The organism is Sorangium sp. So ce381, from assembly GCF_051473845.1.
GTDB classification, from domain to species: Bacteria; Myxococcota_A; Polyangia; order Polyangiales; family Polyangiaceae; genus Sorangium; species Sorangium atrum.
Map to the genome: position 1 here is coordinate 11,588,259 of NZ_CP150336.1, position 57,671 is coordinate 11,645,929.

The 57,671-nt window shown below is 72.1% G+C and carries 28 protein-coding genes and 1 pseudogene (2 of these 29 cut by a window edge); 10 read left to right on the plus strand and 19 right to left on the minus strand.

The window, feature by feature from the left end:
• The 3 genes from WMF29_RS43505 to WMF29_RS43515 form a co-directional block, all read left to right on the plus strand.
• A protein-coding gene (locus WMF29_RS43505; RefSeq protein ID WP_437325931.1) for a GH25 family lysozyme crosses the window boundary here: on the plus strand, positions 1-1,734 show its 3' portion. Its footprint begins 771 nt before the window's first position; the window shows 1,734 of its 2,505 coding nt (coding positions 772-2,505); its start codon lies beyond the left edge, outside the window; it ends in the stop codon at positions 1,732-1,734.
• Between the two features lie 122 nt (positions 1,735-1,856).
• Positions 1,857-2,756 carry a M20/M25/M40 family metallo-hydrolase gene (locus tag WMF29_RS43510; RefSeq protein WP_437325932.1) on the plus strand — a complete coding sequence of 300 codons (900 nt, stop codon included), beginning with the start codon at positions 1,857-1,859 and terminating at the stop codon, positions 2,754-2,756.
• A 157-nt stretch (positions 2,757-2,913) separates the two neighbouring features.
• Entirely contained in the window at positions 2,914-3,834 is a 921-nt protein-coding gene (locus WMF29_RS43515; protein WP_437325933.1) for an SMP-30/gluconolactonase/LRE family protein, read from the plus strand.
• Here the strand turns inward: WMF29_RS43515 and WMF29_RS43520 are convergent, their stop codons facing one another.
• The 7 genes from WMF29_RS43520 to WMF29_RS43550 form a co-directional block, all read right to left on the minus strand.
• On the minus strand, positions 3,835-4,803 hold the full coding sequence (locus WMF29_RS43520; protein ID WP_437325934.1) for an ABC transporter permease: 969 nt from the start codon (positions 4,801-4,803) through the stop codon (positions 3,835-3,837). It lies immediately after the preceding gene.
• 5 nt (positions 4,804-4,808) lie between these two features.
• Positions 4,809-5,864 (minus strand): ABC transporter permease, encoded by a 1,056-nt coding sequence (locus tag WMF29_RS43525; RefSeq protein WP_437325935.1) that lies wholly within the window; start codon positions 5,862-5,864, stop codon positions 4,809-4,811.
• Entirely contained in the window at positions 5,861-7,429 is a 1,569-nt protein-coding gene (locus WMF29_RS43530) for a sugar ABC transporter ATP-binding protein (RefSeq protein WP_437325936.1), read from the minus strand. The genes WMF29_RS43525 and WMF29_RS43530 overlap by 4 nt, the downstream gene beginning before the upstream one ends.
• A 68-nt stretch (positions 7,430-7,497) precedes the next feature.
• The gene (locus WMF29_RS43535) at positions 7,498-8,694 is read right to left on the minus strand and encodes a sugar ABC transporter substrate-binding protein (protein WP_437331230.1); all 1,197 of its coding nucleotides are present in this window, start codon (positions 8,692-8,694) and stop codon (positions 7,498-7,500) included.
• A 478-nt stretch (positions 8,695-9,172) separates the two neighbouring features.
• The gene (locus tag WMF29_RS43540; RefSeq protein WP_437325937.1) at positions 9,173-11,122 is read right to left on the minus strand and encodes a YjhG/YagF family D-xylonate dehydratase; all 1,950 of its coding nucleotides are present in this window, start codon (positions 11,120-11,122) and stop codon (positions 9,173-9,175) included.
• On the minus strand, positions 11,119-12,624 hold the full coding sequence (locus WMF29_RS43545) for an aldehyde dehydrogenase (NADP(+)) (protein ID WP_437325938.1): 1,506 nt from the start codon (positions 12,622-12,624) through the stop codon (positions 11,119-11,121). Before WMF29_RS43545 ends, WMF29_RS43540 begins: the two co-directional genes overlap by 4 nt.
• An 11-nt stretch (positions 12,625-12,635) precedes the next feature.
• A complete protein-coding gene (locus tag WMF29_RS43550; RefSeq protein ID WP_437325939.1) occupies positions 12,636-13,502 on the minus strand; it encodes a fumarylacetoacetate hydrolase family protein in 867 nt (288 codons plus the stop codon).
• A gap of 540 nt (positions 13,503-14,042) precedes the next feature.
• Here WMF29_RS43550 and rpmG point away from each other — a divergent pair.
• Complete coding sequence (gene rpmG / locus WMF29_RS43555; RefSeq protein ID WP_437325940.1) at positions 14,043-14,213, plus strand: 50S ribosomal protein L33; 171 nt, start codon at positions 14,043-14,045, stop codon at positions 14,211-14,213.
• A gap of 94 nt (positions 14,214-14,307) precedes the next feature.
• Here rpmG and zigA read toward each other — a convergent pair whose 3' ends face one another.
• Together zigA and WMF29_RS43565 are read right to left on the minus strand one after the other, a co-directional pair.
• The gene (gene zigA / locus WMF29_RS43560; RefSeq protein WP_437325941.1) at positions 14,308-15,558 is read right to left on the minus strand and encodes a zinc metallochaperone GTPase ZigA; all 1,251 of its coding nucleotides are present in this window, start codon (positions 15,556-15,558) and stop codon (positions 14,308-14,310) included.
• Between the two features lie 312 nt (positions 15,559-15,870).
• Positions 15,871-16,503 (minus strand): TetR/AcrR family transcriptional regulator, encoded by a 633-nt coding sequence (locus WMF29_RS43565; RefSeq protein WP_272101886.1) that lies wholly within the window; start codon positions 16,501-16,503, stop codon positions 15,871-15,873.
• Positions 16,504-16,835: 332 nt separating this feature from the next.
• Between WMF29_RS43565 and WMF29_RS43570 the strand changes: the two genes are divergently transcribed.
• Positions 16,836-17,924 carry an efflux RND transporter periplasmic adaptor subunit gene (locus WMF29_RS43570; protein ID WP_437325942.1) on the plus strand — a complete coding sequence of 363 codons (1,089 nt, stop codon included), beginning with the start codon at positions 16,836-16,838 and terminating at the stop codon, positions 17,922-17,924.
• A 7-nt stretch (positions 17,925-17,931) separates the two neighbouring features.
• On the plus strand, positions 17,932-21,117 hold the full coding sequence (locus WMF29_RS43575; RefSeq protein WP_437325943.1) for an efflux RND transporter permease subunit: 3,186 nt from the start codon (positions 17,932-17,934) through the stop codon (positions 21,115-21,117).
• Between the two features lie 69 nt (positions 21,118-21,186).
• On the opposite strand, the gene WMF29_RS43580 is transcribed toward WMF29_RS43575, so the two are convergent.
• A complete protein-coding gene (locus WMF29_RS43580) occupies positions 21,187-22,350 on the minus strand; it encodes a hypothetical protein (RefSeq protein WP_437325944.1) in 1,164 nt (387 codons plus the stop codon).
• Between the two features lie 112 nt (positions 22,351-22,462).
• Between WMF29_RS43580 and WMF29_RS43585 the strand changes: the two genes are divergently transcribed.
• The 3 genes from WMF29_RS43585 (at position 22,463) to WMF29_RS43595 (ending at position 24,854) form a co-directional block, all read left to right on the plus strand.
• Positions 22,463-23,128 carry an RNA polymerase sigma factor gene (locus WMF29_RS43585; protein WP_437325945.1) on the plus strand — a complete coding sequence of 222 codons (666 nt, stop codon included), beginning with the start codon at positions 22,463-22,465 and terminating at the stop codon, positions 23,126-23,128.
• Positions 23,129-23,212: 84 nt separating this feature from the next.
• Positions 23,213-23,695 carry a nucleoside 2-deoxyribosyltransferase domain-containing protein gene (locus WMF29_RS43590; protein ID WP_437325946.1) on the plus strand — a complete coding sequence of 161 codons (483 nt, stop codon included), beginning with the start codon at positions 23,213-23,215 and terminating at the stop codon, positions 23,693-23,695.
• 262 nt (positions 23,696-23,957) lie between these two features.
• Complete coding sequence (locus tag WMF29_RS43595; RefSeq protein WP_437325947.1) at positions 23,958-24,854, plus strand: hypothetical protein; 897 nt, start codon at positions 23,958-23,960, stop codon at positions 24,852-24,854.
• Between the two features lie 42 nt (positions 24,855-24,896).
• On the opposite strand, the pseudogene WMF29_RS43600 reads toward WMF29_RS43595, so the two are convergent.
• Positions 24,897-25,047 (minus strand): annotated as a pseudogene (locus WMF29_RS43600) (diaminobutyrate--2-oxoglutarate transaminase); the annotation flags it as partial.
• Positions 25,048-25,533: 486 nt separating this feature from the next.
• Here WMF29_RS43600 and asnB point away from each other — a divergent pair.
• Positions 25,534-27,207, plus strand: a complete 1,674-nt coding sequence (gene asnB, locus WMF29_RS43605; protein ID WP_437325948.1) for an asparagine synthase B — start codon at positions 25,534-25,536, stop codon at positions 27,205-27,207.
• Between the two features lie 215 nt (positions 27,208-27,422).
• Here the strand turns inward: asnB and WMF29_RS43610 are convergent, their stop codons facing one another.
• The 8 genes from WMF29_RS43610 to WMF29_RS43645 all read right to left on the minus strand — a co-directional run.
• Positions 27,423-28,871: a diaminobutyrate--2-oxoglutarate transaminase gene (locus WMF29_RS43610; protein ID WP_437331231.1), complete on the minus strand. Its 1,449-nt coding sequence runs from the start codon at positions 28,869-28,871 to the stop codon at positions 27,423-27,425.
• Between the two features lie 97 nt (positions 28,872-28,968).
• A complete protein-coding gene (locus WMF29_RS43615) occupies positions 28,969-30,021 on the minus strand; it encodes a TauD/TfdA family dioxygenase (protein WP_437325949.1) in 1,053 nt (350 codons plus the stop codon).
• Positions 30,018-33,971, minus strand: a complete 3,954-nt coding sequence (locus WMF29_RS43620) for an amino acid adenylation domain-containing protein (protein ID WP_437325950.1) — start codon at positions 33,969-33,971, stop codon at positions 30,018-30,020. Before WMF29_RS43620 ends, WMF29_RS43615 begins: the two co-directional genes overlap by 4 nt.
• A gap of 50 nt (positions 33,972-34,021) precedes the next feature.
• Positions 34,022-42,097 carry an amino acid adenylation domain-containing protein gene (locus tag WMF29_RS43625; RefSeq protein ID WP_437325951.1) on the minus strand — a complete coding sequence of 2,692 codons (8,076 nt, stop codon included), beginning with the start codon at positions 42,095-42,097 and terminating at the stop codon, positions 34,022-34,024.
• Between the two features lie 4 nt (positions 42,098-42,101).
• Positions 42,102-56,165, minus strand: coding sequence for a non-ribosomal peptide synthase/polyketide synthase (locus WMF29_RS43630; RefSeq protein ID WP_437325952.1), 14,064 nt, complete (start codon positions 56,163-56,165; stop codon positions 42,102-42,104).
• 9 nt (positions 56,166-56,174) lie between these two features.
• A complete protein-coding gene (locus tag WMF29_RS43635; RefSeq protein WP_437331232.1) occupies positions 56,175-57,149 on the minus strand; it encodes a TauD/TfdA family dioxygenase in 975 nt (324 codons plus the stop codon).
• A gap of 65 nt (positions 57,150-57,214) precedes the next feature.
• Positions 57,215-57,436, minus strand: a complete 222-nt coding sequence (locus WMF29_RS43640) for an MbtH family protein (RefSeq protein WP_437325953.1) — start codon at positions 57,434-57,436, stop codon at positions 57,215-57,217.
• A gap of 32 nt (positions 57,437-57,468) precedes the next feature.
• Positions 57,469-57,671 carry the final stretch of a penicillin acylase family protein gene (locus WMF29_RS43645; protein ID WP_437325954.1) on the minus strand. 2,191 nt of this gene lie beyond the right edge of the window, so only the last 203 of its 2,394 coding nucleotides appear in the window; the start codon falls outside the window, past its right edge; it ends in the stop codon at positions 57,469-57,471.

The following is a 57,671-nucleotide window of genomic DNA, read 5'->3' on the forward strand; positions in this document are numbered from 1 at the left end:
CAGGCGGACGACAGATACATCTTCGGCCACGAGGTGCGGCTGACCGATCCCAATCCCTCTGCATTCGATTGCTCCGAGCTCATCGAGTGGGGCTGCGCCCAGCTCGCCGTCGAGCCCACGATGCCCGACGGCTCCTGGATGCAGGCGCGCCACGTGAAGGCGGCGCGGCTGCTCATGCCGGTGGACACGGCGATCGCGACCCGCGGCGCCCTCCTGTTCCGCTTCTCGGCGGACCCGTTCGCGGGCGGGCGCCCCGAGCACGCCCACGTGGCCATGAGCCTGGGCGACGGGCGCACCATCGAGGCGCGCGACACCGCGCATGGCGTCGGGGTGTTCCCGGCCCTGGACCGCGGCTGGACGCACGCGGGCCGGATACCGGGCCTCGACTACGGCGCCGCGCCGCCCGGCGGCGGGCTCGCGCGCGGCGCAAAGGGGCCCGAGGTGAAGGCCTGGCAACAGCACCTGTTGCTGTGGCGCGCCGGGATCCTGCCGCGGTTCGGCGCGGACGGCGACTTCGGCGAGGAGACCGAGGCGGCCACGCGGATCTTCCAGCAGGAGATGGGGTTGCCCGTGACCGGCGCGGTCGGGCCCGAGACGCGCGACGCCATGCAGCGCGCGCTGCCGCGCCCGCCCTGCGCCCTCGAGCTGCCGCGCGCGCTGGGCCGAGCGCTCCTGGGCGTCGTCGGCCGGGGGGTGGCCGCGAGAGGCGCGGTGCGCGCGGCGGGGCCGCAGGCAGAGCTCCAGGGAGCGGCGGGCGGGCCCACGGCGGTGGCGACTCCGGGCTACGACGCGGCCGGCACCCGCAGCTACACGTTCGCGCAGAGCGGCTTCCGGTTCACGGTGACGGCCACCCCCGAGCCGGTCGCGGCGGCCCGGGCGAACGACGCCGGGGGCGCCGTGGCGTTCTTCGCGTCGAGCCAGGCGCAGCCCGCGTCCGCGCAGCTGGCATCCGTGTTCGACGGGACGGGCCTCGACTGGCTGCCGCCGCGCGATCCGGGCGCGCTGACCGGCACGACGTTCTACGAGCAGGTCCGGGGCCTGTCGCTCGCGGCGCGGGAGGAGCTCTTTCTGCAGGAGGTGCTGCGGGGGAACGTGCCCGGCTTCCTGCGCCGCTTCCATCGCGTCACGGTGGAGGCGCCCGCCGGAAAGCGGGGCGTCGCGTACGTGTGCGCCGACTACCTGGCGATCGGCTCGGACACCGATTTCCTGCGCATGCCGCTCACCGGCGTCACCGCCCAGCGCGTCGCGGATGCGTGCGGCTGCGTGCTGCCGACGAAGAAGCTCGTGAAGGACATCTATGCCGCCTCGCGGAAGCAGACGGCCATCCCGTTCGATCCCCAGGACGGCACCCGGGTGGAGCGCTTTCGTGACCACCAGCTGGCCATCGAGCAGCACCGGGTCGGCGAGCTCGGCGAGCTGCTCGCGGGACACAAGAAGGACGTCGTGGTGACGAACCGGTTGCACCACTACGCGCGCCGGCTCGCGATCTACGGCTTCTACAAGGCGGACGGCAAGCCGTGGCAGCCGCTGGACACGTCGCTCCGGCGGCGGCTGCCGCACGAGGACACCTACGTCGACTACAGCCACGGGGTGCGGCTGATCGGCGGCCTGATGGCCCTCGGGTCGGAGCAGCGCTGCGTGGCCGACGTCCTGCTCGACCCGGCGCTGTGCGGTCTCGTGAGCGACGAGGGGATCATCAGCGTTCCGAGGTACGAAGTGCACCCGCTCGGGTGACCCGTGCGGTCGTGTTGCCGCGGCCGAACCTCGGAGAGGGGTGAGGGGAGGGGGAGGGGCGAGGGGCGAGGGGCGGAGTGAAACTCAGCTACACTCATCCGGTAGCAGGAGGAGTCCCCGCGATGGAGCTGAGACGCACGAAGGCCATGGGCGGTCACGGCAGCCTGATCGACGCGCTCGCGTCGGTCAGCGAAGCGGAGCTGCTCGACGCGGTCGTCGCGCTCTCGAGGCCGCGGCACATGTTCCGCCAGCGCGCGGAGAACCGCCGCGCTGCGCAGCACGTCGCGGCTGCGCTCGAGGAACGGGGCTACGCGGTAGAGATCGAGGGCGAGCTCGGGAACGTGGTCGCGACGCCTCGGGATCCGGTCGATCGCCCGATGATCCTCGTCGGGGCGCACTACGACAGCGTGCCCGACACGCCCGGCGCCGACGACAACGCGAGCGGGATCGCCGCGATGCTCGCCTGCGCGAGGGCGCTCTCGCGCTTCGAGCCGGCCCCGCCGGTGGGCTTCGTGGCCTGGAACGGCGAGGAGGACGGGCTGCTCGGCAGCGTCGAGTTCGTGGCGCGCCATCGAGCGCAGGGCGGGGGGCCGATCGCCGCCGTGCACGTGCTCGAGATGGTCGGCTTCGCGAGCCACGAGCCGGGATCCCAGCGGATGCCGGTCCCGGTCCCCGGCGCGCCGGACGTCGGCGACTTCATCGGGCTGCTCACGAACCAGCGCTCGAACCACCTCGTGGAGCTCGCCGCGAAGCAGGCAGAGGCGATGGTGCCCGAGCTGCCGGTCGTGGGCCTCAAGGTCTACCTCGGCCTCGAAGAATGGCTCCCCGTGCTCCACCGGAGCGATCACTCGCCGTTCTGGAAGGCGAAGATCCCCGCCATGCTCTGGACCGACACGGCGGAGTTCCGCAACCCGAACTACCACCGCCCGACGGACACCCCCGAGACGCTCGACTACGGCTTCATGCGCCGCGTGACGCAGCTCGTCCTCGCGACGGTGATGCGGCAGGTCCGTACCGGCTGATCCCCCGATCCCCCGGCTGTACGACCATGTTGTCCTCGACGCGAGGAGATACGCGCCGAGCGCGGGCGCCACGCTGCGCCGGGTGGCGACGAGCGGACACCTCGCGTCCGCTTCGACGTACCATCCGCCGGTCGATGGATTGTAAAAGGAGATCCCGATGGTCATCGAGCTGACCCCGAGCTTCGAGGTGGTCGACGCGCGCTTCCGCAAGCTCGCGCTCCCGCACGTGCACGTCGACAAGCTGTACACGGGCTGCCGCTGGGCGGAGGGGCCGGCGTGGTTCCCAGCAGGGCGCTACCTCGTCTGGTCGGACATCCCGAACGACCGGATGATGCGCTGGGACGAGACCGACGGCTCGGTCTCGGTGTTCCGGCAGCCCGCGATGAACACCAACGGCCACACGGTCGATCTGCAGGGCCGCCTCGTGTCGTGCGAGCACCGCGGCCGCTGCGTCTCGCGCACCGAGCACGACGGCTCGCGCACGGTGCTCGCGTCGCACTTCGAGGGCAAGCGGCTGAACTCGCCGAACGACGTGATCGTGAAGTCCGACGGCAGCGTCTGGTTCAGCGACCCGAGCTACGGCATCGACGGCGACTACGAAGGCGACGCGTCGCCCAACGAGCAGGGCGCGCAGCGCGTCTATCGCCTCGACCCGGGCTCCGGCGCGCTCACGGTCGTCGCGGACGACTTCGTGCAGCCCAACGGCCTCGCCTTCTCGCCGGACGAGTCGCTGCTGTACATCGCCGACACAGGCGCGACGCACGTGAAGGGCGGCCCGCACCACGTGCGCAAGTTCCGCGTCGACGCGAAGGGCACGCTGACCGGCGGCGAGGTGTTCGCGACCTGCCCGGTCGGCCTGTACGACGGCTTCCGCGTCGACGTGCACGGCAACCTGTGGCTGTCGGCCGGCGACGGCGTGCACTGCCACGCGAGCGACGGCGCGCTCCTCGGAAAGGTGCTGATCCCCGAGACGGTGTCCAACGTCTGCTTCGGCGGCGCCAAGCGCAACCGCCTGTTCATCTGCGGCACGACCTCGCTGTATTCGGTCTACCTGAACACCCGCGGCGCCGGGCGCTAGTCATCGTCCCTCTTGATGTTGCCGGCCGTAGACGAGCAGCATGGCGATGATCACGGCGCCGTAGATGATCTGGCGGCCGGCCTCGGGCATCTGCAGCACGCTGAGCATGCTCTGGAGCAGCACGATCAGGATGGTGCCGAGGACGGTACCGAGGTACGTCCCGCGCCCGCCCATGATGTTGGTTCCGCCGATCACCACCGCGGCGATGGCCGGCATGAGGTAGTCGTTGCCCATGGCCTGATAGGCCTTGTGCGAAAAACCCGCCAGCAGCATGCCGGTCATGGCGGAGCACACGCCGCACATCACGAAGGCGCCGATCAGCACGAAGTGCGTTCTGACGCCCGAGAGGTAGACGGCCTGCTCCTGGTTGCCCACGGCATAGATGTAGCGACCGAGCGCTGTCTTCTTCAGCACGAAGGTGCCGACGCCGCCGACAAGGATCCAGACGAACAGCGAGTTCGGGATGGAGAGCGTCCTGCCCACGGCCAGGACCTCCATCCACGCCGGCGCCTCGCTGCGCGGAGCGAAGCCGCCGGTGTAGAGCACCATCAGCCCCTGAAGCACGGTGTTCGTGCCCAGCGTGAAGATCATCGAGGGCACGCGCAGGTAGGCGACGCCGAGCCCGTTCACCAGGCCCGCGGCGGCGCCGACGGCCAGGCCGCAGGGCAACGCGGCCCAGCCGCCGAGCCCCGCGGCCAGCATCGCGCTCGAGGTGAGCACCCACGGCAGCGAGAGATCGATGTGACCGAGCAGGATCACGATCATCATCCCCGTGGCGGCCACGCCCAGGAAGGCCGCGATCTGCAGCTGTTGCAGGATGTAGTACGGGCTCAGGAAGCTCAGCGTGCCCTGGGTGATCAGCGTGCCGATCGAGCCGCCCGCGAGGACGACGCCGATCGACAGCAGCGTGTACCAGGTCGGCTTGTCGATCTCGCCGAGTCGGCTCTTGAGGGAGAGAGGCTGTTGCATCGAGCTCACCTGAAGACCTGCAGCCGGTTCTTCACGCGGATGACCCAGAGCGCGCCGAGGCAGACGGCCGCGAGCAGGATGAGGCCCTCGAACAGCGGCTGGTAGAGCGGATTGGCGAGGAGGCCCAGCGCGGAGCCCTCGTCGAAGACGCGGAAGTTGAAGGCGACGGAGCGCAGCACGAGCGCGCCGAAGAGCGATCCGATGGCGCCGCCGATCCCTCCGTAGAGCGAGGTGCCCCCGATCACGACGCTGGCGATGGAGTTCAGCGTGTAGGAGCCGGCCTGTGGGATGTCGGCGTTGCCCGACGTCGTCTGCAGCGCGAGGTAGAGGCCGCCGACGCTGGCGAAGAACCCAGACAGCGTGTACGCGGCCAGCTTGACGCGCTTGATGCGGACGCCCGACATGTACGCCGCCTCCTGCGACGCGCCGACGGCGTAAGCGCCGAGGCCGTAGCGGGTGCGGCGGTAATAGGTCCAGAGCAGCGCGAGCAGCGCCATCCAGATCGCGGGCGATGGGATCGTGCCGACGAAGCCCAGCGCGCCGTCGAGGGGGGCGGCGCCCGCGGCCTGCAGCAGCTCGTTGAGATCGAAGGTGGCCGCGAACGCCAGATCGCCGTCGACCTGGCCGCCGGGCGTCGGCCTCAGGAACAGCGCGACGCCGAGGAAGATCGTGCCCGAGGCCAGCGTGGCGATGATCGGTTGCAGGCGGCCGTAGACGACCAGGCAGCCGTTGAGGAGGCCCGCCGCCATGCCCACGGCCAGACACAGCAGGATGCCCAGGAACATCGTGAGCGCGCTGCCGGCAAGGACGTGCGAGGCCACGCAGTTGACGAGCGTGATCACCGCGCCCACGGACAGATCCAGGCCGCCGGTCAGCACGGGGATCGTCTGGGCCATGGCCGCCGCTACCAGAACGAACGATTCGTTGGCGTTCTGCCCCACCAGCGACGCGCTGAAGCCCTTGGGATGGGACAACGAGTAGAGCCCGTAGAACAAGATGCACAGACCGACGGCCACGAGGAGGCCCTGGTTCTGGCGCAGGCGGAGCTTCCAGTCCTTCATCGTGCCTCCGATGGCGCGGGTTCGTCGTCGCGCCTCGCGCGCTCAGGCCCGCCGCGCAGACCGAGGGCCAGGTCCAGGATGTTCTTTTCGGTGATGTCGGGTCCCACGAGCTCGCCCTGAACGCGGTTCCGGTAGAGGACCAGCACGCGGTCACAGCAGCCGATCAGCTCGTCGTAGTCCGTTGTGTAGAAGAGGATGGACGTGCCGGCGTCCGCCAGCTCGCGGAGCAGCTGGTAGATCTCCTGCTTCGTGCCGACGTCGATGCCGCGGGTGGGATCGTTGAGCATCAGCAGCCGCGGCTCCGTCATCAGCCACTTGGCCAGCACGACCTTCTGCTGATTGCCCCCGGACAGCGACGACACGGGGTGGTCGAGCGAGCCGATCTTGATCTGGATGCGGCGCACCATCTCGTCGACGCGCGCGGCCTCGCGCCGGCGGTCGAGCACCAGGCCGCTCGTGAACTTGTCGAGCGACGCCAGCGACAGGTTCGCGGCGATGGCCATCGGCAGCATCAGGCCTTCGGTCTTCCTGTCTTCGGGCACGAGGGCGATGCCGTGCGCGCGGTCCTTGGCCTGGCGCGGGCTCGTCAGCTTGACCGGCTTGCCGTCGATCTTGATCTCGCCGCGAACATCCTTGAGCACGCCGAACAAGCTGAGCAACAGCTCGCGCTGGCCCTGGCCGTCGAGCCCTCCGATGCCGAGGATCTCGCCCTTGCCGAGCTTGAACGACACGTCCTCGAGCTGCCGCTCCCAGCTCAGGCCGCTCACCTCGAGCAGCGTCGCAGGGAAGCTGCGGGCCGCCGGCTTCGGCGGGAAGACGTGGCCCATGTCACGGCCGATCATGAGCTCCACGATCTGGTCGTCGCTGCGCCGGCCCTTGGCGAAGGTCTCGATGTGCCGGCCGTTGCGGAAGACGGACATCACGTCCGCGAGCTCCTTGATCTCGTGCATGCGGTGCGAGATGTAGAGCATGCCGACGCCCTGAGCCTTGAGCTCGGCCAGGAGGTCGTAGACCTTCTTGACGTCGCTGTTGGTCAGGGCGGAGGTGGCCTCGTCCAGGATCAGCAGCCGGGGATTCTTGCCGAGCGCCTTCGCGATCTCGACCATCTGGCGGCGCGAGAGCGGCAGGTCGCTCACCCAGGCGTTCGGGTTCACGCCCTCGCAGCCGACGCGCGCCAGGAGCTCCTCGGCCCTGCGGACCTGCGCCTTGCGATCGAAGAGCCCCAGGCGGCTCGTCGGCATGGAGATGCCGATGTTCTCGGCCACGGTCAGCGTCGGCATCAGGGACAGCTCCTGAAAGACGCAGACGATGCCGGCGGCGTTCGCCTCGATCGGGTGGTCGAACCGGACCGGCTTGCCGTGGAGCAACAGCTCTCCGGCGCTCGGCTTGACCACGCCGCCGATGATCTTGATCAGGGTGCTCTTGCCCGCGCCGTTCTCGCCGAGGATCGCGTGCACCTTCCCCGCCTCGCAGGCGAAGTCGACGCCGCTCAGGGCGGTGACTCCGCCATAGTGCTTGGAGACGGCCCGGAGCTCGAGAAGCGGAGGGCTCACCGGTTCGGTCATGATGCTGGGGGGGCCCGCGGGGCGCTACTTCATGTCTACTTGACGTTTACTTGACGTCTACTTGACGTCTACTTCACGTCGGATTCCGACTCGTTCATGATCTTCACGCCCGAGATGTTGACCCCGCAGGGCGGGAACTCGTTGGGCGTGAAGAAGTTGTCGGAGAGCTGGGAGAAGAAGCTCTCGCCGTCCTTCAGCGTGGTGTGATCGGCGGCGGGGATCGGCACGGAGATCATCTGCGGCATCACCTTGCCCTGCAGGCCCTCGAGCGCCGCCTTCATCGCGATGGCCGCGAGCCCCGGCGACTGGCCGAGCGACAGGCCCTTCATGCCCTGTTCGTGGTGCTTCGCGATCAGCTTGCGCACGCCGTTCTCGGCCTCCGTGGCGACCGGGATCGGCTTGTGTCCCGCGTCGAGCAGCGCGCGGACGGCGCCCGTCGAGCCGCCCTGCGCGAAGAGCGCGTCGAACTGGCGGTGCACGGCCAGCGCGTCGGCCACCGCCTTCTGGGCCTTGCCGTCGTCCCAGCTGCCCACCACCTCCACGATGGTGTAGCTCTTCCCCGGCGCTTCCATGACCTGGCGGAAGCCGACGTGGCGGTCGCGATCGACGGAGTTGCCCTGCAGGCCGCGGACCTCGAGCACCTTGCCCTTGCCGCCGAGCTGCTTGTCGAGGAACTCGCCCCACTGGCGCCCCATCGCCAGCTGGTCCTCGTTGACCTGCATCACCTTGTCCGTGTCGAGCACGTTGTCGAACGGAACCAGGATGACGTCCTTCTTGTCGGCGAGCCGGATCACGCGATCGAAGCCGTCGGGGCTGACGGCGAGCGTGACGATGCCGTCGAAGCCCTGGTTGATGAAGTCCTCGATCGCGCCGAGCTGGGCCGCGACGTCGGTGCCGGTCGACACCACCTTGAACTCCTTGATCAGCGGCGCGATGGCCGGGTCCTTGGCGAAGGCCTTGGCCGTCTTGACCATCTGGATGCGCCAGGCGTTACCGACGTAGCCGTTGACGAGCGCGAGGCGGAACGGCGGCTTTCGCGCCGTCCACTGCAGATACTTGGTGTCCTGCTTCCACGGCGCGAAGCACTCCGGGTTATAGCCGGGCCCTGGAACGATCTTGGGCCCGTGCCCGCTCGGCGCCTGCTCGGCCGCGGCGCTGGCGGAGCCTCCTGAGGCCACGGCGCTGGCGGAGCCTCCCGCGGCCGGAGCGCTGTCGGGCTTGTCTTTGCAGGCAGAGAGACCCCAGAGCCCGAGCGCACAGCTCAACACCGCCATTGCGCGCCGCGCCGATCCACGTGACTTCAACTGGCCAATCGACATCGTGCCGCTACCTTTCGAGCAAAGAGACGTGGTCGGATGGAGATCTCTACGGCCCATCACACGTCGTCACGTTCTCGCCCTCACCAACCACGAGGGCAATGTCTGTGTGCCGCCGCATGCTCACGGCAAAAGCACTGGGGTACAAACGATCCGCGTTTGGCGAGCGACGGTGTCGCGCGTCATTCCCGGGGCACCACGCGGAGTTCGCGAGTGCCCTCACAATTCAATGACGCGATCGGCGACGCTCGTGGGGCCTACCACGAGAGATCTTCTGGTTTCGGGGCTTAGGAAATCCAAACGCGATCCGGAAGTCAAGCTTCTCGTTGTGATCGTTCACATCGTACAGCCACGCTGCACGCGTTGGCTGAATGATGAAACTCACGGGATCCGTCTCTTCCTGGAAAAATGGCGCTATATCAAAAGCTTATGTGCCAGAGGAGCTCCGCTCGGCGGCGATGGCGCGACCGAGGAGCCCGATGATGCGCTCCGTATCATAGACGCAACCACCCCAGCTGCCGCCGCTGGCATCCTGAAGCGCAGCCCACAACCGCGTATCCGGGTTCACTCGGCCGTCCGGTTGAAGGGCTGGATTGGGCGCACGGGCGGCAAGGCTGCCGGCATCCACGCCCACGACGTCCACCGTCCCCTCCAGCGTGCGCGTGTCGATCCGCAGCCGGATGCGCTCGCCGTCGCGCACGCGGCCGATGGGTCCACCCGCCCACGCCTCCGGGCTGACGTGGCCGATGCACGCCCCGGTGGAGACGCCGGAGAAACGACCGTCCGTGACCAGGGCGATACGGTGCCCATCCTTCACGTGCTTGAGGGCAGAGGTGATCTGGTACGTCTCCGGCATCCCGATACCGGGGCCGATGCCGATCAGCACCATGACGTCACCCGGTTGCACTGCGCCCGTCTTGATCGCCTCGATCGCCGCGTCCTCGCTGCCGAACACGCGCGCAGGCCCTTCGTGCAGATAAACGCCGTCTGGTCCGATCACCTGGGGGGCAATCGCGGTGCTCTTCACGAGCGCTCCCTCGGGCGCGAGGTTGCCGCGCAGGAAGGTCACCGTGCTGGTGAGGCCGCGCTCGCGTGCCTTCCCGGCGGACATGATCACGTCGTCCGGATCGATGCCGTCCAGCTGCCGCAGCTTGTCGCGCAGGCGCCGGCGCCGCTCGCTGTGCTCCCACCACTCGAGGTTCTCGCCGAGGGGAAGGCCGCTGACGGTGCGCGCGCCGAGCCGCAGCAGGCCGAGCTCGCGCAGATGGAGCATGACCTCCGGGACGCCTCCCGCGAGGAAGACCTGGACCGTGGCGTGGTGTTTCGGCCCGTTGGGCAACACGTCCACGAGGCGCGGAACGAGGGCGTTGATGCGCGCCCAGTCGTCCACCGTGGGGCGCCGGAGCCCGGCCGCATGGGCGATCGCCGGCACATGGAGCACCAGGTTGGTCGACCCGCCGACTGCGGCATGCAGCACCATGGCGTTGTGGACCGAGTCGTCGGTGACGATGTCCCGCGTGGTCACCCCACGTAGCTCGAGGGCCATGAGCGCGTGCGCGGAGCGGCGGGCCAGGTCGCGCCAGATCTCGGCGCCCGACGGGCTGAGCGCGCCGTGCGGGAGGGCGAGGCCGAGCGCCTCCGCCACCACCTGGCTCGTCGCGGCCGTGCCCATGAACTGGCAGCCGCCGCCGGGGGAACCGCACGCGCGGCAGCCCATCTCGGCGGCATAGTCGAGGCTCACCTCCCCGCGCGCATAACGGGCCGCGAGGGTCTGGACCTTGGCTGTGTCCTCGGCCTCCTCCGCGAGGAGCGTGACGCCTCCCGGCACGAGCACCGTGGGGAGGTCGGGGGTGCCGGCGAGCGCCATCAACATGGCCGGCAGGCCCTTGTCGCAGGTGGCGACGCCGAGCACGCCGCGGCGGGTGGGCAGCGAGCGTATCAGCCGTCGAAAGACGATGGCGGCGTCGTTGCGGTAAGCGAGGCTGTCGAGCATGCCGACGGTGCCATTGGTCCGCCCGTCGCACGGATCGCTGACATAGCCGGCGAACGGGATGGCCCCGCCGGCCGTGAACGTGCGGGCTGCCTCTTCCATGAGCAGCCCCACCTCCCAGTGCCCGGTGTGGTACCCGAGCGCGATCGGCGTGCCGTCGGGCGCGCGGATCCCCCCCTGCGTGCTGAGCACGAGGAACTGCTTCCCTCGCAGGCGCGCAGGATCCCACCCCATCCCGGCGTTCTGAGTCCAGCCGAACAGCTCGCCGCTGGACATGGCGCGCAGCTGCTCGGCCCCGAGCGGGAGGCGCCCCGACGGTCCGGGCGCGGTGGTGCGCAGGGTGTAGATCGCCTCGCTGCCGGACTCGAACACCGGGTCGTGGCTCATGCGCGGGGTGCGATGGGGTCGCGGGTGGCTCGGCCGTCGACGAGGCGTGAGATCCCGAGCGGGTTCTCGTCGCGCAGCTCCAGCGGGAGCAGCGCTGGCGGACACGACTGGTAGCAAACGGGGCGCGCGAAGCGGAGGATGGCCGCGGTCCCAACCGACGTGAAGCGCACGTCGCTGCTCGCTGGATACGGCCCGCCGTGGTGCATGGCGGGCGACACCTCCACGCCCGTCGGGTAGCCGTTGAAGAGGAGGCGGCCCGCGACGCGGCCGAGGACATCGACGAGGTCCTGGGCGGCGGCGAGATCGTCGGCGGTCCCGTGCAGCGTGGCGGTGAGCTGGCCGTCGAGCGCGCCGAGGAGCCGAACCAACTCTCCGCGGTCCGACGCGGTGACGAGCAGCGTGTACGGTCCGAAGATCTCGTGCGCGAGGTGCGGCTCCCGCGCGAAGTCGGCGGCGGAGACGCGAGCGACGCGCGCGCCGGCGTCGGTCAGCCACTCCACGCCTCTCAGCTCCCGCACGGAGCGGTCGAACGACTCCTGGATACCGGCGTGCAGCATCACACCAGGCTTGATGGCGCGGGCTCGGTCGGCGACCGACCGCGCGAACGCGTCCCATTCAGGGGAGGCCAGCCCCAGGACGAGGCCGGGCTTGGTGCAGAACTGGCCGACGCCGAGCGTGCACGAGTTGATCAGCCCCTCGGCGATCGCGTCGCGGCGCTCGCGCAGCGCGCCGGGCAGCACGACCAGCGGGTTGATGCTGCTCATCTCGGCGAAGACGGGGATGGGCCGCGGGCGGGCGGCGGCGGCGTCGCAGAGGGCGCGGCCCGCGCGGCTGGACCCGGTGAAGCCCACCGCCTGGATGGCCTCGTGGCGCACCAGCGCGAGCGAGACCTCGGGCGAGGCGCCGTGCACCATGCCGAACACGCCCGCGGGCAGGCCCGCCTTCTGGACGGCGGAGCGCAGGGCCGAGGCCGCGAGCTCGGAGGTACCCGGGTGCGCCGGGTGCGCCTTGACCACGACCGGGTTGCCCGCGGCGAGGGCAGAGGCGGTGTCGCCGCCGGCAACGGAGAACGCGAGGGGGAAATTGCTCGCGCCGAAGACTGCGACCGGACCGATCGGCCGCAGCACGCGCCGCACGTCGGGGCGCGGGAGCGGCTTGCGGTCGGGCAGCGCGGGATCGATCCGGGCATCGACCCACGAGCCCTCGCGCACGACGGCGGCGAAGAGGCGCAGCTGGCCGGTGGTGCGGGCGCGTTCGCCTTCGAGGCGGGCGATGGGCAGCCCGGTTTCCCGGTGCGCTGTCTGGATCAGGGGGTCGCCGAGCGCCATGATCTCGTCGGCGGCCGTCTCCAGGAACCGGGCGCGCATCTCCGGCGCGAGGCCGGCGAAGGCGGGCGCCGCAGCGGCGGCGGCGCGGGCGGCGGCGTCGATCTCGGCGGCGGTGGCGTCACGGTAGGCGCCGAGCGCTTCCCCGGTGGCGGCGTCGTGGGCAAGGAATTCCATGGGGTGCCTCGTCAACCTCGAGATACCGGGTTCGCCAGCGTGCCGACGCCGTGGATCGTGATCTCCACGAGATCGCCGGGCTCCAGGGTGAACGAGTCCGGCGGGACGATGCCGGTCCCGGTCATGAGGACGACGCCCGCCGGGAAGCTCAGCTCGCGCGTGAGGTAGGCGACGAGCTCCTCGGGCGAGCGACGCATGCTCGCGGTCGAGGTCTTCCCCGCGAACACCGCCTCGCCACGGCGCCGGATCGCGAGCTCGATGGAGAGCGCGCGCAGGTCGAGCCCGGGCTCGTCCGCGAGCACGATGGCGGGGCCGAGCGCGCAGCAGCCGTCGTAGACCTTCGCCTGCGGCAGGTAGAGGGGGTTGTCGCCCTCGATGGACCGCGACGAGACGTCGTTGCCGGCCGTGTAGCCGACGATGCGGCCCGCCGTGGAGACGACGAGCGAGAGCTCCGGCTCGGGCACGTTCCAGCTCGAGTCGCGCCGGATGCGCACCGGCGCGCCCGGGCCGACGACCAGGCGGGGCGTCGCCTTGAAGAACAGCTCGGGGCGCTCGGCCTCGTACACGCGGTCGTAGAAGTCGCCGCCGCCGGCGCTCTCCTCTTTGCGCGCGGCGCGCGAGCGCTCGTAGGTGACGCCTGCCGCCCAGACTTCCTGCCCGTCGATCGGGGCGAGCAGCGGGACGTCGGGCGGGAGGGGGTGGGCGGTGGCGCGCGCGCGCGCGTCGCGCACCGCGCCGAGGGGATCCGGCAAGGCGAGCCACGAGGCGACGGACGCGAACGCCTCCGGGGATGCCGCCGTGAGGTCGTGGCGCGCTCCCCGCTCGTCCTCGAGCCCGAGCCGAGCACCGCCACCGCCCGCAAACCGAAACAGCTTCATGTCCGCACCTCCCTACAGAGTCGCCCTGTCGATCGCGATGCCAGGAGCGCGCCGCCCTGCGCGTCCACCCACGCACTCTCGATGCAATCCTGGAATCGCGTCAACACTTCTCTCGTCCCGGGCCTTACGATCGGACGGCTCGATGCGCTACGGCTCCTTGTTCATCGCGCTGAGCGCGTCGCTCCTGTGGCTTGCGGTCGTGGTCGGCGGCGCCGGGTTCGCCCTCCTCTGGCCGGCGCTGAGCTTCGCCCTCGTCGGCGCTGCCTACCTTGCGCGCCGGCCCGCCCTGCTAGGAAAGCGGGTCGACGGCACGCTGGCGTGGTGGGCCTGGCTGCTGTTCGCGCCGGGAGCCCGGTGCACGCGTAGCGCTGCCCCGACGAAGACGCATGGATCGAGATGCCCTGAGGCCCGTTGTTAATGCAATTGTATTGCATAAACGGCAGGGCGGAAGTAAACGTGTCGCATCCAGCAGGCCAGCCGCTCCGCGGCCGCTGCCGCGGAGCGCGACCTGACGCCGAGCGGCGACAAGGAGGGCACCTCATGCGCGATGTCATCAAGCTCGTCTCGTCCGCAGGGACGGGTCACTGCTACTACACGACGAAGAACAAGCGGACGATGACGGAGAAGATGCAGATGAAGAAGTACGATCCGATCGCCCGCAAACACGTGGTCTTCACGGAAGGGAAGATCTCGAAGGGAGCAGGCAGGTAATCGCGACTCCAGCGCTCGCTGCAGCCAGCGCGGGCGCGCTGCGCTGCAGCGAGCGCGCCGCCGAGGCTGCGTCAGCCGGCCTGCATGGAGCGCCTCAGGAGTTGAGCTGCGCCGGCCCGGCCTCGCTCTCCTGTTCACTCGGTTCACTCGCGTCCTCCCACCCCGGGAAGGGATCCTCGAACCGGCTCCAGGCCGAGGGCCCCGCGGCCATCTCGTCCGGCGTGAGCAAGCAGGCGTCGAGCCCGCGCGTGAGCTCCTCTCGGGCCATGTCGACGCCGATGAAGACGATCTCCTGCCGACGGTCGCCCCAGATCGGATGCCACGCGGCGACCGGCCCGTCGTCCTCCGGCCGCTCCTCTTCCGGTTCCGGCAAGGCGGCGTACCAGAGCCCGGCCGCCTCGAACGACGCGGCGCCGCCCGCCTGCGACCAGGCGCCTGTGATGTCCATGCGCGTCGCCAGCCAGAAGAACCCCTTGGAGCGGAGCACTCCATCCCAGGCGGCCGCCCCGTGGAGGAAGGTCCAGAGCCGCTCCGGGTGCATCGGGCGCTCCGCGCGGTAGACGAAGCTCTCGATCCCGTACTCCTCGGTCTCGGGGACGTGCTCCCCGCGCAGCTCCCGCATCCAGCCGGGCGAGCGCGCCGCCTCCTCGAAGTCGAAGCGCCCGGTGCCGAGGATCTCTCGAGGATCGACCCGGCCGCGGCAGGCCCTGACGATCCGGGCGCCGGGGTTCAGGTGCAGCAGCATCGCCGTGAGCCGCTCGACCTCGTCATCGCTCACGAGATCCGTCTTGTTGAGCACGAGCACGTTCGCGAACTCGATCTGCTCGACGAGCAGATCCGCGACCGTGCGCTCGTCGTCGCCGTCCAGCGCGGCCTCGCGCGCGCGCAGGTCGTCGGCGCTCGTCCAGTCGGCGAGGAACCGCTGCGCGTCGACGACGGTGACCAGCGTGTCGAGCCGGGCGACCTCCGAGAGGCGCTTGCCCGTCGCCGGGTCGTCGAAGGTGAACGTCTCGGCGACCGGGAGCGGCTCCGAGATGCCCGTCGACTCGATCAGCAGGTAGTCGAAGCGCCCCTCGGCCGCCAGGCGGGCCACCTCGACGAGGAGATCCTCCCGGAGCGTGCAGCAGATGCAGCCGTTCGACATCTCGACGAGCCGCTCCTCCACGCGGCGCAGCGCCGCGCCCCCGCCCCGCACGAGCGCGGCGTCGACGTTGACCTCGCTCATGTCGTTGACGATCACGGCGACGCGCAGCGAATCGCGGTTCGCGAGGACGTGGTTGAGCAGCGTGGTCTTGCCGGCGCCCAGGAAGCCGGACAGCACGGTTACAGGGAGCTTTTGCGTCACGTCGAGATCCTCTCTCGCCAGCGCCGGCGCGCTCCAGCGCGTGCGGGTACGCCCGCCGCGCGTGCGGCGTGGGGTGAACGAGGCGCATCCGCGGCCGCGGCGCGATCGGCCGGGCCCGACTCTGGCGTGGGCTCGAATTAATGCATCAAAGTTGCATTTGCAATGAAATAGCTTCTGTTGCCGAGACGTACGCCGGACACCTCGCGCACGGGCCGGCGCGCCGCGGACCCGTGCGCCGCGAACCCGTGCGCCGAGACCGACCCGATCGCCGCGCCGAGCGCAGGTCGCCGCGCCGCCCCGCGCCCCTGCGGCTCAGATCTGCTTCCGCCTGTCGGGGCGCAGCACGCCCTGGAGGATCACATCGACGACGTGAGCGAGCTGGGCCTCGTTGACGATCGTGCGATCCGCGAGCATCCGGTGCCGGAGATAGGCCGCGAGCAGCTCGCACGGCAGCAGCGGATCCGCGCTCGGCGCGAGCTCGCCGCGCGCGACCGCGGCCTCGATGATGGCCCGGATCCCTGCCTCCTGGACCGCGCGCAGCGAGCGGGCGATGGTCATGAGCTCCGAGTCGGGCCCCTCCGACAGGAACACGTGGAAGAGGCTCTGCCCCACCGGCGACGTCTGGATCTCGATGATCGCGCGCCCGAGCGCGACGAGGTCCCCGCGGAGCGAGCCCGTGTTCGGCGGGATGATCTTCTCGTCCGTGACCGACAGGAGCGCCGCCCGCACGAGGTCCTCCTTCGTCGGCCAGCGCCGGTAGACGGTGGTCTTGTTGACCCCCGCGCGCGTCGCCACGTCCTCGATCCGGAGCGCGCGATACCCCGCGCTGGCGAGCTCCTCCAGCGTGGCGGCGAGGATGCCCCGCACGACAGGCTCGCCTCGCACGAGCGCGCGCGTCTTCGCGGAGCCTCGCTTCGCCGTGCGCTTCGCCGTCGTCGCCTGCATCGGCCGCCATTGAAGTTCCGCCGCGCGGCACACGCCAGCCCAATTTCACGGCGTGTTCACGGCGTGGCCGGCTATCGCACCCTTTCGTTGCGATCATCGCAACCAGTGGTTGCAGTCGGCTTCGGCGGTGTTATACCCATCGCAACTGTCGGTTGCGATCGCCTGGGCGCCGGCGCGCCCGAGCGGTGGGGCCCGAGGCTGGGCGACGGGGGAACGAGCGGACGGCGCAGCGCACCGGCGCGTGCGCCGCCGCGCGTGGCGCCGTGCTCAGCCGAGGGCCGTGCTCCGCCCGGATCAGGCCGCTCCGCGACCGACGCTGCCCCGAGGGACCCTTGAGCCACACCACGACGACAGGCCGCGCCCAGAGCCTCCTCCTTCTCCTCGCGCTCGCCGCCGCAGCGGCGGGCTGCGAGACCAGGGCCAGCGCCTCCACCGCCGCCGAGACGAACGGGCCGAAGGTCCGCGTCGAGACCGCGGAAGTGCGGGAGCAGCCCATGCCGCGCAGCATCGCGCTCACAGGCACGCTGCGCGGGGATCGGGAGACCGATCTCGCCGCCAACGCGGTCGGCCGCGTGGTGGAGACGTTCGTCGAGCGCGGCGCCGAGGTGAAGAAGGGCGACCTGCTCGCGCGCCTCGACGTCCGCGCCGCCGCGCTCTCCGCCGCGGAGGCGCAGGCGAACGCCGCGCTGACCCGCGCCCAGGAAGAGACGGCGAAGCGCGAGTGCGAGCGCTACGGGGCGCTGCTCGAGAGCGGCGCGATCTCGCGGGTCGAGCACGACCGGATCGCCGACCAGTGCCGGAGCGCCCCGCTCTCGGTCGCGGCCGCCTCCGCCCGCGCCCGCGCCGCCGCGCAGAGCGTCGGCGACGGGCAGATCCGCGCGCCGTTCGACGGGGTGGTCGCCGAGCGCTTCGTCGACGTCGGCGAGTACGTCCGCCAGGACTCCCGGGTCGTCGCGCTCGTCTCGAAGGGCGCGCCGCGCCTCCGGTTCACCGTGCCGGAGGCGAGCCTCGCGGCCGTCAAGACCGGCGGCGCGCTGACCTTCACCGTGCCGGCGTACCCGGGGCGCTCGTTCGCGGGCACGGTGCGCTGGATCGGCGCCGCGGTCCGCGAGGCCACGCGCGATCTCGTCGCCGAGGCCGAGGTGCAGGACCCCGACGGCGCGCTGCGGGCGGGCATGTTCGCGTCCGTCGCGCTCGCGACGGCCGAGGCGCCTACCCCGGTGGTGCCGAGGTCCGCCATCGTCCCGCGGGACGGGCGCGCGCACCTGTTCGCCGTCGTCGACCACCGGATCGAGGAGCGCGTCGTGCAGACCGGCGTGGAGAAGGGCGACGCCGTGGCCGTCCTCCGCGGCGTCCGCGCAGGGGAAGCGATCGTCATCAACCCGTCCGAGGCGCTCCAGAACGGCCAAGCCGTGGAGTGAGGTCGACATGCAGTGGCTCGCCCGCGTCTGCGTCAAGAGGCCCGTCTTCGCGTCGGTCCTCATGCTCGTCATCGTGGTACTCGGCGTCGCCGGCTACACCCGGCTCGGCCTCGACCAGTTCCCCAACATCGACGTCCCGTACGTCGTCGTCACGACGCGCCTCGACGGCGCGGCGCCCGAGGAGGTCGAGGCCGAGATCTCCGACCGGATCGAGGGCGCTGTGAACACCATCAGCGGCATCGAGGACCTCCGCTCGACGTCGACCCAGGGCGTGAGCCAGGTCGTCGTCGGCTTCGATCTGGAGAAGAACGCCGACGTCGCGGCCCAGGAGGTGCGCGACAAGATAAGCGTCGTCCTGCCCAGCCTGCCCAAGGGCATCGATCCGCCGATCGTGAGCAGGATCGACCTCGGCGCGGCCCCGGTGATGCTCGTCTCCGTGTCGTCGGATCAGCCGATCCGCGAGCTCAGCGAGATCGTCGACAAGCGGGTGCGCCGGCAGATCGAGAGCATCTCCGGCGTCGGCCAGGTCAGCCTGATCGGCGCGCAGAGCCGGCAGATCAACGTCTGGCTCGACGCGATCGCCCTGCGGGCGCAGGGGATCACCGCGGCCGAGGTGCAGCGGGCGATCGCGGCGCAGAACCTGATGACGCCGGGCGGCAGCGTCGAGACCGGCCCCGAGGACCTCACGCTCCGCGTGATGGGGCGGGTCGAGTCGCCCGAGGCCCTCGGCCGCATCGTCCTCCGGGAGCAGGACGGCCACGCCGTGCGCCTCTCGGACGTCGCCCGCGTCGAGGACGGCCGCGCCGAGGAGAAGACGTGGGCCCAGCTCGACGAGCGGCGCACCGTCCTCCTGTCGGTGGTCAAGCAGTCGGGCCAGAACACCGTCGCCGTCGTCGACGCCGTGAAGGCGCGCCTCGACGAGGTGCAGCGCTCGCTGCCCGAGGGGACGAAGATCGAGGTCGTGCGCGACGGCTCGCGCGTGATCCGCACCGGCATCGCCGCCGTGAAGGAGCACCTCGTCCTCGGCGCCCTCCTCGCCGCGGTGGTGGTGCTCCTCTTCCTCGGCAACGCCCGCAGCACGCTCATCGCGGCGCTCGCGATCCCGATCTCGGTCGTCGGCACGTTCGCGGTGATGTGGATCGCCGGCTTCACGCTGAATTTCCTCACGCTGCTCGCGCTCGCGCTCGCCGTGGGCATCGTCATCGACGACGCCATCGTCGTGCTCGAGAACATCGTCCGGTACATCGACGAGAAGGGCATGAAGCCGTTCCCGGCCGCCGTGCTCGCGACGAAGGAGATCGGCCTCGCGGTGCTCGCGACCACGCTGTCGCTCATGGCGGTCTTCATCCCGGTCGCGTTCATGCCCGGGATCGTGGGGCGCTTCCTCAAGAGCTTCGGCCTCACGATGGCGTTCGCGATCGGGGTCTCGCTGATCGTCAGCTTCTCGCTCACGCCCTCGCTCGCCGCGCGGTGGCTCTCGGGGCACGCGCGCGCCGGGCGTGACGGAGGTGACGGCGCGCCCGCGAAGCCGTCGGTCCTCGAGCGCGCCGTCGACGTCTTCTACCGGCCGATCGAGCGCGCCTACATGGCCGCGCTCTCGTGGGTGATGAAGCGCCGCTGGGTGATCGTCGTCGCCTCGGCGGTCGCGCTCGGCTCGTGCGCGCCCATCGCCAAGACGCTGCCCGCCGGCTTCCTCCCCGAGGACGACCAGGCGCAGTTCGAGATCAACATGCGCGCGCCCGAGGGGACGAGCCTCACCTCGACCCGCCTCATCGCCGAGCGGATCGCCGGCGACGTGCGCCGGCTCCCGGGCGTCACCCGGACGCTCCTGACCGTGGGGGAGGGCGATCAGCAGGCCGCGAACGTCGCCAAGGTCTACGTGATGCTCGTCGACCCGGAGCAGCGCGCGCTCGGCCAGCTCGCCATCATGCAGCGGGTGCGCGAGGAGATCCTCGCGAAGCTGCCGAAGGAGCTGCGCGTCACGGCCGGCGAGGTGCAGGCGATCTCGTCCGGCGGCCAGTCCTCGGCGAGGATCCAGGTCGCGATCCAGGGGCCGGATCTCGACCGGCTGGGCGAGTACGCGGCGCGCATCACCGAGGAGCTGCGGAAGGTCCCCGGCGCCGTGGACGTCGACAACAGCCTGGTCGTGGGCAAACCCGAGCTCCGCGCGACCATCGACCGCGACCGCGCCGCGGATCTCGGCGTGCAGGTGGCCGACGTGGCCGGCGCGCTCCAGCTCTTCGTCGGCGGGCTCAAGGTGTCGACGTACTCGGAGGCGGGCGAGCAGTACGACGTCCGCGTGCGCGCCGACGCGAAGCACCGCGCCGACGCCGAGAGCCTCGCGTTCCTCACGGTGCCCTCGTCCAAGCACGGCGCCGTCCCGCTCCAGAGCGTCGTCACGATGGAGCCCGACAGCGGCCCCTCGTCGATCGGCCGCCTCGGCCGGCGCCGGCAGATCACGATCAGCGCGAACGCCGCCCCCGGCGTCGGCGACACGGCGGTGCAGGCGGCGCTCGACAGGATCATCGCCGAGCAGCGGATGCCGGCGGGCTACTCCGCGCAGCCCGTGGGCAGCTCCAAGAACACGGCCCGCACGGCGGCGAGCTTCGTCGTCGTCATCGGGCTCGCGTTCGTGTTCATGTACCTGATCCTCGCGGCGCAGTTCGAGTCGTGGCTCCACCCGATCACGATCCTGCTCTCGCTGCCGCTCACGGTGCCGTTCGCGCTGCTGTCGCTCAAGCTCTTCGGCCAGTCGCTGAACCTCTTCTCGGGGCTCGGGCTGCTCGTCCTCTTCGGCGTGGTGAAGAAGAACGCGATCCTCCAGATCGATCACACGAACCACCTGCGCGCGGAGGGGATGCCGCGGCTCCAGGCGATCCTGCAGGCGAACAAGGACCGGCTCCGCCCGATCCTCATGACGACGATCGCCTTCGTGGCCGGCATGATCCCGCTCGTGCTCTCGCACGGGGTCGGCTCGGGCCAGAACCGCACGACGGGGGCCATCGTGCTCGGCGGCCAGTCGCTCTCCCTGGTCCTCACGCTGCTCGCCGTGCCGGTGGCCTACTCGCTCTTCGACGACGCGGCCGAGTGGATCCGCCGCCGCCGGCGCAGGGCGGCGGAGGACAAGGGCGAGGCCGAGCTGGACGCGCTGCTCGGCGGGCCGGAAGCGAGCGCGCCGGCGGGCGGAGAGTGATGGAGTAGGGGAGTAGGGGAGCCGCGCGGCCGAGGCCCTCACGGCGCGCGCGGCGCGCGATGCGCCGCCTCAGAGGATGGGATCGATGCGGTAGACCCGGCTCGCCAGCGTGTCGACGAGGTAGAGCTTGCCGTCCGGCCCGAAGGCGATCCCCGCGAGCGAGCCCGCGGGCAGGCCCGTGTCCAGGGTGCGGACCACCTGCCCCGCCGTGTCGAAGGCGTAGATCCGGCTGGTCGCGTGATCCGTGACGTAGACGAGGCCCTCGTGGACCTCGAGGCCGCTCGGGGCCTCGAGCGTCCCCGGGGGGACGAACTCGATGAGCGTGGCGCCGTCCATGTGCCTGCGCACCTTGACCGGCTCTTGCCCGTCGAAGCTCGCGCCGGGCACGCCGCTCGTCGGATCCAGCTTGAGCAGCCGCTTGTGGCCGGTGTCGGCGACGTAGAGGCGCTCTTCCTTGGCGCTGTAGAAGATATGGCTCGACGTGGCGTCGACCCCGAGCACCTCTCCGGCGGCATAGCGGTAGATCTCGCCGTCGGAGTGGTCGTCGTGGCCGGGGCCGTGATCGTGGGCGAAGTCGTACCGGTCGAGCGCCTTGTCGTAGTCGTTGAAGACCCAGTAGACGTTGGCCTGCTCGTGCGCGATCCCCTTGCAGAAGGGGCTCGAGTGGAGCATGTCGAGGTGCGACCCGAGGCCGTCCGGCGTCTCCGTGGCGAAGATCGAGAGATCCGACGAGAAGAGCGATGGGCCCATGAAGTAGTTGCCGCCGTTGTCGTTGTCGCCGCAGACCCCGAACGTGCCTGGGTGGCCGAAGGCGATCGCGGGCGGCTTGTCCATGAAGTGCGCCGCGGCGGGGTCGCGGAGGCGGACCCACGAGCCGTCCGGCGCGCCGGGCTTCGTGATGATGATCACGCTGTCGTCCTTGCGGTTGACGACCCAGAGCTCCTCGGGCCGCTCCGGGTTGAAGGCGAGGTCGGTCGGCTCGCGCTGCCGGTCCGGCTCGAAGACGGACACGAGCGCGACCGAGGAAGGACTGCCATCCTTCACGCCGATCGGAGATCCCGGCGGCAGCTCGACGCACTCGCCGCGTGCCTGGTCGCACAGCGGCGTCTCGGGCGTGGCGGCGCACTCCGGCGATGCGCTGCAGCGCGGGGCGGCCGGGGCCTCGTCGCCCGCCCCCGAGCAGGCCGGCAGGAGCGCCACGCTGGACAGGAAGACCACCCTCTGAAGCGTCATTCAAGCCTCCCGGTGAAGAGGAGGACATTCTGACCCGACAGGTCACGCGGGCCATCGCTTTGTGCTGTGGCGCGGTGGCGCAGGGCGGCCCTCGTGGATAGCCTGGTGCGTCATGAGCGAGAGCGAGCCAGCGAGAGGCCCGGAGGGCGCCGAGCCGTCGAGGGAAGGCGCCGAGGACGCGCGGCCTTCGGCGGTCGCGACCCTCGTCGAGAGCCACCGGGAGTTCCTGCGCTTCCTGGAACGGAAGGTGGGCAATCGCGCCATCGCCGAGGACATCCTGCAGGACGCCTTCGTGCGGGGCATAGGGCGCATCGACAGCCTGCGCGACGAGGAGTCGGCCACGGCGTGGTTCTATCGAACCCTCCGAAACGCCGTGGTCGACCATTTCCGGCGGAAGGGCGCGTCGGAGCGGGCGATGGCCGCGCTGGCCGCCGAGCTCGACGAAGCGGCCCAGCCCGAGGTGGAGCACCGCGCCGTCTGCCAGTGCGTCCGGGCGCTGGCCGGCACGCTGAAGCCCGAGTACGCCGCCGCGATCCAGCGCGTTGAGGTCGACGGGCTCTCGGTGCAGGCGTTCGCCGAGGAGGCGTCGATCACCGCGAACAACGCGGCGGTGCGCCTCTTCCGCGCCCGCGAGGCCCTCCGCAAGCAGGTGATCGCGTCGTGCGGGAGCTGCGCGGAGCACGGGTGTTTCGACTGCACGTGCGCCCCGGTGCCGCTGCAGCTGGCGAAGAGCGAGCCCGAGCCGAAGCGAGGCTGCGGGCACGGCGGAGCGGGCTGACCGTTTGCGGGTTACGGGGCGGGGGTGGGGAGCGGCCCTCATGGCGATCGTCGTTCACGTGTTCTCATCCGCGAGGTGTTCCCCATGATCGAGGTGCTGGCGCCGCGGCCGTTCGACGGATTGACGGGTCCGAAGCTGTTCCTCGCCGGATCCATCGACAACGGCCAGGCCGAGCTGTGGCAGGCGCGCGTCGCGCAGGAGCTCGCGGATCTCGACGTGGTGATCCTCAATCCGCGGCGGGAGCGGTGGGAGCCGGGCTGGGCGCAGAGCCTCGAGAACCCGAGCTTCGTGGAGCAGGTGCAATGGGAGCTCCGCGGGCTCGAGGAGGCGGACGTCATCTTGATGTACTTCGCGCCGGGCTCGAAGGCGCCGATCAGCTTGCTGGAGCTCGGCCTGTTCGGGCGCTCCGGGAAGATGCATGTCGTCTGTCCAGAGGGGTTCTGGCGCAAGGGCAACGTGGATGTCGTGTGCGAGCGGTACGCGATCCCGCGCTACGCGAGCTTGCCCGAGGGGCTGCGCGCGGCGCGCGGCGCGCTTTTGCGCAGCTGCGGCGATTCAATTCGGTAGCCGCTGCGTGAACACCACCCATCGTCGGTAGCGCCTCGAAGCCGTCGAGGGCCCGATTCTGCTCGTGTACGCGCGAGCCCTCCCGTGGAGCCCACGTGCTCTGACCGTCGGAGCACACGCAGGGCGCTCGGCGTGACGAAGCGGAGGAGCTGCCCGGAATTCATGAGTGGGAGGTGGCCGCTCGGCCCGTGCGGGATCCACCGCATGAGCCTGGCGCGCCACGCAAATCCAGCATGATTGCAACCACTTGTGAGATTACCCGATGCCCTCGGTGACCCATGAAGCCCTGGTGGAGCTGTTCAAGAACCGGCCCACGCTCGCCGCCGAGATGCTGCACGACGCGCTCGGCCATCCGGTCCCGACGTTCACGGAGGCGCGCGTCGAGTCCTCCGACCTCACCGAGATTGTGCCCTCCGACCGCCGCGCCGATGTCGTCGTCGTGCTGCTGGCCGGCGAGCAGCAGCGGCGCGCGATGGCGATCGTGGTCGAGGTCCAGCTCGGGGTGGACGCGGACAAGCCCTACGTCTGGCCGGTGTACGTCAGCCAGACGCGCGCCCGGCACCGCTGCCCAACCGGACTGCTGGTCGTGACCATCAACGCGGCGATGGCGCGGTGGAGCGCGCGGCCGATCGATACGGGTCATCCCGGTTGGACGCTGACGCCCCTGGTGCTCGGGCCCCAGGGCGTCCCGGTCGTCACCGACGCCGAGCAGGCGAAGGCGGCGCCCGAGGTGGCCGTGCTCTCCGCGATGGCGCACGGACAGAGCGAGGCCGCCGAAGCCATCGGCGTGGCGTTTTTCGAGGCGGCGGACGAGCTCGATGAGGAGCGCCGGGCCGTCTACGGGGACCTGGTGCTATCCTCGCTGAACGCAGCGGCGAGGCGGAAGTTGGAGGCGATGATGAAGAGCGGTTACCAGTTTCAGAGCGAATTCGCGCGCAGCTACGTGGCGAAGGGGCGAGAAGAAGGGATGCGCGAGGGCACCCTGAAGACCAAGGCGCAGGCGGTGCTCGTCTTCCTCGAGGCCCGCGGGCTCGAGGTCCCCGTCGAGGTGCGGGAGCGCGTCCTCGCGAGCACCGACCTCGACGAGCTGGACCGCTGGATCCGCCGCGCCGCCGTGATCAGCGATGCCCGCGAGCTGCTCGCCACGACCGGCTCCTGAACACGGCACCTCCGTGCCCCCGAGATCGCTCCCCCCGAGCGACAACGACAGAGGCGTGGCCGCCAGCGCCTGACCGACGCTCCTCGCCACCTCGTCGATCTGAGCCGCCGTGATGACGAGCGGCAGCAGGAAGCGCACCACGCTGCCGTGGCTGCCGCCGAACTCCACAATCACCCCCCCGCAGGCACTCGCGCCCAGGTGTCGAAGTGCTCGTGAGACGCGATCTCGGAGATCGGCAGCCCGTTGGCCCTTCAATCCCCAATTGTGGCTGGAATATTCGGGCATAACTGGATTCCATACATAAATGAAATTGATTTCTATTTTCATCTGAGCTACCGAAGCTGTCGGGCATGGCCGTCAGCTCGGTTCCCCGACCCCAACGCTCCGACCTCCAGGCTCGGCCACGGGTGGACGCGGCGCCACGGGGTCCTCTCGCGCCTCGAGCGCCCGCTTGCACGCACGTCGACCTTCCTGCTGGCGCGGTCGATCGAGCTGGATCCCGGCGATGCCTCCCCTCGTGAGCTCGGCTCTTGCGGAGGGCGGCCTATCAGCCAGATCGGCGGCCTATCGAGCCCTTCGCGCTGCAAAGCCGCGCCCACCCACGAGGGGCTCTCTGGTCTTCGACACTCAGGAAACGCGCGACGCCGCGGCCGATTCACAACCCTTCAGGAGCCAACCCATGTGTTCCATTCTCGGTATCTTCGGCCTGCATCCCGGCGACGACCGGCAGGCCCTGCGACGACAGGCGCTGGAGCTCTCCCAGCGGCAGCGCCACCGCGGGCCCGACTGGAGCGGCGTGTACGTCGACGAGGGCGCCATCCTGGTGCACGAGCGCCTGGCCATCGTCGATCCCGCCGGCGGCTCGCAGCCGCTGCGCTCCGCGGACGGCGAGCTGGCGCTGGCCGTCAACGGGGAGATCTACAACCACCGCGAGCTGAAAAAGGAGCTGAAGCAACCCTATTCCTTCCAGACCGGCTCCGATTGCGAGGTGATCAACGCGCTGTACCGCGAAGACGCTCCGGGAGCGTTCCTCAACCGGATCAACGGCATCTTCGCCTTCGCCCTGTGGGACAAGCGCCGGCAGCGCGCCCTCATCGCGCGCGACCCCATCGGCGTGTGCCCGCTGTACTGGGGGCACGACCGCGAGGGGAGGCTGTGCGTCGCGTCGGAGATGAAGGCGCTCTCGGGCCTCTGCGCCGATGTCGCGCAGTTCCCGCCGGGCCACTGCTACGACAGCGTCACGCGCGAGCTCACGCAGTACTACCGCAGGCCGTGGCGCGACTACGCGGCGGTGGAAGGCGTCGGCGTGGACAAGCGAGAGCTGCGCGAGGCCTTCGAGCGCGCCGTGCGCCGCCAGCTGATGACCGACGTGCCGTATGGCGTGCTGCTGTCGGGCGGCCTCGACTCCTCCCTGGTGGCCGCGGTGGCGGCGCGCTTCGCCCGCAAGCGGGTGGAGGACGACGGCGCGTCGGAGGCGTGGTGGCCGCGCCTGCACTCGTTCGCCATCGGCCTGAGAGGCTCGCCCGACCTGGCCGCCGCGGCCGTCGCGGCCGAGGCGCTGGGCACGGTGCACCACGGGTTCGAGTACACCTTCGAGGAAGGCCTGGACGCCTTGCCCGAGGTGATACGCCACATCGAGACCTACGACGTCACCACCATCCGGGCGTCCACGCCGATGTACCTGCTGGCCAGGCGCATCAAGGCCATGGGCGTGAAGATGGTGCTGTCGGGAGAAGGCTCGGACGAGATCTTCGGCGGCTACCTATACTTCCACAAGGCGCCGAACGCGCGCGAGTTCCACGAGGAGCTGATACGAAAGCTGGACGCGCTGTACAGCTACGACTGCCTGCGCGCCAACAAGTCGATGATGGCCTGGGGCGTGGAGGCGCGGGTGCCCTTCCTGGACGTGGAGTTCCTGGACGTGGCGATGCGGATGGACGCCAGGCACAAGATGGCCGGCAAAGGCCGCATCGAGAAGGCGGTGCTGCGCGAGGCGTTCGAAGGTTATCTGCCGGAGGAGATCCTGTGGCGGCAGAAGGAGCAGTTCAGCGACGGCGTGGGCTACGGCTGGATCGATGGCCTGAAGGCGTACGCCGAGGCGCGGGTCAGCGATCGCGAGCTGGCCGCGGCCGAGAGGCGCTTCGCCATCAATCCGCCGCGGACCAAGGAAGCGTACCATTACCGCAGCCTGTTCGAGCAGTTCTATCCGGGACAGGCCTGCGCGGAGACGGTGCCTGGCGGCAAGTCCATCGCGTGCTCGTCGCCCGCCGCGATCGCCTGGGACGCGAGCTTCGCCGCCGCGGCGGACCCGTCGGGGCGCGCGGTGGCGGGCGTCCATAACGCGGCATTGTAGGAGGAGCCCTGGGGGAGATATCGCGGTCTCCCCTCCTGCGAAGCGGTGGGTATCCGCATCGCTTTTATCGGGAAATTGAACAGGGAGGCGGGGAGGCGGGGAGATGAATGGGATTTTACTCCCCGTCTCCCCGTCTCCCTGTGAATTTTCTCGAAAAATTCGAGGGAATGCGTCGGGCGAAGATCGACGCGCGAGACAGGCCTGGGCCTGCTCGGCTACGGAAGGGCCGCCGCCAGCGCCTGACCGAAGATCCTCGCCGCCTCGTCGATCTGCGCCGCCGTGATGACGAGCGGCGGCAGGAAGCGCACCACGCTGCCGTGGCGGCCGCCGAGCTCCACGATCATCCCCCGCCGCAGGCACTCGCGCTGCACGCGCCCGGCCAGCTCGCGGTGGGCAGGGCGCGCCCCGAGCGCGTCGGGCGCGGCCGCCGCGTCCACGAGCTCCACGCCGATCATCAGGCCGCGCCCGCGCACGTCGCCGATGCACGCGTGCTCCTTGGCGAGCGCGGTGAGCTGCGCCATGAGCCGCGCGCCGAGCTCCGCGGCCGCCGCGTCCAGGCGCTCCGCGCGCAGCACCGACAGCGTGACCGAGCCCGCCGCCATCGCGAGCTGGTTGCCGCGGAACGTGCCGGCGTGGGCGCCCGGACGCCAGGTGTCGAAGCGCTCGTGATACGCAACGACCGAGAGCGGCAGTCCGCCGCCGAGCGCCTTCGACAGGACCAGCACGTCCGGCTCGATGCCGGCGTGCTCGAACGCGAACATGCGCCCGGTGCGGCCGAAGCCCGTCTGCACCTCGTCGAGGATCAGCGGGATATCATGGCGCGTCGCCAGCGCCCGCAGCCCCTTCAGCCAGGCGACCGGCGCCGGGATCATGCCCCCCTCGCCCTGCACCGCCTCGACGATGATGGCAGCAGGCTTGGGCACGCCGCCCTCCGGATCGGACAGCAGGTTGTCGATGTACGCGAGCGAGGCCGCGATGCCGGCGCCGCCGCCGAGCCCGAACGGGCAGCGGTACTCGTACGGATACGGCAGGAACTGCACGCCGTTCAGGCTGGAGCCGAGCGCCGCCTTGGGCCCGAGGTTGCCCATCAGGGTGAGCGCGCCCTGCGTCATGCCGTGGTACGCGCCCTGAAAGGCCAGCACCGTGCCGCGCCCGGTCGCGAGCTTGACCAGCTTCAGCGCAGCTTCCACGGCGTCCGCGCCCGTGGGGCCGCAGAACTGGATGCGCGCGTGGTGGGCAAAGGGCGCCGGCAGCACGCCGAGCACGTCCTGCGTGAAGCGATCCTTGACCGGCGTTGTGATGTCGAGCGTGTGGAGCGGCAGGCCGGAGTGCAGCGTCCGCACAAGGACGTCGGTGACCGCCGGGTGGTTGTGCCCGAGCGCCAGGGTGCCGGCACCGGCCAGACAATCGAGGAACACGCGCCCCTCGACGTCCTCCACATACACGCCCTGCGCGCGCGAGAGCGCCAGCGGCAGCCGCCGCGGGTACGAGCGGGCGTTCGACTCGCGCTGCCGCTGCCGCTCGAGCAAGGGGTGATCCCCGAGCTCGTACAGCGCGCGCCGCCGGTGGCGCTCGCCGAGCTCCGCGGCGAGGCCCGCGTGGAGGGGCGCCCTGGAGGCCGGCGCCAACGGGTCCACCGCGGAGAAACTGGAGGCTGTAGACAGACTCATCGGGTACTCCCTGTTGCGAAACGTCCCTTGATTCACGCGCTCCTCGACCACGGAACGCGGGCCGCGCTCCCGCGCGGACCGATGCCGTGAGCTAGCTCTGCTCGAGATCCTTCGCGTAGTACGCCTCTGCCATCCCCGTGAGGATGGCGCGCTTGCCACCGTAGGATTCACGGCCGTGGACACACAGCATGTTGTCGATGAACAGGATGTCTCCCTGCTGCCAGAGGAACTTCACGAGCGAAGAGAGGTACGCTCCCCGGAGCTCCTCCAGCACCTCGGGCTCGATCGGGCTGCCGTCGCCATAAAAGGTGTTCGTGGGCAGCTCGTCGTCGACGAAGCTCGCGGTGAGCGAGCCGCGGACGTCCGGGGGCAACGTGCTCACGTGGAAGAACGTGGCGTGGTTGAACCAGACTTCCTCCCCGGTGCGCGGGTGGCGCACGATGGCCGGCCCTACCTGGGTCGTGCGAAGGCGATTGCCGGGCTTCCACTCGATCTGGATACCCACCGAGGCGCAGTAGGACGCCACCTCGCCGCGATCCTCGGTCTGGAAGACGGTCTGCCAGGGCAGGCCGAAGCCGTCCCCGTAGTTGCGGACGTACAGGACCCTCTTCTGGCGGAACTTCTCCCGGATCTCGGGGCGGATGTGCCGGAGGACCTCCCGGGTGGAGCCGATGGGGGTCTCGCCGCCCGTCTCCGAGGGCTGATGGCAGTAGAAGAACAACCGCAGAGGGAAGCGCGGAGAGTAGGAGTGCTCGTTGTGCGGGAAGATCTTCTGGTCGGCCGGGTAGTCGGTCGACGTGTAGATGTTGCCCCCCACCCGCGTGCGCGGCGACGCGCGGAACATGTACTCAAGGGCTCCGGGCGAGAGGGACGCGATGGTCTGCTCGAACCGCTCGACGGTCTTGCAGGTGAAGCCGCGGAACAGGATGGCGCCGTGCTGGAGGACCTTCTGCTCCAGGGCGTCGCGGTGCCTCGCGGCCCACTCGACGAGATCGACGCCCGCGACGGCCGGCTCGATCACGAGCGGCAACGGGCGCTCCGGGTGCCACATCCGCTCGCGGACAAGCGTGCTGTCGGAGACCGTGATGGCCTTGCGGCGCGGGGCGCCCGGCGCCGGGATCGGTGCAGTCTTGCCAGAGTTCATGCTCGCTCCGTGGTGAGATCGATGCGTTCGGACGAAGGCGCGCTCGAGGCGCCGGACAGGAGGGCGCGCAGGCGCGTGTGCACGGCGCTCCCCTCCAGGGCCGCGAGGTGATCGCCGGGGGCCGTCGCTGTGTGCACGGCCGCGCGCGTGTACCGCTGCCAGTCCACGGGCGGGCCGCCGTGGCGCTCGAGCGTCTCGGCGCTCCACCACGCGTGAATGGCGGCGTGGAGGCACCGCGGCGGCAGCTCGTTCATGAACAGCGCCGCGTCTCGCAGGAGCGCGTAGCGGTGCGCGAGCGCGGCGGTCTGCGCCCCTTCGGGCAGGAAGCCGCGAGTCTGGGCCCATGCCGCCGCCGCCATCACCCGCTCCTCGTCGCCTCGGCCCTGCAGCTGCTCCCGCAGCGCCCGCAGCTCCGCCTCCGGGAGCGCGAGAAGCGCCGCCCTGCGGTCGGTGTCGACATACTCCGCCAGCTCCGCCACGACGTCCGGCGGTCCCGCCGCGTAAAGGTTCGTGGGCGGCTGGGTGTCCAGGATGCCGAGGAAGGCGACCGCCTCCTCCTGCTGCTCCAGCGCCCGGGCGATGCCGAGGGCGAGCGCGCCGCCCAGCGACCAGCCGAGGAGGTGATACGGGCCGCGCGGCTGATGCTGCCGGATCTCGCGGGCCAGCTGATCGACGATGCGCCGGCACGAGGGGCCTTCGCCCGCGAGCGCCGGGCCCAGATCGAGCCCGAACACGGGCCGATCCCCGCCGAGCGCGTCGGCGAGCGGCTGGTATGCCCCGACGCGCAGGCCCGAGGGATCCACGCAGAAGAGCGGGGGGAGAGACCCGGCGGCGCGGAGCGGCACAAGGCTCGAGCGCGGCGCCCGCGCCACGCATCCGGCCGCCATCGGAATCGTCGGCCGAGACTGCTCCTCCGCCTCGATCAACGCCGCAAGGGCCTCGAGCCGGGGGCGCTGGAACACGGTGCGGACAGGGATCGTGGCGTGCAGTTCGGTGTCGATCCGATGAACCAGACGGACCGCCAGCAGCGAGTGCCCACCCAGGGCGAAGAAGTCGTCGTCGCGGCCGATGAGCTCGACCGTGAGCAGCTCTTCCCACAGCGCGGCGAGCGCCCGCTCGACCTCGGTGTGAGGCGCGGCGTACGGTGCCCGCTGCCGGTGGCGCCTGAGCGCGAGCAGCGCCTGTCGATCGAATTTGCCGTTGGCCGTGCGAGGAAGCGTGGGCAGCGCCTGGATGTCGGCCGGGATCATCGGATCCGGCAGCAGCCTGGCGAGGTCGTGGCGCACCGCCGCGACCTCCAGCGGCTGTGCCGCCTCGACGAAGCCGCGCAGGAAGACCTCGCCGTCTTCGCCCCGATCGGCGAGCACCACGACCTGCTCGGCGCCCGTCACGCGGCGCAGCGCGGCGTCGACCTCGCCCAGCTCGATCCGGTAACCACGGATCTTCACCTGGCCGTCGCCGCGCCCGAGGAACACGAGCTCTCCGCGCTCATCCCAGGATGCGTAGTCGCCTGTTCGATAGAGCCGCTCCCCCGAGACCTCGACGAACTTCTCCTTCGTGAGCTCGGGCCGATTCAGGTACCCGGGGCTCAGCCCCGGTCCACCCACCCAGATCTCGCCCTTGAGCCCGCGCGCGCTCGGCTGGCCGCGCTCGTCGAGCACATAGACATGGCTATGAGGAATGGGACGACCGATGGTCACGGGACGATCGGACTGCGATGCTGCGCACTCGCCGACCGTGCTCCACACCGAGGCCTCCGTGGCGCCGTACTCGTTGTAGAGGCGCGTGCCGGGGAGGGCGCGGTGGTGTGCGTCGACAAGCGCGCGCGGGCACGCCTCGCCGGCCACGATCGCGGTGCTCAGGGCGATGGGCTGGCCGGCGAGCCTGTGCAGCAGCAGGTGATGGAGGGAGGGCAGGGCCAGCAGGTGAGTGATGGACTCCTCGCGGATGATCCCGGCGAGCCGCTCCGCGTCCTTCTGCTCGATCTCGCTGCACAGACGCAGGCAACCCCCCTGCGCGAGCGTCCCGAAGAGCCCGGCGATCGAGCTGTCGAACGCGAAGGAGGACAGGAGCAGGAAGCGGCGGATGGGGTCCTGGTAATAAGCGACGCGGGCAGCCAGGGAGTAGAGCGCGCCCGCATGGGTGATGGGCACGCCCCTTGGCTGGCCCGTGCTGCCGGAGGTGTAGATGACGTACGCGACGTGCTCCGGCAGGATCTCGGGCCACGGGAGCGCCGCCCCGTCCTCCGGCGCAGCGTCGGTGAACAGGAGCCTCGCCCCGTCCTGCCAGGGCTCCGGCAGCCTCTCCACGAGATCGCGGCGGGTGAGGACGAGGTCAGCCCCGCAGTCGTCGAGCACGTAGGCGATGCGGGCCGCGGGGTAGTCCGGATCGATCGGGACATAGACCGCGCCGGCCTTCAGGATGGCGAGCATCGCGACGATGGCGTCGACGTCCCGCTGGAGGAAATGCGCGATCCGGGTGCCCGCCGCCGCGCCGCGGCCGAGGAGGCTCTGCGCAAGCCGCGTGGCGTGTGTGTCCAGCTCGGCGTAACTCAGGCTCTGCGTAGCGCTGCTGACCGCCGGCTGGTCGGATCGCTGCAGGATCTGCTCGGCGAAGCAGGCGGCCAGGTGAGGCAATGAGGCGATGCGCGCGAACTCCCGCTCTCGCTCCGCGGAGAGCGGCTCGGAGCGGCTATAGACCTCGGTCACAAGGCGCCGCTCCGCCTCGCTCAGGGCAGATAGCTCCCGGAGCTGCCGGGCAGGGTGGCGGCAGACCTCCTCCAGCAGCGCGACCAGCTGATCGCCGAGCAGCGCGGCCGTGGCGCCGTCGTAGAGCGCCTGGTTGTAATGCAGGGTGAGGATCGGCTCGTGGCCTCCCTCCCGGTGCTCCAGCAACAGATGGTGCGGCGCGGTCGGGCTGTCGGCGGACTCGACGCGCCAGCCGGCGGCCGCGAGCGCGCTGTCGCCGGCGGCCGGCACGTAGCGGAAGCCGAGCGGATAGGGCTCCTCGTCCGCCGTGCTCGGGAAGTAATCGCGCCACTCCCTGAGCTCCGCGCAGCGCGCGCGGAGCGCACCGCAGAGGGTCTCCACGGTCGCGCCGCCGAGCGCGTCCACGGTGAGCGGCACCGGCTCGCTGAACAGGCCGATCGCGTCGCCGAGATCGCGGCTGGGCTGCTGCCAGTCGAGACCCACCGTGAGGCGATCGGCGTCGCCGTGCTGATGAAACAGCGTCACCCACGCGGTCAGGGCGAGCAGCGCGGGGGGGACGCTCAGCGCGCTGGCCTGGCGCGCCCAGCGCTCCTGGAGCTCGGGTGAGACCTGCAAGCGCACGCGGGCGAGCTCCACGCGCGCGACGCCGCCGCGCGCGTGGCCGCGCAGCGGCAGCGCCGGCGCGGGCGCCCGGGTCGCGAGGCGCTCCTCCCAGAACGCGTCGGCCTGCGGATCACTCCCCTCGAGCTCGTTGCGCCAGGCGGCGTAGTCCGCGTATTGCAGCGGGGCATCCCCCGGGTCCTCGCCGCGATAGGCGCGCTCCCACGCGGCGGCGAGGCGCAGCAGGCCCGCTGTGTCGGTGTGCGCCGCCGGCAGGCGCAGCCGGACGCTCGCGCCTTCGCCCGGCGATCCGGAGAGGGCCACCGCGACGCCGCTCGGGCTGCCTTGACCCGCCGCGTTCCAGCGGATCGCCGGGGAGGACTGGATCACCTGGACGGGCAGCGCCATGCCGGGCAGCTGCGCGTAGTACGTGCGCAAGATCTCGTGACGATCGACGAGCTCCGCCAGGCTGCGCTCGAGCCGCCCCTCGTCGGTGCCGGCGGGGACGCGGAGACACAACTCGGCAGCTCGGACAGCGCTCGCCAGATGGGCCTCTTGCCACCGCCACGAGCGCGCCTGCTCCGGGGAGAGCTCGAATCCCTCGATGAGGGCGTCGCTCCGTGCCGTGTTTGAGCTGGACATCTGAGATTCCCTTTCCGTCGCTGCGACTCGCTCCGTGAGCGGTCGGCCTTTCACTGTGGTTTCTGGACAGCCAAGGGTTTGCGCTGGACGGTCCCCAGCGTTGCGCGCTGCTGCTCGCGCGCGGCCCGGCCTGCCTCCATCGCCTGCTGCTGCCGCGCCTTCTGGTGCTGGCTCAGCGCCTCCACGAGCTCCGCGACGGTGCGCGTCTCCGGCTCGCTCACCATCCGCAGGGCCGCCTCGTACAGGGCGGCGAGCTGCTCGATGAACGCAGCGGGGTAGACGTCTGCACGGTAGTCGTAGGCCACGCGCAGCCCGTCATCGTGCGCGTTGACGGCGATGAGCAGGTCGACCTCGACGTCCCGCGGCGAGAGCTCGAGCTCCGAGATGGAGAGATCCGTGAGCTCGAGATCGCGCTGCGGGGTGTTCTGCAGGATGAGCTTGATCTGGAAGAACGGCGCGCCGTCCGCGTCGCGCCGGGGCAGGAGGTCCGAGACCAGCGCGTCGAACGGGAGATCCTGGTGCTGGTAGGCCTCCAGCGCTGTGCGCTTGCACTCGGCGAGCAGCTCCGTGAGGCGCAGGGCGCCGTCGATGCGGCAGCGGAGCACCAGCTGGTTCACGAAGAAGCCGACCATGCCCTCCGTCTCGCGGACATGGCGGTTGGCGACGTCCGTCCCGACCAGGAGATCGCCGCGCCCCGTCTGCTGGTGGAGCACCACGTTGAGCGCGGCGTACAGCACCATGAACAGCGAGGCGCCGTGCTGCTCGGCGCCGCGCAGCAGCGCGTCCGCCGCGGAGCGCGGCAGCGCGCGCACGAGGCGCGCGGCGCGCCGCTCCTGGGCCGGAGCGGTCCGCGCCTGGGGCAGGGTCAGCGTCGTGGCGCTGCCGGCGAGCTGCTGCCGCCAGTAGGCCATCTGCTGGTCCCACACGGCGCCCGGGAGGTGGGCTCGCTGCCAGGCCGCATAGTCGGCGTACTGGAGCGCCTGCGGGGGCTGCTCCGGGGCCGCGCCGCCGTCGCTCAGGGCGCGGTACGCCGCCATCAGGTCGTCCACGAGGAGCGCGATCGACCATCCGTCGGCGGCGATGTGGTGCAGCGCCACCGCGAGGACGTGCTCTCGCTGGCCGAGGCGGAACAGCTGGGCGCGCAGCAGCGGCGGGCGCTGGAGATCGAAGGGCGCCGTGAGGACCGCGTCGATGCGCCGGGAGAGCTGCGCGTCCGCGACCTCGGCAGGCAGCGCGGAGAGATCGTCCAGCGGGAGCTCGAACGGCTGCGGGGGCAGGATGGCCTGCCAGGGCTCCCCGCGATCGACGACGATGGCGGTGCGCAGCACCTCGTGCCGGGCGATCACCGACGCGAAGCTCCTCTTCAGGGCCTCGGCGTCGAGCGCGCCCGTGAGCCGGAGCGCGAACGGGATCGTGAGCAGGCCCCGCTGGCCTTGCAGCTGCTCCAGGAACCACAGGCGCTGCTGCGCGAACGAGAGCGGCAGCGGCCCCTGCCGCGGCGCCGCGACGATCGGCGGCGCCCCGGCCGCGGGCGCCCCGCCGGCAGGATCGCGCCGTCGATCGACGTCGCGGGCGAGCTCGGCCACCGTGGGGTGGTCGAACAGGCTGCGGAGCGGCAGCTCGACGCCGAGCGCCTTGCGCACGCGCGACACGACCTGCGTGGCCAGCAGCGAGTGCCCGCCCAGCTCGAAGAAGCCCGCATGGACAGGGATCCGCTCGAGTCCCAGCACCTCCGCCCAGATGCCCGCGAGGGCCTCCTCGGTCGGCGTCGCCGGGGCGCCAGCCGCCGCGCTGCCGGCGTCGACCGCGGGCGCCTCGGGCGCCGGCAGCGCCTTGCGGTCCACCTTGCCGTTCGGGGTGAGCGGCAGCGCGGGCAGGGCGACGAAGACGGGCGGCACCATGTAGTCGGGCAGCGTCTCCTTCAGGAACTCGCGCAGGCGCTCGGGCGCGGGGGTCGCGCCGCCCTCGCCGACGACGTAGGCGACGAGCCGCTTGCCCGAGGCGCGCTCCTCCCGGACCGCGACGACGGCCTCGCGGACCTCCGGGTGCCGCGCGAGGCGCGCCTCGATCTCCCCGAGCTCGATGCGGAAGCCGCGGATCTTCACCTGGTGATCCCGCCGCCCCGAGAACTCGAGGGCGCCGTCCGCGAGGCGCCGGCCGAGATCGCCTGTGCGGTACATGCGCGCGCCCGGCGCGCCGCCGAAGGGATCGGGCACGAAGACCTCGGCGGTCCGGGCGGGGTCGTTCAGGTAGCCGCGCCCCACGCCGATGCCCGCGACGCAGATCTCGCCGGTCACGCCGACGGGCGCGAGATCGTCGCCCGTCACGACGTGGAGCCTCACGTTGGGCACGGGCCGGCCGATGGGCATGTGGACGACCTCGGGCCCGGGGGCCGCCGTGATCGCGTGGAGCGCCACGTCGTCGGCGCACTCGGCCGGGCCGTAGGCGTTCATCAGGGGGACGCGGGGGTACCTCGCGAACCACCGGCGGGAGAGGTCGGGCGTGAGCGCCTCGCCGGTGGGCAGCATCCACCGGAGGCGCGGGAGGCGCGGCGCGTCGGCGTCCGCCGAGACGAGCTCCGCGAGCAGCGACGGGACCAGCTCGAGGACCGTGATCCCCTGCGCCTCGGCCTCCTCCAGCAGGCGCCGAGGATCGCCCACGATCTCGTCGGGGACGATGTGGACGCGGCCGCCGCAGAGCAGCGCCGTCAGGAGCTGCCACACCGAGATGTCGAAGCACTGGGACGCTGTCTGGCCGATCACGTCCGAGGGGCCGAGCTCCAGCGCGGGGATCTTGCCCCACACGTTGTTGAGCATCCCCGCGTGCTCGACCATCGCGCCCTTCGGCACGCCGGTCGATCCGCTCGTGTAGATCACGTACGCGAGGTGACCGGGGCCGGTGAGCTGCGGGAGGTCGTCGACGGGCACGCGCGCAGGCCCGCGCTGCGCGGCGAGCCGCTCGCGCGTCACGAACCGCGGCCGCGCCGCCTCCGGCAGGTGCGCGAGCGCCTTCCCGAGCCGCGGGACCCACGCGTCCAAGGTCACGACCACGGGCGCGCGGCTGGCCTCGACGACGCCGGCGATGCGCTGCTCCGGCTGGTGGGGATCGAGCGGGAGGTACGCGCCGCCGGCCTTGAGCACGCCGAGCAGCGCGACGACCAGCTCGATGTCGCGCGACTCCAGCACGGCGACGATCGTGTCCGGACCGACGCCCTGGGCCCGCAGCGCGTGGGCCACGTGGTTCGCGGCGCGGTTCAGGGCCGCGTAGGTGAGCCGGCGCCCGCGGCACGTCACCGCGTCCGCGTCCGGCGTCCTCCGTGCCTGGGCCTCGAAGAGCGCCACGTAGCCCGGCGCGGCGGGCCCTGCGCTCGTCGTGTCGTTCCACTCCCGCAGGAGCTGCCGGCGCTCGCGCTCGCCGAGGAGCGCGAGGTCGCCAAGCCGGGCCTCCGGGCGGGCGGCCATCTCCGACAGCAGCTGGACCAGGTGGCCAAGCATCCGCTCGACGGCCTCGGGCTCGAACCAGCGCCGGTCGTACGAGAGCCGGATCCCCAGCGTCTCGCCCGGGTACGCCACGACCGTCATCGGGTAGTTCGTGTGGACCCGGTCCTGCTCGTACGAGAGGCGGACGGCGCCGACCTGCTCCCCGAGGCGGGGATCCTTCGGCGCGTTCTCGAAGACGAGGAGGCTGTTGAACAGCGCCTGTCCCTTGGGGAGCTCGCTCCACCGCTGGATGTGCACGAGCGGCGGATACTCGAACTCGCGGATACGGTAGTTGTGGGCCAGGAGGCCCTTGAGCCACGGGACGAGCGGCTGCTCGGGCGACACGCGCACGCGGAGCGGCAGGCTGTTGATGAACAGGCCCACGATCGTCTCCACGCCCGGCAGATCGGTCGGTCGGCCCGCTACGGTCACGCCGAACACGACGTCGCGCTGGCCGCTGTAGCGGCTCAGGAGGAGCGCCCAGGCCCCTTGCACGAGGGTGTTGGGCGTCAGCCCGTGCTGGTGCGAGAGGCGGAGGAGCGCCTCGCTCAGGGCCGGGGGCAGCTCGACGTGCTCGTCGCTGATGCCGGCCCCCGCGAGCGGCGCCGCGCCGTCGGCGGCGCGCTCCACGCCGAGGGGCGTCGGCTCCGCGAAGCCGCGGAGCTCCTCGCGCCAGAACCGCTCGGCCGCCGAGAGGTCCTGTTGGGCGAGCCAGGCGATGTAGTCGCGGTAGGGGCGCGGCTGGGGCAGCTCCAGCGAGCGGCCCTCGCTCAAGGCCTCGTAATACGACAGGCACTCCATCATCATCACGGAGAAGCACCAGTCGTCCGTGAGGATGTGGTGGAAGCTCCGGACGATGCGATACGCGTCGTCCTTCATGCGGATCAGCCGGATCCGCATCAGCGGCGCGCGGGTCATGTCGAGCCCCGCGGCGAGCTCGGCCTCGAGCGCCTTGGCGAGGCGCTTCTCCTGCTCGGCCTCGGTCTGATCGCGCCAGTCGAGGACGTGGATGACCTCGGAGAGGTCGATATGGCGGTGGACGACCTGGACAGGCCGCTCGAGGTCCTTCCAGGCGAAGGAGGTCCTCAGGATGGGGTGCCGCGCCACCACCCGCTGCCAGGCCTCGACGATGAGGCCGGCGTCGAGCGGGCCGTGCCACACGTAGTGCTGCTGCATCAGGTAGATGCCGGAGCCCGGGTTCAGGAGGGTGTGGAAGAGCATGCCCTCCTGCATCGGCGAGAGCGGGTAGACGTCATCGAGGCCCGACGCGTCCGGCAGGCAGCGCGCAATCTCGTCGTCGGTGAGGCCGCTCAGCGGGAACTGCGATGTTGGCAGAGAGGTTGTCTGCGACTGCGACGTTGACGGCGACATGGATGGCGTCGCCCCGCGCTGCTCTCCCTGCAGCCCTCCCGCGTTCCCCGGGCGTGCGGGCGCCTTTTCCGGGGCCGCGGTGGAGACCGCGACGGCCGCGGCGCCGGCCACGGTGGGATGATCGAACAGGGCCTTCGGGCTCAGCTTGATGCCGCGCTGGTTGGCGCGCGCGATGACCTGGAGGCTCCGGATGGAGTCGCCGCCGAGGGCGAAGAAGTTGTCGTGGATGCCGACCCGCTCCACGCGCAGGATGTCGGCCCAGATCTGCGCGAGCGTGGCTTCGACCTCGTTCCGCGGCGCGACGAAGCCGCTCGCCTCCTGCGCGCCGGCCCGCTCCGGCTCGGGCAGCGCCGCGCGGTCGATCTTGCCGTTCGCGGTGAGCGGCAGCGCCGGCAGCGGCACGATCACGGCGGGCACCATGATTTCGGGCAGCTGCTGCGCGAGCCGGCCGCGGAGCGCCGCCGCGTCGAGCGCCGCCGCCTCCCTGCCGACCACGTAGGCCACGAGGCGCACGGCCCCGCCGCCGTCCCGCGCCGCCACGACCGCCTCGCGCACCTCGGGCTGCTCCCGCAGCCGCGCCTCGATCTCGCCCAGCTCCACGCGGTGGCCGCGCAGCTTGATCTGGTGATCGGTGCGCCCGAGGAACTCGATCGCGCCGTTCGCGAGGAGGCGCGCCCGATCCCCGGTGCGGTACAGCCGGCCCCCAGGGACGCCGCCGAACGGATCCGGGACGAAGCGCTCCGCCGTCAGCTCGGGGCGAGCGTGGTAGCCGCGCGTCACGCCGGCCCCGCCCAGGTAGAGCTCCCCGGGCACGCCCACCGGCATCGGCTCAAAATTTACACCAAGGACATACGCCTGGGTGTTGGGGAGCGGACGGCCGATGGGCACGGTCGCCCCGGAGCGGCCGCCCGCGGGGTCGATCTGCCATGTAAGCGAGCCAACGGTCGTCTCGGTGGGGCCGTAGTGGTTCACGACGGTGCAGCCCGGCGCGAGCGCCCGGATCCGCTCGATGAGCTCCCAGCTCGAGGCCTCTCCGCCGACGACGAGGCAGCGCGCCGGCAGCACGCGCTCGGGCCGCGCGGCTTCGAGGAGCGCGGCGAGGTGGCTCGGGACGATCTTGAGCGCCTCGACCCCGTGGCGGCTCATGTACTCGGCTGTCGCGTCGGGATCGAAGATCCGCGCCTCGGACAGGACGTGCAGCGCGCGGCCCGAGCAGAGCGCGCCGAAGAGCGACGTGTGCCCGAGGTCCGCGGCCACGGTCGAGACGAGCGCCATGCCGCCGCCCTCGGCGAGGGGGAGCCGCGCGAGCACGCCGCGCACGTAGTTCACGAGGTGGCGGTGCTCGACGGCCACGCCCTTCGGGCGCCCCGTCGAGCCCGAGGTGTAGATGAGGTAGGCGAGGTTCTCGGGCCGGGCCGTCCGGCCGATCGGCGCGCCGGGCTCGGCCGCGAGGGCGCCCGCGTCGCGGTCCAGGAAGAGCAGCGCGGGCCCCGGCTCGTCGAACGCGCCGGCCCACCGCTCCTGCGTGATCACGACGCGCGCGCCGCTGTCCTCCACGACGGCGCGGAGCCGCTCGCGCGGGAACTTCGGGTCGACGGGCACGTACGCGGCGCCGGCCTTGAGCGCGCCGAGCAGCGCGAGGATCATCTCCGCCGAGCGCTCGATGCACAGGACGACCCGGTCCTCGGGCCCCACGCCGAGCGCCCGCAGCCTCCACGCCAGCTGGTTCGTCTTCCGGTCGAGCTCCCCGTAGGTCAGCGCCGTTTCCTCGCAGGCGACAGCGAGCGCGTCGGGGCGCGCGGCGGCGTGCGCCTCGAAGAGCTCGTGGACGCAGGCCGCCGGCGGGGAGGCCGTGGCCGTCGCGTTCCACTCGGTCAGCAGGCGGCGCCGCTCGGCGGCGCCCACGAGGGGCAGCTCGGCCAGGCGGGCCTGCGGCCGCGCCCCCATCGCCTCGAGCAGCGCGCGGCACTGGCCGAGCAGGCTGGCCGCGGCCTCGTGCGTGAGGAGGCGGCGCTCGTAACACAGGATGAGCCCGAGCTCGCGCGACGGGTCGACGATCAGCGACACCGGGTAGTTGTTGCGCCCGGCGGTGAGCAGGGCGTCGCCGACACGCCCGCCGCCGGGGCGGGGCAGGACGCTGGCGCGGACGTCCAGGGGCACGCCGCTCACGTCCTCCTCGGGGTAGCTGTCGAAGACGACGATCGTGTCGAAGAGGGAGCGCCCGCCCGGCACCTCGCTCCAGCGCTGGACGTCGGACAGCGGGGCCCACTCGTGCTGGCGCAGCTCGCTGTTCCTGTCCTGCAGCCGCGAGAGCCAGAGGGCGAGCGGCTCGTGCTCGTCCACGCGGACCCGCACCGGCAGGGTGTTGATCAGCACGCCGACGATGGCCTCGGCGCCGGGGAGCTCCGGCGGCCGGCCCGACACCGTGGCGCCGAAGACGACGTCGGGCTCGCCGCCGTGCCGGGAGAGCAGGAGGGCCCACGCGCCCTGCACGAGGGTGTTCAGCGTGACGCGCAGGCGGCGCGCGCAGGCCGCGAGCGCCTCCGTCTCCGCCCGCGAGAAGCGCAGGACCTGCTCGGCGAAGGGGAACGCGCCTTCGCCCGCCGCGGCCGCCGCCGGCGCGGCCTCCAGGGGGATCGGCGTGGGCGCCCGGAACCCGGCCAGCGCGCCGCGGAAGAACCGCTCCGCGGCGCCTTCGTCCTGGGCCTGCACCCACGCGAGGTACTCCCGGTACGGGCGCGCCCGCGGCAGCTCGGGCGCCGCGCCCTGCGCGAATGCCTTGTAAACGAACAGCGCCTCTCTCAGCAGGAGGGCGAGGCTCCACCCGTCCAGCAAGAGGTGGTGATGGCTGTTGACGAAATAGAACGCCTCCTCCTCGACCTGGACCACCGTGAGCCGCATGAGGGGCGCCTTCAGCAGGTCGAAGCCGGCGCGCCGGTCCGCGGCCATGAGCTCGACGAAGGCCTGCTCCCGCTCCCGCGCGGCGAGCCCGCGGAGGTCGTGGCGCGAGAGCGGGATCGCCGCCCGCGGGCGGACGACCTGCACGGGCCGCGCGACGCCCTCCCAGACGAACGCCGTGCGCAGGATCGGGTGCCGCTCCGCGAGCGCCTGCCAGGCGCGCTCGAACGCGTCCACGTCGAGCCGCCCCTCCAGGAGGAACGCCGTCTGGACGAAGTACGGGTCCGCGGCGCGGTCCGAGACCGCGTGAAAGAGCAATCCCTGCTGGAGCGGGGAGAGGTAGTGAATCGACTCAACGTCTTTCTTCTTGTTCGTCATGGCGTCAGTCCAAGGCTTCCAGGATGGAGTCCAGCTCATCCGCCGCGAGCGCGACGTCGGTGAAGTCCGACGGCGTGTAGCCGCCGGCGTCGGGGGACAGGCAGTGCGCGATCAGCTCTCTCAGCGCGTCGCGCCACAGCGCGCTGACCGCCGCGATCGTCTCCTCCCGGTGCCGCGCGGCGCTGTAGCGGAAGGTCGCCTCGAGCCGGCCGTCGTACACCGCCGCGTCGATCTCGATCTCGTACGCGAGCGGGCTGCGCGGGTCGTGCTGGGCGCCGGGCGACTCCGCGGCGAGCGAGAACCGCGCGCCGGCGCCGACCACCTGGTCCCACTGCCCCAGGTAGTTGAACCCGACCCCGGGCGCGGGCAGGCGGCGCAGCCGGTCCGCGATCGCCCCGGTGCCGAGCTCCCGCACCGCGCCGTAGGGGAGGCCGCGGCGCGGGACGCGGCGGAGCTGCTCCTTCACCGCCTTGAGCACCGCGCCCGGCGCAGCGCCCGGCGCGATCTCGAGCAGCACCGGGTAGACGCTCGTGAACCAGCCGACGGTGCGCGACAGGTCGAGGTCCTCCCCGTCGAGCGCCTCGCGCCCGTGGCCCTCGACGTCGATCGCCGAGAGCGGCTGGCCGGTCCACCGCTGGAGGGCGAGGGCCAGCCCGGCCAGCAAGAACTCGTCGATCCGCGTCCGGTACGCCTCCGACACCGCCTCCAGGAGCGACCGTGTCTCCGGCCCGCTCAGGCCCATCGTGAGCGTGGCCATGGCCGTCTCCGCGCGATCCCCCGCCGGCTCGTCGACAGGCAGCGGCGCGAGGCGATCCCAGGGGAGACCGAGCCAGAAGGCCGCCTCTTCCTGGAGCGCGGCGTCCCGGGCCGCCGCGTCGAGGCGCGCCGCCCACCGCGCGAAGGAGGTGGTCCTGTCGGGCAGCTGCGGCGGCGCCCCGCGGCGGGCCTGATCGTAGGCGGCCTCCAGATCCTCGAGCAGGACGCGCCACGACACGCCGTCGACGACCAGGTGGTGCGCGACGAGCAGAAGCCGCCCCGGCCTGCCGGCGCCGAGCTCGAAGCCGACGACGCGCAGGAGCGGCCCCGCGGTCAGGTCCAGGCTGGCCTGCCACCGGGACGCGTGCTCCTCGATCGCCGCCGGCTGCTCGGCCTCGGGCACGCCGGCGAGGTCCGCTCGATGGACGATCGCGGCGGGCTCGTGGGAGGGCGCGAGCGTCTGGCGGAAGCCGCGCTCCTCGGGCACGTAGCGCAGCCGCAGCGCGCCGTGGTGGCGGAGGATCGCCTGCACGGCCGCCTCCAGCGCCGGCCACTCGAGCGGCTCGGCGACGGCGAGCAGGAGCGCCTGGTTCCAGTGGTGCGGGTTCGGCAGGTCGCGCGCGAAGAACCGCCGCTGGATCGGCGTCAGCGGGACGTCGCCCGCCGCCGCGCCCTCCTCGTCCGGTTCCGGCGCCCGAGCGGCGTCCGTGGCGAGGCCCGCGGCGGCCGCCAGCGCGGCGAGGGTCTGGTGCTGGAACATCTGGCGCGCCGTCAGGCGCAGGCCCGCCTGCTTCGCGCGGGAGACGACCTGGAGGCTCAGGATCGAGTCGCCTCCCAGCTCGAAGAAGTTGTCGTGGCGGCCGACGCGCTCGCGGCCCAGCACCGCGGCCCAGATCTCCGCGAGCCGCGACTCGACGGCGGTGACGGGCGCCGCGTCCGCCGCTGCGCCGCCCGCGCCGTCCGCGCCGGCGGCGTTGTCCTGGCGCGCGGCCTCGAGCGGCTCCGGGGGCGCCGGGAGGCGCGGCTCCGGCAGCGGCAGCTCGCAGAGCCGGGAGGTCGGCCGGGCGGCGATCCCCGCCAGCAGCGTGAGGAGGTCGTCCGCCATGCGGCGGATCGAGCGCTCCTCGAAGAGATCGGTGCTGTACTCGAACGAGCCGCGCAGCCCCTCCGGCGTCGCCGCCATGTGGAGCGAGAGGTCGAACTGGGCGCTGCCGGGATCGACGTCGAGCCGCAGGATCTCGAGGTCGCCGAGCGGCGGCGCGCCCCGCGGGTCGTCCTGGAGCGAGAACATCACCTGGAACAGCGGCGTATGGCCGAGGTCCCGCGCGGGCCGGAGCGCCTGGACGAGCTGCTCGAACGGCAGGTCCTGGTGCGCCTGCGCCGCCAGCACCTCCTCGCGGACGCGCGCGAGCAGCTCGGGGAAGCTCGGATCTCCGCCGACGTCCGCCCGCAGGACGAGCGTGTTGACGAAGAGCCCGATGAGCCCCTCGATCTCGACACGGGTGCGGCCCGCGATCGGCGTCCCGATGCAGAGGTCCGTCTGCCCGCTGTAGCGCGCGATCAGCACCTCGAACGCGGCCAGGAGCAGCATGAACGAGGTGACTCCCTGGCCACGCGCGAGCGCGCCGAGCGCCGCCGAGAGCTCGCCCGGGAGCGCGAAGGCGTGGCGAGCGCCCCTGTACGAGCGCGCCGGGGGCCGCGGCAGATCCGTGGGAAGCCGCAGCACCGGCGGCTCCGCGCCGAGCCGCCGCCGCCAGTACGCGAGCTGCTGGTCGAGCGCCGATCCGGCGAGCCACGCGCGCTGCCACCGGGCGTAGTCGGCGTACTGGACCGGCAGCGACGGGAGCGCCGCGGTCCGGCCCTCCGCGTCGGCGGCGTAGAGCTCCATCACCTCGTCGACGAGGAGGTTCAAGGACCACCCGTCCGACACGATGTGGTGGAGGACCACGAGCAGCGCGTGCTCGCGCTCGCCGAGGCGGAGCAGCGTGATCCGGAACAGCGGCCCCTCGACCAGATCGAAGGCGCGGCTCGCCTCCGCCTCGAGCGCGCGCTGCGCCTGCGCCTCGCGATCCGCTCCGGGCGCGGCGCGGAGATCCGCGATCGCGATCGCGATCGCGACCGGCTGCTCCGCGCGGACGATCATCGCCGGCTGGCCGTCGATCTCCGCGAACGTCGTGCGCATCGACGCGTGACGGCGGACCACCGCCTCGAACGCGCGCTGCAGCCGGTCCACGTCGAGCGGGCCGACGAGGCGCACGGCCGCGGGGATGTTGTACGAGGCCGCCGTGGGCTCGAGCTGGGCCAGGAACCACAGGCGCTGCTGGGAGAACGAGAGCGGCGGCGCGCCGTCCTCGGGCTGCGGGGTGATCGGCGGCAGCGTCACGCCCTGCCGCTGCCTGACCGCGTCGTCCACGGCGCTGGCGAGCCGCGCCGCGGTCGGGTGATCGAAGACCGACCTGAGCGGCAGCTCCACCTGGAACGCGGCGCGGACGCGGGCGATCACGCGCGTCGCCAGGAGCGAGTTGCCGCCGATCTCGAAGAAGGTCTCGTCCACGCCCACCGCCTCGAGGCCGAGCACCTCGGCCCAGATCGCGGCCACGGCCTCCTCCGTCGCGGTGCGGGGCTTCGCGGCCTGCTCGCGGGACGCGAGCCCCGGGGCGGGCAGGGCCTTCCGGTTCAGCTTGCCGTTCGGGGTGAGCGGCAGCTCGTCGAGCCACACGTACGCCGAGGGCACCATGGGCTCGGGCAGCCGCTCCCGGAGCGATGCGCGCAGCCCGTCCGCGGTGAGCGCCGCGCCGCGCGCCGGCACGACGTACGCGACGAGGCGGAGGAGCCCTGCGTCCTCGAGGGCCACGACCACTGCGTCGCGCACGCCCGGGTGCGCCCGCAGCTGCGCCTCGATCTCGCCCGGCTCGATCCGGTGGCCGCGGATCTTGAGCTGATGATCGGCCCGCCCGAGGAACTCGATCGCGCCGTCGCGCCCGAGCCGCGCCAGGTCACCGGTCCTGTAGAGCCGGCGGCCGGGCTCCCGGCTGAAGGGGTCCGGGACGAAGCGCTCGGCCGTCAGATCGGGCCGATCGAGGTACCCGCGCGCGAGGCCGGCGCCCCCGATGTAGACCTCGCCCGCCACGCCGAAAGGCGCGGGCGAGAGCTGCCGATCGAGCACGTGGATCTCGGTGTTGGCGATCGGGCTCCCGAGCGGGATCGGCCCGCCTTCGGTCACGCGGTGGAGGCTCGACCAGACGGTCGTCTCCGTCGGTCCGTAGAGGTTCCAGGGCGACACGCCCGCGTCGAGGAACCTGCGCGCGAGCTCCCGCGGGAAGGCCTCGCCGCCGCAGAGGACCGTGACGCCGGCGAGCCGCGGGCTGCCGCTGTCGAGCAGCATCTTCCAGCCCGTCGGCGTGGCCTGCATCCACGTGGCGCCAGACGCGCCGAGCAGCGCGGCGAGGCGCTCGCCGTCGGCCACGTCCTCGCGGTGGGCGAGCACAACGCGCCCGCCTGCCAGGAGCGGGAGGAACAGCTCGAGCACCGCGATATCGAACGAGATCGACGTGGTGGCGAGCAGCACGAAGCCCGCCGGCGGCGCCAGCAGCTCCTGCATCGACAGGAGGAAGTTGGCGACGCCCCCGTGGCGGACCATGACCCCCTTGGGCCGACCCGTGGAGCCCGACGTGTAGATGACGTAGGCGAGGTCTTCCTCGCCCGCGCGCGGCGCCGGATCGTGAGCCGGCGCGCCCGCGATGGCGGGCCAGTCCCGATCCAGGCAGATCGCGCGCGCGCCGGCGCCGGCGCCAGGCAGCGCCGGCAGCAGGCGTTCCTGCGTGAGCAGGAGCGGCAGCCGCGAGTCCTCCAGCATGGCGCGGAGCCGCTCGCGCGGATAGGCCGGGTCGAGCGGGACGTACGCCCCGCCCGACTTCAGGATGCCCAGCGCCCCCACGAGCATCTCCAGCGAGCGCTCGACGCACAGGCCCACCAGCGTCCCCGGGCCGACCCCCTGCTGGCGCAGGTGGTGGGCCAGCCGGTTGGCGCGGGCGTTCAGCTCGCCGTAGGTCAGCTGGTCTTGCCCGCACGTCACCGCGATGGCGTCCGGCGTCCGCGCGGCCTGCTCCGCGAGCAGCTCCGGCAGGCACGGCCTGGACCGATGGTCCCGCCCCGTCGCGTTCCGCTCCGCGGTGAGCCGCAGGAGCTCCGGGTCGTCGGGGAGCGCGAGCTCGGCGAGCCGCGCCTCGGGCTGGCCCGCCATGCGCTCGAGCAGCGCGCACAGGGCCGCGGCCATGCGGGCGACCGCGCCGTCGTCGAGGCGCCGCCCGTCGAACGAGAGCAAGAGCGAGAGCTCGCGCCCCGGGGTCACGTAGACGGTGAGCGGGTAGTTCGTCCAGGCCTCCGCCGTGCTCACCTCGATCCCGAGGGCCTTCCGGTGCTCGTCGACGGCGTCGTCGATGGGGAAGTTCTGGAAGACGAGCAGCGACTCGAAGAGCGGCGCCCCTCGCTCCACGTCGCTCCACTGCTGCACCTGCGCCAGCGGGCTGTACTCGTATTGGCGCAGCTCGAGGTTGAGCTCCTGGATCTGGCGGAGCCACGCCCCGAGCCGCATCTCCGGGGCGACGCGGAGGCGCAGCGGGAGCGAGTTGATGAACGCGCCCATGATGGAGCCGGCCTCGGGCAGGTCGGCGGGGCGACCGGCCACGGTGACGCCGAAGAGCACATCCGGCTCGCCGCCATGGCGGGCCAGGAGCAGCGCCCACGCGGCCTGCACGGCGGTGTTGAGCGTCACGCCCTGCGCCTGCGCGAAGCCCTGGAGCGCCCTCGTCGCGTCCGGCGAGAGCCGCGCGTGGCGCTCACGGAAGCCCGGCGCCGCCTCGGCCTCCTCGCGCTCCGGCAGCGGGGTCGGCGCCGTCAGCCCCTTCAGGTGAGCCCGGAAGAAGGCCTCGGCGGCCGCCATGTCCTGCCGCTCGAGCCACGCGACGTAGCTCGCGTAGGGCGGCGCTTCTTCCCGCGCGCGCAGCGCGCCGCGGCCCGCCTCGTCGTAATAGGTCAGCCACTCCTTCAGGATCAGCCCCTGACACCAGCCGTCGAGCAGCGCGTGGTGGACGCTCCAGACGATCTGGTCGACGCGCTCCGGGAGGCGCAGCACCGAGACCCGCAGGAGCGGCGGCTCCTCGAAGCGGAGGCCCCGCCGGCGATCGTCCCGGAGGAAGCGCTCGAGCGCCGCCGCCTGCTCGGCCTCCGGGACCTCGCGCCAGTCGAGGACCGCGATGGGCAGGCGCGCGGCGCGCCGCACGACCTGGTGCGGCTCCTCGACGCCGGTGAGGAAGCCCGTCCGCAGGATGGCGTGGCGCGCGCTGAGGACCTCGAAGGCCCGCGAGAAGGCCTCGACATCCAGGCCCTGCGTGAATCGGCAGACGATCTGGTTGAAGTACGGGCTGTCCTCCGGCGTGAGGAGCGAGTGGAAGAGCATGCCCTGCTGCACCGGGGACGCGGGGACGACGTCCTCGATGCCGTCGTCGGCCTGCAGCAAGGCCTCGAGCTGCGCCCGCTCCAGCCGGGCGAGGCTGAACGGCGCGATCTCGACGGGCTGGGCGGGCGGCAGGGGCGCGGCCGGCGCCGCCGGGAGATCGCCGGCGAGCGCGGCGATCGTGCGGCGCGTGAAGATCTGCTTGGGCGTCAGCCGCAGCCCGCGCTGCGCGGCGCGCGCGATGATCTGCAGCGTGACGATGGAGTCCCCGCCGAGCTCGAAGAAGTCGTCCTCGACGCCGACCTGCTCGCGGCGCAGCACCTCGGCCCAGACCTCCGCGAGGAAGCGCTCCGGCTCGGTCCGGGGCGCGACGTGGGGGCGATGGGCCGGCGCCTCGAGCTGCTCGGGGGAGGGGAGGGCGCGCCGGTCGACCTTGCCGTTGGGCGACAGCGGCAGCCGATCGAGCACGAGGATGGGCGCGGGCACCATGTAGGCCGGGAGCGTCTCGGCGAGCCAGGCCCGGAGCGACTGCGGATCGAGCGCCGCGCCCTCGCGGCCCGCGACGTAGGCGACGAGGCGCTTTCCGCCGTGGGCCTCGCTCCGGGCGAGGACGACGGCCTCGCCGACGCCCGGGTACTGGAGCAGGCGCGCCTCGATCTCGCCGAGCTCGATGCGCAGGCCGCGGATCTTCACCTGGTGATCGAGGCGGCCGAGGAACTCGATGGCTCCGTCGGGCCTGTGGCGCGCGAGATCGCCTGTCCTGTACAGCCGCCCTCCGGGGACGGAGCCGAACGGATCGGGCACGAAGCGCTCCGCGGTCAGGTCAGGACGACGGTGATAGCCGCGGGCGAGGCCGACGCCGCCGATGTGGAGCTCGCCGGCGACGCCGGCGGGCACGGGCTGGCCCTGGCGGTCGAGCAGGTAAATCTGCGTGTTGGCGATCGGAGTTCCGATAGGCACCGAGGCGGAGGTGTCGTCTCGCTGGCAGGCCCAGAAGGTGACGTCGATCGACGCCTCGGTGGGCCCGTAGAGGTTGTGGATCTCGGCGTCCGGAAGCCGCTCGAAGCACCGCCGCGCGAGCTCCGCCGGCAGCGCCTCGCCGCTGCAGATGACCCGCAGCAGCGACGTGCACGAGGCCACGTCGGGCGTCTCCAGGAAGGCCTGGAGCATGGGCGGGACGAAGTGCAGCGTGGTGACGCCGTTCCGCTTGATCAGCTCGACGAGCCGATCGCCGTCGCGGTGATCGCCCGGCCTCGCGACGACGAGGCCGGCGCCGATCATCAAGGGCCAGAAGAACTCCCAGACCGAGACATCGAAGCTGAAGGGCGTCTTCTGCAACACCCGATCTCGCGGGGTGAGGCCGTAGCGCTCCTGCATCCACTGGAGCCGGTTGAGCAGGCCACGGTGGCTGTTGCCGGCGCCCTTGGGCCTGCCTGTCGAGCCCGAGGTGTAGATGGTGTAAGCGAGGTTGTCCGGCGAGACGACCACGGCGGGGTTCTGGGCAGGCTCCTTGTCGATCTTGGCGCGATCCACGTCCAGGCACAGCACCTGGGCGCGGTGGGGCGGCAGGCGCGAGGCCACGGGCCACTGACTCAGCAGGACCGGCGCGGCCGCGTCCTCGAGCATGTAGGCGATCCGATCGGCGGGATAATCGGGATCGATGGGCACATACGCCCCGCCGGCCTTCAGGATGCCGAGCAGCCCGACGACCAGCTCGACGGAGCGCTCCGCGGCGATGGCGACGAGCACGTCCGGCCCCACGCCGCGCTTCCTGAGCGCGTGCGCCACCCGGTTGGCGCGCGCGTTGAGCTCTCGATAGCTGAGCCGCCGCTCACCGAAGATCACGGCCACCGCGTCGGGCGTCCGCGCCGCCTGCGCCTCGAAGAGCTCGTGGACGTGCAGCTCGCCCGGATACGCGCGCTCGGTCGCGTTCCACTCCGTCACGACACGCCTCGACTCCAGCTCGCCGACGAGCGACAGCTCTCCGACCCGCGCCTCGGGGCGGCTGACGATCTGCCGGAGCGCCACCTCGACGAAGCCGAGAAGGCGTGAGGCGACCTCCTCGTCGAACCGCCGCCGATCGTAGGACAGGCGCAGCTGGAGCTGAGCCCCCGGCAGGGCGGCCAGGGTGAGCGGGTAGTTGGTCTGGTCCGCGAACGCGACGTCGCGGACCGCGAGCCCGGGCAACCCCTGCTGGGTCCGAGGATCGACGGGATAGTTCTCGAAGACGACGAGGCTCTCGAAGAGCGGTTGTCCCGCCGGAACCGCGCTGAAGCCCCGCGCCTGCGCCAGCGGCGTGTGCTCGTGCGGGCCGAGATCGGTGGTCGTCCTCAGGAGATCGCGCAGCCAGTCGGCGACGGTCGCCGCCTGCGGCACGGCCACGCGCAGCGGCAGCGTGTTGATGAAGATCCCCACCATGGCGTCGATCCCCGCGAGCGGGGCCGACCGCCCGGCCACCGTGACGCCGAAGACAACGTCGTCGGTGCGGGCAGCTCGGCTGAGCAGGAGCGCCCACGCGGCCTGGACCAGCGTGCTCAACGTCACGCGGTGCTGCTGCGCGAAGCGCTGGAGGCGCGCCGTGACCGGCTCCGGCAGCGACACGATCGTCGCCCCGTGCCCGCTCGCCTCCTCGGCCGGCGGCACGCGCTCCAGGGGGAGCGGCGTCGCCGCGCTGAAGCCTGCGAGCGCGCCCCGCCAGAACCCCTCGTCGGCGCTCGCGTCCCGCTCTCGCAGCCAGCCGATGTACTCGCGGTAACGCGGGCGAGGTGACAGCACGGCCGGCCGGCCGGCGCGCAGGGCGTCGTACGCGGCGAAGGCGTCCTGCAGGACGAGGGACGCCGCCCACCCGTCGAGGAGGAGGTGATGGTGGCTCCAGAGGAACTGGTAGGCCTCGTCGGCCACGCGCAGGAGGGCGACGCGCATCAGCGGGCCCCGGGCGAGATCGAAGCCCCTCGCGCGATCCGCTTCGATCCGGGCCTCCAGGCGCGCCCGCTGCTCTTCGGCCCCGGCGTCGCGCCAGTCCTCGATCTCGACCGCCACAGCGGCCCCGCGCCGCACGATCTGGAGCGGCTCGTCGGCGCCTTCCCAGGCGAAGGTCGTGCGCAGGACGCCGTGGTGCAGGGCCACGGCCTGCCAGGCCTCGCGGAACGCGTCGACGTCGAGCGCCCCCTCCAGCCTGCACGTCACCTGCTCGACGTAAACGCCGGAGCCGGGCTCCCACAGGCTATGGAACAGCAGCCCTTGCTGGAGCGGGCTCAGGGGATAGACGTCCTCGACGTCGTGGCCAGGCCCCAGCAGGCGGTCCAGCCTCGCCTGATCGAGCCGCGCGAGAGGGAAGTCCGAGGGCGTGTAGCCGCCCGCGTCGGGGGCGACGCCGCGCTCGACGAGGGCGCGCAGCCGCGCCGCGAAGTCCTCGAAGACGCGCGCCACCGTCTCGGGCCGATGGCGGGCGCCGCTGAAGCTCCACATCACCCGCAGGCGCCCGTCGACGATCGCCGCGTCGACCTCCAGCTCGTAGCCACGCGGCGCGCGCGGATCCTGGTTGCGCCCGACGTCGCCCTCCGCGTGCGCGAACAGCGGGCTCGACGCGAAGAGATCGTCCCACCGCCCGAGGTAGTTGAAGCGCACCTGCGCCGCGGCGCGCTCCCGGAGCCGCGCCGCCTGCGCGTCCTCGCTCAGGTACCGGAGCATCCCGTACGTCGCGCCGCCCTGAGGGGCCGCGCGGAGCTGCTCCTTCAGCGCCTTGAGCGCGCGCTCTGGCGCCGCGCCGGCCGGGATCTCCAGCCGGACGGGGAAGATGCTCGTGAACCACCCCACCGTGCGGGAGAGATCCAGGTCGTCGAGCGCGTCGCGCCCGTGTCCCTCCAGATCGACGAGCACCGCGGGATCGCCCGTCCACTGCGCGAGCGCTCCGGCGAACGCCACGAGCAGCACCTCGTCCACGCGGAGCCGGTACGCAGGCGCGGCTTGCAGCAGCGCGCGCGTCTCCTCGGCGTCGAGGAACCGCGTCAGCGACACGGTGTCCGCTTCGAGGCTCGCGCCGGCCGGATCGTCGGCGGGCAGCGCCCTCGCGGGGCGGCTCGCGGCGAGCCACGCCTCCGCCTGTCGGGTCACCTCCTCGGACTGGGCCTGCGTGAACAGGCGCCAGGCCCATTCACCGAAGGAGACGAGCTCCTCGGGGAGCTGGATCGCTTCGCCGCGCTCGTGCTGCTGGCAGGCGGTCTGGAGATCCTCGATCAGGATCCGCCAGGAGACCGCGTCGATCACGAGGTGATGGGCGACCAGCAGGAGCCGGCCGGGGCGCTCCGGGCCCAAAACGAACAGCACCGCGCAGAGGACCGGCCCCTCGGCCAGATGGAGGCGCGCCTGGTGCTCCGCTGCGGCGCTGGCCAGCGCCGCGGGTTGCGCCTCGGCGGGCAGGTCCGAGAGATCGACCCGCGCGACCGCCGCGGGGGGCGAGTCCGCGAAGTACTGGCTCCACCCGCTCTCCTCGCGCGTGAACCGCAGCCGGAGCGCGCCGTGGTGCTCGACCGCCGCCTCGATCGCGGCCGTGAGCGCCTCGACCGAGACCCGCTGCCGCAGCTCGAGCAGCACCGTCTGGTTCCAGTGGTGCGGGTTCGGCCCGCCGAGCTCGAAGAACCAGCGCTGGACGGGCGTGAGCGGCGCGTCGCCGGGGAGCGGCATCGCGAGCTGCGCGTCCGCGGCCGGCGCCGAGCCCGACGCGGCGACCGAGGCCAGACCGGCGATCGTCTGGTGCTGGAAGACCTGCCGGGGCGTGAGCGAGAGGCCCGCGGCCCGCGCGCGCGAGACGACCTGGAGCGCGAGGATCGAGTCGCCGCCCAGCTCGAAGAAGTTCTCCTGGACCCCGACGGCCCGCCTTCCCAGGAGCTCCGCCCAGATCCCCGCGAGCGTCGCTTCGGCCTCCGTGCGCGGCGTCGTGGCCTGGGCGCTCTCCTCGATCGGCGCCGGCAGCGCGCGCCTGTCGATCTTGCCGCGCGGCGTGCGGGGCAGCTCCTTCAGCGCCACGAGCGCCGAGGGCGCCATGTAGTCCGGCAGCCGCTCCTTCAGCGCGCGCCGCAGCTCCTCCGGCGCCGCGTCCGCGCCGGTCGCGACGTACGCCACGAGCCGTCGCTCCTCCGGCCGGTCCTGCCGCGCGATCACGACCGCCTCGCGCACCCCGGGCAGCTCGCCGAGGCGCGCCTCGACCTCCGCGGGGTCGATCCGGAAGCCGCGCAGGTTCACCTGCTGATCGACGCGGCCGGCGAGCTCGAGCCGTCCGTCGGCCCGCCACCGCGCCCGGTCCCCGGTCCGGTACAGCCGCTCTCCCGGCTGATCGGCGAACGGATCGGGGACGAAGCGCTCCGCGGTCAGATCCGGGCGCCCCAGGTACCCGCGCGCGAGCCCCTGGCCTCCGAGGTACAGCTCTCCGATGACGCCGGCCGGCACCGGCTGACCGGCGGGGTCGAGCACGTAGGCGCGCACGCCCTCGAGCGGCCGGCCGACGGCGACCGCCCACCCGTCGCGCGGATCCGCGGCCGTCAGCTCGCACGCCGCCGCCGTCGCCGTGGTCTCGGCCGCGCCGTAGGCGTTCAGCAACCGGACCCGCGCGGCCCCCGGCGACGCCCGGAAGGCGCGCACGCGCGCCGGCAAGGCTGCCTCGCCGGTGAGGACGACCTGCCGGAGGCACGACGGCAGCGCCAGGCCCTCGTCGAGCCCCGCGACGACGCGGTGCCAGACCAGGGTCGGCAGCACCACCACGGTCACGCCCGACGCGCCGCACGCCGAAATGAGCCCGGCCGCAGACTCGAGCGCCGCTGCCGTGGGCAGCACGAGCGTTGCGCCCCGCGCGAGGCACGCGAACATCTCCACCGCGCCCGCGTCGAGGCTCGGCGACGCGAGCTCCAGCACCCGGTCGTCCTGCGAGATCTCGTAGGCCTCCGCCGCGGCATCGGCGAAGCCCGCGATCGCCCGGTGCGGCACAACGACGCTCTCGGGCGTCCCCGCCGCGCCGGAGGTCGTGGACACGCACGCCGCCTGCTCCGGCGCCGGCTCGCCGCCCGGCGGTGTGGACGGCTCGTGGAGCACGCACGTCCAGGCCGCGTCCAGGTGGACAACGTCGACGCCGGGGGGCGGCTCGGCCGCCGCGTCGCCCTGCGCGATCACAACGCGGATCGCGGCGCCGCCGATCGCCTCGGCGATCCGCTCCCGGGGGAGGTCGGGGTCGAGCGGGACGAACGCGCCGCCCGCCTTCAGCGCGCCGAGCACGGCGGCGATCCTCCCGATCGAGCGCGGCAGGCAGATGCCCACGCGGACCTCCGGCCCCACCCCGCGCCGCCGGAGGAGCTGCGCCAGCTGGTTGGCCCTCCGATCCAGCTCGCCGTACGTGATCTGCTGCGCCTCGTGGACGACGGCCGTCGCCTCGGGCGCCCGCGCGGCCTGCTCCTCGAACCTCCGATGCGCGGCGCGCGGCGTCTCTCCGATCGCCCCCGCCGTGCCCCACTCGAGCACCTGCCGCCGCTCTTCGGCCGCGAGCAGCGGCAGCTCCGACAGGCGCGTCGCGGAGCTCGCCGCCGCGCCTGCGAGCAGGCGCAGCAGCTCATCGGCCATCCGCGCGACCGTGCCCGCGTCGAACAGGTCCGTGTCGTATTCGAGGGCGCCTGCCAGCCCGTCCTCGTCGGGCGCGAGGTTGAGCGAGAGATCGAACTGGGCGCCGCCCACGTCCAGATCGAGCAGGCGCACCTCGAGGCCCGGTATCGCGAAGGGCTGCCGCAGGGCCGGCTGGAGCGCGAACATCACCTGGCAGAGCGGCGCGTGGCTCAGGTCCCGGACCGGGCTCACGGCCTCCACCACCTGATCGAACGGCACCTCCTGGTGCGCCTGCGCCTCGCGCACGGCCCCCGTGACCCGGGCGAGCAGCGCCGCGAACGGCGGATCCCCGGAGAGGTCGGCGCGGACAACGGCGGTGTTGGCGAAGCAGCCGACAAGCCCTTCCAGCTCGGCCCGGCTCCGGTTCGTCACCGGCGTGCCCACGCTGATATCGAACGTCCCCGCGCGGCGGGCGAGCAGGGCCTGGAACCCCGCCATCAGCACCGCGAACACGGTCGTCTCCTCGCGCCGCGCGAGGGCGCCGAGCGCTGCGGCGAGCGCGCCCGGCACGCGGAAGAAGTGCCGCGCTCCCCGGAAGCGCTGGATCGCGGGCCGCGGGCGATCCGCGGGCAGCTCCAGCAGCCCGGGCTGCCCTTCGAGCTGCTTTCTCCAGTAGGCCACCTGGGCCTCGAGCAGCCCGCCTTCCACGCGCTCGCGCTGCCAGTGCGCGAAGTCCGCGTACTGCAGCGGCAGGTCGGCGAGCGCGGCGGGCCGGCCCGCGGAGAACGCCGTGTAGAGCGCCGCGAACTCCGTGAGGACGAGGCTCGTGGACCACCCGTCGAAGACGAGGTGGTGCACGACCCAGAGGAGGATGTGTTCTTCCGATCCGAGCCGCAGGAGCGTGAGCCGGAGGAGCGGGCCGCTCGCCGTGTCGAACGGCCGCCGCGCCTCGCGCTCGATCAGGCGCCGGACCTCGGCGTCCCGCTGCGCCGATGGCAGCGCGCCGAGATCGATCCGCTCGATCCGCGGCGCCCCGTCGGCGTGGACGATCTGCGAGGGCAGGCCGTCGACGACGTCGAACGTCGTGCGCAGGACCTCGTGCCGGCGCACGATCTCGGAGACGCACCGCTCCACCAGGGAGACGTCGAGCGCCCCGGCGAGCCGCACGGCGGTTGCCAGGTTGTAAGAGGCGCTCTCCGGCTCGAGCTGGGCGAGGAACCACAACCGCTCCTGGACGAAGCTCATCGGAAAAACGAAGACATCCTCACGCATGAAAGAACCTCAGGAGGCTTTGGCCCGGTACGGCTCGGCCATGGCTACAAGGACCTTGCGCGGGCCGCGGTAGGGCGCGCGCCCGTGGGCGACCAGCATGTTGTCCGCGAGGAGCACGTCCCCCTCTCGCCAGGCGAACTCCACGGCGAGCTGCCTGTACACCTCGCGGATCTCGTCGAGCGCGTCGGCCTCGATGGGCGATCCGTCTCCATACATGGCGTTGCGGGGCAGGTCTTCCTCGGCGAAGATCGAGAGGAGCGCCTCCCGCGCGGCCGGGTCCAGGTTGGAGACGTGGAACAGGTGAGCCTGGTTGAACCACACCTGCTCTCCGGTGCGCGGGTGGGTCGCCACGGCCTGGCACACCTGGCGTGTGCGCAGCTCGCCGTCGGCCTTCCACACGCACTCGATGCCTGCCGCCTGGCAGAAGCGCTCGACCTCGGCCCGGTCGTCCGTGCCAAAGACCTTCTGCCACGGCAGGTCCAGGCCGTTGCCGTAGTTGCGGACGTACATCACCTTCTTCGCCGCGAACCGCTCCCGTATCCGGGCCGGGATGCGGCGGAAGACCTCGCGGCTGTCCGCGATAGGCGTGCTCCCCCCCTCGGGCGCGGCCTGCGCGCAGTGAAACCAGATCTTGAGCGGCCAGTCGAGCGTGTACGACTGCTCGTTGTGAAGGGGGATGTGCTGGTGAGCGGGGTACTCCGTCGACGTGTAGATCCGGTCCTGCACGTGGGAGCGCGGCGTCGACCCGAACGTGTAATCGAGGAGCTCCGGCGTCACGAGCCGGACGAAGGCGTGGAAGTCGGCGAGCGACTGGACCGGGAAGCCGCGGAACAGCACCGCTCCGTGCCGGATCAGCTCCTCTTCCGCGCACGCCCGGATGGACGCGGCGAGCGCGGGCACGCTCGCCGCGTCGCCGCGGCCGAGCGGGCTCACGACGAGCGGCAGGGCGTGGTCCGGGAAGTCCGGGAAGAACGATCGCGACAGGCCTGCCGCCTCGCTCCGCGCCGCGCCGTCGGGCGCCTCGCCCTGTGACAGAGCGCTCGAGGCGGTCACGACGGCCGGCCCTCCTCCATCTGCTTGCGCAGGCTGAGCGGCCGCATGTCGGTCCAGACCTCCTTGATATAATCAAGGCACTCGGCCTTCGTGCCCGTCTTGCCCGCGTCGCGCCACCCGAGGGGGTTTTCGCGGTACTCGGGCCATATCGAGTACTGCTCCTCGTGGTTCACGACGACTTTGTAAATGGTGTTGTCTTCGCGTTCATCGTTGGCCATGGACTCCTCCGTTTCGAGATGCGGTGATGACGTCAGCGGCGCTCGGGAACGAGCGTGATCGTGTGTTCGGCCGGCCCCGCCAGGAGCGGCAGCGGGCGCCCGTCGACCCAGGCGCGCTGCTGATCGCGGTAGTGGGGCGACCGCGGGTCGCCCGACTGGCCGGCCGGCATGTGCAGGATGCCGTCCTGCTCGTGGCCCGGCGAGACGACGAGCCGCTCGCTCGCGGCGACCGCGT

What these genes read in the sequence shown, in the direction of transcription:
- WMF29_RS43510 (WP_437325932.1), top strand. Translation starts at nt 1,857, where the DNA reads ATGGAGCTGAGACGCACGAAGGCCATGGGCGGTCACGGCAGCCTGATC.
- WMF29_RS43515 (WP_437325933.1), top strand. Translation starts at nt 2,914, where the DNA reads ATGGTCATCGAGCTGACCCCGAGCTTCGAGGTGGTCGACGCGCGCTTC.
- WMF29_RS43520 (WP_437325934.1), bottom strand. Translation starts at nt 4,803, where the DNA reads ATGCAACAGCCTCTCTCCCTCAAGAGCCGACTCGGCGAGATCGACAAG.
- WMF29_RS43525 (WP_437325935.1), bottom strand. Translation starts at nt 5,864, where the DNA reads ATGAAGGACTGGAAGCTCCGCCTGCGCCAGAACCAGGGCCTCCTCGTG.
- WMF29_RS43530 (WP_437325936.1), bottom strand. Translation starts at nt 7,429, where the DNA reads ATGACCGAACCGGTGAGCCCTCCGCTTCTCGAGCTCCGGGCCGTCTCC.
- WMF29_RS43540 (WP_437325937.1), bottom strand. Translation starts at nt 11,122, where the DNA reads ATGAGCCACGACCCGGTGTTCGAGTCCGGCAGCGAGGCGATCTACACC.
- WMF29_RS43545 (WP_437325938.1), bottom strand. Translation starts at nt 12,624, where the DNA reads ATGGAATTCCTTGCCCACGACGCCGCCACCGGGGAAGCGCTCGGCGCC.
- WMF29_RS43550 (WP_437325939.1), bottom strand. Translation starts at nt 13,502, where the DNA reads ATGAAGCTGTTTCGGTTTGCGGGCGGTGGCGGTGCTCGGCTCGGGCTC.
- rpmG (WP_437325940.1), top strand. Translation starts at nt 14,043, where the DNA reads ATGCGCGATGTCATCAAGCTCGTCTCGTCCGCAGGGACGGGTCACTGC.
- WMF29_RS43565 (WP_272101886.1), bottom strand. Translation starts at nt 16,503, where the DNA reads ATGCAGGCGACGACGGCGAAGCGCACGGCGAAGCGAGGCTCCGCGAAG.
- WMF29_RS43575 (WP_437325943.1), top strand. Translation starts at nt 17,932, where the DNA reads ATGCAGTGGCTCGCCCGCGTCTGCGTCAAGAGGCCCGTCTTCGCGTCG.
- WMF29_RS43580 (WP_437325944.1), bottom strand. Translation starts at nt 22,350, where the DNA reads ATGACGCTTCAGAGGGTGGTCTTCCTGTCCAGCGTGGCGCTCCTGCCG.
- WMF29_RS43585 (WP_437325945.1), top strand. Translation starts at nt 22,463, where the DNA reads ATGAGCGAGAGCGAGCCAGCGAGAGGCCCGGAGGGCGCCGAGCCGTCG.
- WMF29_RS43590 (WP_437325946.1), top strand. Translation starts at nt 23,213, where the DNA reads ATGATCGAGGTGCTGGCGCCGCGGCCGTTCGACGGATTGACGGGTCCG.
- WMF29_RS43595 (WP_437325947.1), top strand. Translation starts at nt 23,958, where the DNA reads ATGCCCTCGGTGACCCATGAAGCCCTGGTGGAGCTGTTCAAGAACCGG.
- asnB (WP_437325948.1), top strand. Translation starts at nt 25,534, where the DNA reads ATGTGTTCCATTCTCGGTATCTTCGGCCTGCATCCCGGCGACGACCGG.
- WMF29_RS43615 (WP_437325949.1), bottom strand. Translation starts at nt 30,021, where the DNA reads ATGAACTCTGGCAAGACTGCACCGATCCCGGCGCCGGGCGCCCCGCGC.
- WMF29_RS43620 (WP_437325950.1), bottom strand. Translation starts at nt 33,971, where the DNA reads ATGTCCAGCTCAAACACGGCACGGAGCGACGCCCTCATCGAGGGATTC.
- WMF29_RS43625 (WP_437325951.1), bottom strand. Translation starts at nt 42,097, where the DNA reads ATGACGAACAAGAAGAAAGACGTTGAGTCGATTCACTACCTCTCCCCG.
- WMF29_RS43630 (WP_437325952.1), bottom strand. Translation starts at nt 56,165, where the DNA reads ATGCGTGAGGATGTCTTCGTTTTTCCGATGAGCTTCGTCCAGGAGCGG.
- WMF29_RS43640 (WP_437325953.1), bottom strand. Translation starts at nt 57,436, where the DNA reads ATGGCCAACGATGAACGCGAAGACAACACCATTTACAAAGTCGTCGTG.